The 57,671-nt window shown below is 61.4% G+C and carries 47 protein-coding genes and 1 tRNA gene (2 of these 48 only partly in view); 21 read left to right on the plus strand and 27 right to left on the minus strand.

Translation table 11 applies throughout. The features are described 5' to 3' along the window. The 6 genes from yidC to rpmH all read right to left on the minus strand — a co-directional run. A protein-coding gene (gene yidC / locus ACGYLX_RS00315; protein WP_394446673.1) for a membrane protein insertase YidC crosses the window boundary here: on the minus strand, window positions 1-209 show its 5' portion. It extends 1,663 nt beyond the left edge of the window; the window shows 209 of its 1,872 coding nt (coding positions 1-209); the start codon lies at window positions 207-209; its stop codon lies beyond the left edge, outside the window. Window positions 210-512: 303 nt separating this feature from the next. Further along, window positions 513-2,054: an EAL domain-containing protein gene (locus ACGYLX_RS00320; RefSeq protein WP_394446677.1), complete on the minus strand. Its 1,542-nt coding sequence runs from the start codon at window positions 2,052-2,054 to the stop codon at window positions 513-515. A gap of 107 nt (window positions 2,055-2,161) precedes the next feature. Next, a complete protein-coding gene (ttcA, locus tag ACGYLX_RS00325; RefSeq protein ID WP_394446678.1) occupies window positions 2,162-3,031 on the minus strand; it encodes a tRNA 2-thiocytidine(32) synthetase TtcA in 870 nt (289 codons plus the stop codon). A gap of 66 nt (window positions 3,032-3,097) precedes the next feature. After that, window positions 3,098-3,319 (minus strand): membrane protein insertion efficiency factor YidD, encoded by a 222-nt coding sequence (gene yidD, locus ACGYLX_RS00330; RefSeq protein ID WP_394446679.1) that lies wholly within the window; start codon window positions 3,317-3,319, stop codon window positions 3,098-3,100. After that, entirely contained in the window at window positions 3,316-3,738 is a 423-nt protein-coding gene (rnpA, locus tag ACGYLX_RS00335) for a ribonuclease P protein component (RefSeq protein WP_394446681.1), read from the minus strand. Before rnpA ends, yidD begins: the two co-directional genes overlap by 4 nt. A gap of 26 nt (window positions 3,739-3,764) precedes the next feature. Further along, entirely contained in the window at window positions 3,765-3,899 is a 135-nt protein-coding gene (gene rpmH / locus ACGYLX_RS00340; protein ID WP_007118882.1) for a 50S ribosomal protein L34, read from the minus strand. Between the two features lie 316 nt (window positions 3,900-4,215). On the opposite strand from rpmH, the gene ACGYLX_RS00345 reads away from it, so the two are divergent. From ACGYLX_RS00345 to ACGYLX_RS00360, 4 genes are all read left to right on the plus strand, one after another. Then, window positions 4,216-4,950, plus strand: coding sequence for a TVP38/TMEM64 family protein (locus ACGYLX_RS00345; RefSeq protein WP_394446682.1), 735 nt, complete (start codon window positions 4,216-4,218; stop codon window positions 4,948-4,950). Beyond that, a complete protein-coding gene (locus tag ACGYLX_RS00350) occupies window positions 4,947-6,368 on the plus strand; it encodes a dihydrolipoyl dehydrogenase family protein (protein WP_394446684.1) in 1,422 nt (473 codons plus the stop codon). Before ACGYLX_RS00345 ends, ACGYLX_RS00350 begins: the two co-directional genes overlap by 4 nt. Before the next feature lie 8 nt (window positions 6,369-6,376). Beyond that, window positions 6,377-7,762 carry a sensor histidine kinase gene (locus ACGYLX_RS00355; protein WP_394446686.1) on the plus strand — a complete coding sequence of 462 codons (1,386 nt, stop codon included), beginning with the start codon at window positions 6,377-6,379 and terminating at the stop codon, window positions 7,760-7,762. Between the two features lie 76 nt (window positions 7,763-7,838). Continuing rightward, window positions 7,839-7,915, plus strand: a tRNA-Arg gene (locus ACGYLX_RS00360). A gap of 39 nt (window positions 7,916-7,954) precedes the next feature. Here the strand turns inward: ACGYLX_RS00360 and ACGYLX_RS00365 are convergent. The 4 genes from ACGYLX_RS00365 to ACGYLX_RS00380 all read right to left on the minus strand — a co-directional run bounded on the left by ACGYLX_RS00365 (window position 7,955) and on the right by ACGYLX_RS00380 (window position 12,360). Continuing rightward, entirely contained in the window at window positions 7,955-9,043 is a 1,089-nt protein-coding gene (locus ACGYLX_RS00365) for a tyrosine-type recombinase/integrase (protein WP_394446688.1), read from the minus strand. Window positions 9,044-9,430: 387 nt separating this feature from the next. Then, complete coding sequence (locus ACGYLX_RS00370; RefSeq protein ID WP_394446690.1) at window positions 9,431-11,425, minus strand: head maturation protease, ClpP-related; 1,995 nt, start codon at window positions 11,423-11,425, stop codon at window positions 9,431-9,433. Next, entirely contained in the window at window positions 11,425-12,042 is a 618-nt protein-coding gene (locus ACGYLX_RS00375; RefSeq protein WP_394446691.1) for a hypothetical protein, read from the minus strand. The genes ACGYLX_RS00370 and ACGYLX_RS00375 overlap by 1 nt, the downstream gene beginning before the upstream one ends. Before the next feature lie 117 nt (window positions 12,043-12,159). Further along, window positions 12,160-12,360 carry a hypothetical protein gene (locus ACGYLX_RS00380; protein ID WP_394446693.1) on the minus strand — a complete coding sequence of 67 codons (201 nt, stop codon included), beginning with the start codon at window positions 12,358-12,360 and terminating at the stop codon, window positions 12,160-12,162. A 15-nt stretch (window positions 12,361-12,375) separates the two neighbouring features. Here ACGYLX_RS00380 and ACGYLX_RS00385 point away from each other — a divergent pair, with 15 nt between their 5' ends. The 3 genes from ACGYLX_RS00385 (at window position 12,376) to ACGYLX_RS00395 (ending at window position 15,787) form a co-directional block, all read left to right on the plus strand. After that, window positions 12,376-12,687 (plus strand): helix-turn-helix domain-containing protein, encoded by a 312-nt coding sequence (locus ACGYLX_RS00385; RefSeq protein ID WP_394446695.1) that lies wholly within the window; start codon window positions 12,376-12,378, stop codon window positions 12,685-12,687. 1,321 nt (window positions 12,688-14,008) lie between these two features. Further along, window positions 14,009-14,299, plus strand: a complete 291-nt coding sequence (locus ACGYLX_RS00390; RefSeq protein WP_394446697.1) for a hypothetical protein — start codon at window positions 14,009-14,011, stop codon at window positions 14,297-14,299. Window positions 14,300-14,413: 114 nt separating this feature from the next. After that, window positions 14,414-15,787 carry a P-loop NTPase fold protein gene (locus tag ACGYLX_RS00395; RefSeq protein ID WP_394446699.1) on the plus strand — a complete coding sequence of 458 codons (1,374 nt, stop codon included), beginning with the start codon at window positions 14,414-14,416 and terminating at the stop codon, window positions 15,785-15,787. A gap of 23 nt (window positions 15,788-15,810) precedes the next feature. On the opposite strand, the gene ACGYLX_RS00400 is transcribed toward ACGYLX_RS00395, so the two are convergent. The 8 genes from ACGYLX_RS00400 to ACGYLX_RS00435 all read right to left on the minus strand — a co-directional run bounded on the left by ACGYLX_RS00400 (window position 15,811) and on the right by ACGYLX_RS00435 (window position 22,571). Next, window positions 15,811-16,911 carry an AAA family ATPase gene (locus ACGYLX_RS00400; protein WP_394446701.1) on the minus strand — a complete coding sequence of 367 codons (1,101 nt, stop codon included), beginning with the start codon at window positions 16,909-16,911 and terminating at the stop codon, window positions 15,811-15,813. Continuing rightward, entirely contained in the window at window positions 16,908-17,528 is a 621-nt protein-coding gene (locus ACGYLX_RS00405) for a hypothetical protein (RefSeq protein WP_394446703.1), read from the minus strand. Before ACGYLX_RS00405 ends, ACGYLX_RS00400 begins: the two co-directional genes overlap by 4 nt. Continuing rightward, complete coding sequence (locus tag ACGYLX_RS00410) at window positions 17,476-18,117, minus strand: DsbA family protein (RefSeq protein WP_168613195.1); 642 nt, start codon at window positions 18,115-18,117, stop codon at window positions 17,476-17,478. The genes ACGYLX_RS00405 and ACGYLX_RS00410 overlap by 53 nt, the downstream gene beginning before the upstream one ends. A 428-nt stretch (window positions 18,118-18,545) precedes the next feature. Then, complete coding sequence (locus ACGYLX_RS00415) at window positions 18,546-19,043, minus strand: GAF domain-containing protein (protein WP_168613196.1); 498 nt, start codon at window positions 19,041-19,043, stop codon at window positions 18,546-18,548. Continuing rightward, on the minus strand, window positions 19,040-19,795 hold the full coding sequence (locus ACGYLX_RS00420) for an ABC transporter ATP-binding protein (protein WP_168613197.1): 756 nt from the start codon (window positions 19,793-19,795) through the stop codon (window positions 19,040-19,042). The genes ACGYLX_RS00415 and ACGYLX_RS00420 overlap by 4 nt, the downstream gene beginning before the upstream one ends. Further along, a complete protein-coding gene (locus ACGYLX_RS00425) occupies window positions 19,792-20,631 on the minus strand; it encodes an ABC transporter ATP-binding protein (RefSeq protein ID WP_394448059.1) in 840 nt (279 codons plus the stop codon). Before ACGYLX_RS00425 ends, ACGYLX_RS00420 begins: the two co-directional genes overlap by 4 nt. Beyond that, the gene (locus ACGYLX_RS00430; protein WP_168613199.1) at window positions 20,625-21,530 is read right to left on the minus strand and encodes an ABC transporter permease; all 906 of its coding nucleotides are present in this window, start codon (window positions 21,528-21,530) and stop codon (window positions 20,625-20,627) included. Before ACGYLX_RS00430 ends, ACGYLX_RS00425 begins: the two co-directional genes overlap by 7 nt. A gap of 9 nt (window positions 21,531-21,539) precedes the next feature. Beyond that, window positions 21,540-22,571: an ABC transporter permease gene (locus ACGYLX_RS00435; protein WP_168613200.1), complete on the minus strand. Its 1,032-nt coding sequence runs from the start codon at window positions 22,569-22,571 to the stop codon at window positions 21,540-21,542. Window positions 22,572-22,777: 206 nt separating this feature from the next. Between ACGYLX_RS00435 and ACGYLX_RS00440 the strand changes: the two genes are divergently transcribed. From ACGYLX_RS00440 to ACGYLX_RS00450, 3 genes are all read left to right on the plus strand, one after another. Continuing rightward, window positions 22,778-23,386, plus strand: a complete 609-nt coding sequence (locus ACGYLX_RS00440) for a helix-turn-helix domain-containing protein (protein ID WP_394448060.1) — start codon at window positions 22,778-22,780, stop codon at window positions 23,384-23,386. A 52-nt stretch (window positions 23,387-23,438) separates the two neighbouring features. Beyond that, complete coding sequence (locus ACGYLX_RS00445; protein ID WP_394446706.1) at window positions 23,439-25,028, plus strand: ABC transporter substrate-binding protein; 1,590 nt, start codon at window positions 23,439-23,441, stop codon at window positions 25,026-25,028. A gap of 89 nt (window positions 25,029-25,117) precedes the next feature. Next, complete coding sequence (locus tag ACGYLX_RS00450) at window positions 25,118-26,224, plus strand: M24 family metallopeptidase (protein ID WP_394446708.1); 1,107 nt, start codon at window positions 25,118-25,120, stop codon at window positions 26,222-26,224. An 84-nt stretch (window positions 26,225-26,308) separates the two neighbouring features. Here ACGYLX_RS00450 and ACGYLX_RS00455 read toward each other — a convergent pair whose 3' ends face one another. The 5 genes from ACGYLX_RS00455 to ACGYLX_RS00475 all read right to left on the minus strand — a co-directional run bounded on the left by ACGYLX_RS00455 (window position 26,309) and on the right by ACGYLX_RS00475 (window position 37,365). Continuing rightward, window positions 26,309-27,037, minus strand: coding sequence for a hypothetical protein (locus tag ACGYLX_RS00455; protein ID WP_394446710.1), 729 nt, complete (start codon window positions 27,035-27,037; stop codon window positions 26,309-26,311). A gap of 225 nt (window positions 27,038-27,262) precedes the next feature. After that, a complete protein-coding gene (locus ACGYLX_RS00460; RefSeq protein WP_394446712.1) occupies window positions 27,263-33,004 on the minus strand; it encodes a hypothetical protein in 5,742 nt (1,913 codons plus the stop codon). 118 nt (window positions 33,005-33,122) lie between these two features. Next, window positions 33,123-35,756 carry a beta strand repeat-containing protein gene (locus ACGYLX_RS00465; protein WP_394446714.1) on the minus strand — a complete coding sequence of 878 codons (2,634 nt, stop codon included), beginning with the start codon at window positions 35,754-35,756 and terminating at the stop codon, window positions 33,123-33,125. Window positions 35,757-35,814: 58 nt separating this feature from the next. Next, window positions 35,815-36,327, minus strand: coding sequence for a hypothetical protein (locus ACGYLX_RS00470; protein WP_394446716.1), 513 nt, complete (start codon window positions 36,325-36,327; stop codon window positions 35,815-35,817). A gap of 417 nt (window positions 36,328-36,744) precedes the next feature. Beyond that, window positions 36,745-37,365, minus strand: coding sequence for a response regulator transcription factor (locus ACGYLX_RS00475; protein ID WP_067267389.1), 621 nt, complete (start codon window positions 37,363-37,365; stop codon window positions 36,745-36,747). 251 nt (window positions 37,366-37,616) lie between these two features. Here ACGYLX_RS00475 and ACGYLX_RS00480 point away from each other — a divergent pair, with 251 nt between their 5' ends. The 9 genes from ACGYLX_RS00480 to ACGYLX_RS00520 all read left to right on the plus strand — a co-directional run bounded on the left by ACGYLX_RS00480 (window position 37,617) and on the right by ACGYLX_RS00520 (window position 53,633). Next, complete coding sequence (locus ACGYLX_RS00480; RefSeq protein WP_394446718.1) at window positions 37,617-38,099, plus strand: molybdopterin-dependent oxidoreductase; 483 nt, start codon at window positions 37,617-37,619, stop codon at window positions 38,097-38,099. A gap of 78 nt (window positions 38,100-38,177) precedes the next feature. Next, on the plus strand, window positions 38,178-40,712 hold the full coding sequence (locus ACGYLX_RS00485; protein WP_394446720.1) for an ATP-binding protein: 2,535 nt from the start codon (window positions 38,178-38,180) through the stop codon (window positions 40,710-40,712). Window positions 40,713-41,241: 529 nt separating this feature from the next. Further along, entirely contained in the window at window positions 41,242-46,353 is a 5,112-nt protein-coding gene (locus ACGYLX_RS00490; protein ID WP_394446722.1) for a GEVED domain-containing protein, read from the plus strand. A gap of 188 nt (window positions 46,354-46,541) precedes the next feature. After that, the gene (locus ACGYLX_RS00495; RefSeq protein WP_209218398.1) at window positions 46,542-47,459 is read left to right on the plus strand and encodes an iron-siderophore ABC transporter substrate-binding protein; all 918 of its coding nucleotides are present in this window, start codon (window positions 46,542-46,544) and stop codon (window positions 47,457-47,459) included. Beyond that, window positions 47,459-48,460 (plus strand): FecCD family ABC transporter permease, encoded by a 1,002-nt coding sequence (locus ACGYLX_RS00500; protein ID WP_394446724.1) that lies wholly within the window; start codon window positions 47,459-47,461, stop codon window positions 48,458-48,460. Before ACGYLX_RS00495 ends, ACGYLX_RS00500 begins: the two co-directional genes overlap by 1 nt. Beyond that, window positions 48,457-49,488 carry a FecCD family ABC transporter permease gene (locus ACGYLX_RS00505; RefSeq protein WP_394446726.1) on the plus strand — a complete coding sequence of 344 codons (1,032 nt, stop codon included), beginning with the start codon at window positions 48,457-48,459 and terminating at the stop codon, window positions 49,486-49,488. The genes ACGYLX_RS00500 and ACGYLX_RS00505 overlap by 4 nt, the downstream gene beginning before the upstream one ends. After that, window positions 49,485-50,309 carry an ABC transporter ATP-binding protein gene (locus tag ACGYLX_RS00510; RefSeq protein ID WP_394417036.1) on the plus strand — a complete coding sequence of 275 codons (825 nt, stop codon included), beginning with the start codon at window positions 49,485-49,487 and terminating at the stop codon, window positions 50,307-50,309. Before ACGYLX_RS00505 ends, ACGYLX_RS00510 begins: the two co-directional genes overlap by 4 nt. Window positions 50,310-50,407: 98 nt before the next feature. Then, on the plus strand, window positions 50,408-52,528 hold the full coding sequence (locus ACGYLX_RS00515; protein ID WP_394446727.1) for a TonB-dependent siderophore receptor: 2,121 nt from the start codon (window positions 50,408-50,410) through the stop codon (window positions 52,526-52,528). Window positions 52,529-52,589: 61 nt separating this feature from the next. Further along, entirely contained in the window at window positions 52,590-53,633 is a 1,044-nt protein-coding gene (locus tag ACGYLX_RS00520) for a siderophore-interacting protein (RefSeq protein WP_394446729.1), read from the plus strand. Between the two features lie 7 nt (window positions 53,634-53,640). Here ACGYLX_RS00520 and htpX read toward each other — a convergent pair whose 3' ends face one another. The 3 genes from htpX to ACGYLX_RS00535 all read right to left on the minus strand — a co-directional run bounded on the left by htpX (window position 53,641) and on the right by ACGYLX_RS00535 (window position 55,669). Further along, complete coding sequence (gene htpX, locus ACGYLX_RS00525; protein WP_394446731.1) at window positions 53,641-54,564, minus strand: zinc metalloprotease HtpX; 924 nt, start codon at window positions 54,562-54,564, stop codon at window positions 53,641-53,643. Window positions 54,565-54,726: 162 nt separating this feature from the next. After that, window positions 54,727-54,975 carry a DUF6552 family protein gene (locus tag ACGYLX_RS00530; protein WP_394446733.1) on the minus strand — a complete coding sequence of 83 codons (249 nt, stop codon included), beginning with the start codon at window positions 54,973-54,975 and terminating at the stop codon, window positions 54,727-54,729. Next, entirely contained in the window at window positions 54,965-55,669 is a 705-nt protein-coding gene (locus ACGYLX_RS00535; protein ID WP_394446735.1) for an SDR family oxidoreductase, read from the minus strand. Before ACGYLX_RS00535 ends, ACGYLX_RS00530 begins: the two co-directional genes overlap by 11 nt. Before the next feature lie 130 nt (window positions 55,670-55,799). On the opposite strand from ACGYLX_RS00535, the gene ACGYLX_RS00540 reads away from it, so the two are divergent. After that, window positions 55,800-56,675: a LysR substrate-binding domain-containing protein gene (locus tag ACGYLX_RS00540; protein WP_394448061.1), complete on the plus strand. Its 876-nt coding sequence runs from the start codon at window positions 55,800-55,802 to the stop codon at window positions 56,673-56,675. On the opposite strand, the gene ACGYLX_RS00545 is transcribed toward ACGYLX_RS00540, so the two are convergent. Continuing rightward, window positions 56,672-57,328, minus strand: coding sequence for a GntR family transcriptional regulator (locus ACGYLX_RS00545; protein ID WP_394446737.1), 657 nt, complete (start codon window positions 57,326-57,328; stop codon window positions 56,672-56,674). The two genes, ACGYLX_RS00540 and ACGYLX_RS00545, sit on opposite strands and share 4 nt — an antisense overlap. 173 nt (window positions 57,329-57,501) lie before the next feature. On the opposite strand from ACGYLX_RS00545, the gene ACGYLX_RS00550 reads away from it, so the two are divergent. Beyond that, on the plus strand, window positions 57,502-57,671 hold the beginning of the coding sequence (locus ACGYLX_RS00550) for an ABC transporter substrate-binding protein (RefSeq protein WP_394446739.1). The gene runs 640 nt beyond the window's last position; the window shows 170 of its 810 coding nt (coding positions 1-170); it begins with the start codon at window positions 57,502-57,504; its stop codon lies beyond the right edge, outside the window.

Consider the following 57,671-nt stretch of genomic DNA (forward strand, 5'->3'; position numbering starts at 1 on the left):
ACGGCGCCTTCGCCATCTTCCGTGCCGGGCGCGGCAGCGGTATCGGCGGTGGAGGCGGGAACCGAAGTGCCTTCGACAGTATCGCTGATCTCACTGCCGGGCTCTAATGTTGGGTCGGCTTCGGGGGGCGGGAACAGGAGGAACCACACGAGGATGACGGCAAAGCTGAGCGCCGTGGCAAGGATGAGATTCTTGTTCTGTTCGTCCATGGGGACCGCCACCTGATGTCTTTGAATATCACGGGGGTTCAACAGAGTGCGGGGCCAAAGGTCAAGTGGAATCGGGCGGGATGAAGGGGGATGCAGGGTGGTTTTGGTCCATCTGGCATGGGTTTTGCGGAGTTTCGCCGGGGGCGGTTGCGGGGGAGCGGTGACCCCGGCATTGACCGGGGCGAGGCGCGAAGGGTGTGACCGTACTCCGGGTCGCGGGGTGTTCTCCTCTGCCTCGGGCCTCTTCGGCAGTCGCGACCTCCGTCGCTTAATGCCCCGGGCCGGTGCTAAGCACAGAGCCCGCTAGGTGGCACGCCCATTCATGATGCGCGGCACGTCTTGCAGTTTCGCGTTGTGGCGGGCGATCCAATCGAGTGTTTGCTCAAACGGCATGGGGCGGGCGATGCCGAATCCCTGCACATGGTCGCAGCCGAGTTGGGCGAGCAAGACATGCTCCCCCACTGTTTCCACCCCTTCGGCGAGGGTCTCAATGCCCAGTCGTTCGGCCATGGTGAGAATGGCGCTGATCATGCGCTGCTGGTCGGGGTCGCGGTCTGCTTTCATGACGAAAGAGCGGTCGATCTTGATCCGGCTGACGGAAAAGCGGCGGATGGATGCGATGGAGGCATGACCCGTGCCGAAGTCGTCAAGATCGATGCGGCATCCGAGTTTGCGCAGGGCGTTGATATTGCGGGTGATCACATCATCGGCAGTTGAGGCGACGACGGTTTCCAGCACTTCGATCGCGAGCCGGTCGGGGGACAGGTCGAACCGGTCCAGCTCCCAAGTGATTTTGTCGATGAGCCGGGGGTTGGCAAGTTCACCCCCGGCGAAATTCACCCCGATCTGCGGCACCACGGTGCCGGACCCATCCCAGGCTTTGAGGGCCGCGAAAGAGTGGTACATCATGACTTCGGCCAAACGCTCCAACAGGCCGGCCTCTTCGACGGCGGGCAGGAAATCCGAAGGGGGGATCATGCCCTGTACCGGATGGTTCCAGCGCGCCAAGGCTTCAAAACCGGTGATCTGGCCCGTGTCGGTTGAGATTTGCGGCTGAAACCATGGTTGTATTTGGCCGCTGTCCAAGGCCTGCGCGACCTCTTCGCGCAGTTCGGCGCGGCTTTCGGTTTCCCGGCGCATCTGGTCGGAAAAGGCGCGAATGGAGGATGGGCCGCGCCGCTGCGCGCTGCGCAGGGCGGTGGCAGCGGCGGCAAGCCATGCGGCGGCATCCCCGCCCGGGGTGCGGGTGTTAAGGCAAAAGCCGACGGAGGCCGTGAGGTGGATCGTAACCCCATCGACGAAAAACGGTTCTTCCAAAGCGGATTGTAGCCGCCCGGCCAGTTGAATGCAGAGTTCAAGGTCAAGCTGCCGTACCGGGGCCGTGCAGACGGCGAACCGCGCCTCTCCCATCTTGCCGATCAGATCATCGTCGCGCAGGGTACCCTGCAATCGTTCGCCGCTTTGCCGCACGACCGTATCGGCGGCGGTCTGACCGTGGTTTTCGGCGATTTGGTCAAGCCCTTCGAGCGCAATGAAACATGTGGCCGACAAACGCCCCCGAGATTGGGCGGTTTGAAAAACTTGTTCGGCCAACTCCTCAAAAGCGCTGCGCTGTAGGATGCCGCCGCGCGCGTCTTGGGGGGGCTGAGAATTCCCGCCAAAGCGCTGTGCCGCAAGAAAAAGAAGGGGCAGCACGGCGGAGGCGGCGATCAGGGCCATTTCGCCGCCGATCCAAAAGGCCAGCAGCGTCATCGCGGGGAGGAAGGCCAAAGCGGCCTGACCGCTGAGCAAAGCGGCGAACGACTGCCGCAGCTGCGTGAGCCCGGAAAGCCGGTGAATTGCCATCGCGAGATCCCTTCCCAATACGCGCAATGCCTGCGCTGACGGGGGAGGGATATCGCCTTTAGGGTGTGCTGTGGGTTAACAGAACCCGCTTTTTTGCGGATTGTTATCTAAAATTGTTCTTGCTCCGTACCCTCAACGTTCCGCATGAGCCCGGCGAAGTCAAAAAGCTTGGGATCCAGCAGGTGCGAGGGGCGGGCGTTCATCAGTGCGCGGAACATGACTTGCCGACGACCGGGGCTATTGGCCTCCCACCCGTCGAGAATCGCCTTCACCTGCTGCCGCTGAAGCCCGTCCTGCGAGCCGCAGAGATCGCAGGGAATGATCGGGTAGTTCATCGCCGTGGCAAAACGCTCGCAATCGCTTTCCGCGACATGGGCGAGGGGGCGATAGAGGAACAGATCGCCTTCTTCGTTAACCAATTTGGGCGGCATAGCTGCCAGTCGCCCGCCATGGAAAAGGTTCATAAAAAAGGTTTCGAGGATGTCGTCGCGGTGATGCCCCAGCACCACGGCGGAGCAGCCTTCTTCGCGGGCGATCCGGTAGAGATTGCCCCGACGCAGGCGGGAGCAAAGCGCGCAGAAGGTGCGCCCGGCGGGGATCTTGTCCATCACGATCGAATAGGTGTCCTGATATTCGATGCGATGCGGGACGCCCATCTTTTCAAGAAATTCCGGCAGCACGGTCGCCGGGAAATTTGGCTGCCCCTGATCGAGGTTGCAGGCCAAAAGCTCCACCGGCAGCAGGCCGCGCCATTGCAGTTCATGCAAAACCGCCAGCAGGGTATAGCTGTCTTTGCCGCCTGACAGGCAGACCAGCCATTTCGGCTTGGGCGCACCTTGGGCGGTCGGCTCCACCATGCCGTATTGATCGATCGCCTCGCGGGTCATGCGGACGATGCGTTTGCGCAGTTTCTTGAACTCGGTGCTTTGCGGTGCACCGGCAAAGAGGGGGTGAATCTCGTCGGTTTCGTCCAGCATCGTCGGTCTCTCACTATCAGCTTGGCTTCACCTAGGGCATTTTGCCCCTTTGCCGCAAGCGCGGCGCTAATCGGGAACGTTGTCGATCCCGCTTTGCCCCCAAGGGTTGCAGCGCGCGATCCGGCGGGCGGCCAGCCATCCGCCCCGCAACCCGCCGTGTTTTTGCAAGGCTTCCAGCGCATAGGCGCTGCAGGTGGGCTGATAGCGGCAATTATGCCCGACCCATGGGCTGAAGATCAGCCGATAGCCGCGCACGGGCAGGGCAAGAAGCGCGGCCAAGGGAGTCATTTTCGGACCCCGTGCAGAATATCCAGCGCGCGGGCCAGATCGGCGAGCAATTGATCAAAGGGCAGGGTGGCTGTCGCCTCGCGCCGCCCGACAAAGACATAGTCCATGCCCGCGCGCCCTGCCTGCGGCAGGGTGAGCCGCGCGATCTCGCGCAGGCGGCGCTTGGCGCGGTTGCGGGCCACGGCATTGCCGACCTTCTTGGAACAGGTGAATCCCACGCGAATGGGCGTCGCGCTGGGCTCATCCTCCCGGCGGGGTCGCATTTGCAGAATGAAGCCGGGGGTGGCCACGCGTTTGGCGCGGCTGGCACGTTGGAAATCCGCCCGTTTGGTCAGGGTCTCCAGACGCAGAGAAACCGCCGGGGCAGGGTTCCCCTTCGTGGCGTAAGTGCCATTCAAGGGTGCCTCCGGCGGTGTCATATTCTGGTTCCGAAGATCGAGGGCGCTTATGCGCTCAGCGATTTCCGGCCCTGTGCGCGGCGTGCATTGATGATCTTACGGCCGGCTTTGGTGGCCATGCGCGCGCGGAAACCATGGCGCCGCTTGCGCACGAGGTTCGAGGGTTGAAAGGTGCGTTTCATCGCTCCGTCTCCATCTAAAGCTGGCTGGGCACGGAATCACTTGAAGGTTCCACCGCGGCCAGCGTCAATTCAAGCCCGTCCTCTAATGCGGCGGGACGCGCAAGTCAAACCCCCTGATAGGGAAAAACCGCGCTTTGCAACAAAATGCCGGTTTGCGGGGGCGGAATTGTTTCAGTTCACCCCGTAACTTTGCAAAATCGCCCTTTCCCGCACAAGTCCCATCAAGCGCGCGTGAGGAGCCTGTTCCCGCGCCCCGCTTCACGCCATCATTGAGGAAAGCGAAATTGGTCTGATGTAGGCCCAAGGAAGTGTGAAAATGAGCCGCAATGACCAAAGTAAACCCGCGCTGATGCGCTATCTGCCCCTTGCGCTGATCGCCGTCATCGCGGCCATCGGGGCCTTTACCCTGCGCGATTACCTGAGTTTTGACGCGCTGCGCGACAATCGCGAGGCGCTGATCGCCTTTCGCGACAGCAACTACCTGTTGACCGCGCTGGTCTTTGTCGCCGCCTATGTGGTGATCGTGGCTTTCTCCCTGCCGGGGGCCACGGTGGCCACTTTGACGGGCGGTTTCCTCTTCGGGCTGTTTCCGGGCGTGCTTTATAATGTCAGTGCTGCGACCTTGGGTGCGGTGGTGATCTTTCTGGCCGCGCAATGGGGCCTTGGCGCACGGTTGAAAGACCGGATGGACGCCTCTGAGGGCATGGTGCGCAAGATCAAGGCGGGGATCGACGACAACCAATGGTCGATGCTCTTCTTTATCCGGCTGGTGCCGGTGGTGCCTTTCTTTGTCGCGAATCTGCTGCCGGCCTTTCTCGGTGTGCCGCTGTTTCGCTTCGTGATCTCGACGTTTTTCGGAATCATGCCGGGGGCCTTGGTCTTTACCTCGGTTGGCGCAGGGCTAGGTGCGGTTTTCGCCCGGGGTGAGTCGCCCGACCTCGGGATTATTTTCGAGCCGCATATTTTATTGCCCATTCTGGGCCTTTGCGTGCTGTCGTTGCTGCCCGTGGCGATCAAGACATTTACCGGGAAGAAGGAACTGCTGAAATGACCAACCGTATCAAGACCGACGTTCTGATCATCGGCGCAGGCTCTGGCGGGTTGTCGGTGGCAGCGGGGGCCGTGCAGATGGGCGCGGATGTGACCCTGCTGGAAGGGCACAAGATGGGCGGCGATTGCCTGAACTATGGCTGCGTGCCCTCCAAGGCGCTGATCAAGACCGGCAAGACGGCCTATACCCAGCAACACAGCGCGCAATACGGGGTGGAGGCCGCCGCCGGGGTGGTCGACTACGCCGCTGCCAAGGATCACGTGGCCGATGTCATCTCGCAAATCGCGCCGGTCGATTCGGTTGAGCGGTTCGAGGGCTTGGGCGTGCGGGTGATCCGCGAATACGGGCGTTTCATTTCCGATAAAGAGGTGCAGGCGGGCGATACCATCATCACCGCGCGGCGCATCGTCGTGGCCACCGGCTCCTCTCCGCTGGTGCCGCCGATTCCGGGGCTGGAGGATGTGCCCTATGAGACGAACGAGACCCTCTTTGATCTGCGCGAGAAGCCCGAGCATCTGATCATCATCGGGGGCGGCCCCATCGGCATCGAGATGGCGCAGGCGCATGTGCGGATGGGCTGCAAGGTCACCGTGATCGAAGGCAGTCGCGCGCTTGGCAAGGATGACCCCGAGCTGTCCGAGGTGGTGTTGCAGACCATGCGGGACGAGGGGGTGGTTTTCGAGGAAGGCAGCGATGCGGCCAAGGTCAGCGGTGCGGCGGGGGCGATCACGGTCGAGACCAAGGATGGCCGCGTGATCAAGGGCTCGCATCTGTTGATGGCCGTGGGCCGCAAGAGCAACATCGACCGGCTCGATCTGGATAAGGCCGGGGTGGAGACCACCAAGGCAGGCATCAAGGTCGACGACAGCCTGCGCAGCAGCAACCGCCGGGTCTATGCCATCGGCGATGTGGCAGGCGGGCTGCAATTTACCCATGTGGCAGGCTATCATGCCGGGGTGGTGATCCGCTCGATCCTCTTTGGTCTGCCGAGCAAGACGAAGCTGCACCATATCCCATGGGTCACCTATGCCGCGCCGGAACTGGCGCAGGTGGGGCTGACCGAAGCGCAGGCGCGCGAAGAGCATGGCGACAAGCTGGAGGTCGTGCGGTTCCACTATAACCACAACGACCGCGCGATTGCCGAGCGTCAGACCAAAGGGTTCATCAAGGTGATGGTGGTCAAGGGCCGCCCGGTGGGCGCCAGCATCGTCGGCCATCAGGCGGGCGAATTGATCACCCTGTGGTCGCTTGCGCTGGTCAATAAGATGAAGATGAGCCAGATTGCCGCCATGGTTGCCCCTTACCCCACGATCTCGGAGATTAACAAACGCGCGGCGGGGGCCTATTTCAGCCCGCGCCTGTTCGAAAGCGCTCTGGTCAAAACGGTGGTGCGCGCCGTGCAGCGCTTTTTGCCCTGAGATCGCCCATGATCCACTCGCTTTCTGGCCGCCTGCTGATCCTCACCACCATCTTTGTGATGCTGGCCGAAGTGTTAATCTTTGTCCCCTCCATCGCGCGGTTCCGCGAGGAATATATGCTGACGCGGTTGGAGCGGGCGCAGATCGCCTCGCTGGCGCTTTTGGCCGACGACATGCTCGACCCGGAGTTGGAAGAGGAACTGCTGCGCAACGCCGAGGTGTTCAACGTGGTGCTGCGCCGGGACGAGGCGCGGCAATTGGTGCTGGCCTCCCCCATGCCGCGCATGGTGTCGCAGACCTATGATTTGCGCGATGCCTCGGCGACGGTCTTGATCCGCGATGCGATGCTGCGGCTGTTCCGCCCGGGGAATGAGGTGGTCCGCGTGATCGGCGCGCCGGTGCGCGAAGCGGGGCTGCTGATTGAGGTCACGATGGAGACAGCGCCCATGCGTGTCGCCATGCTCGACTACGGGATTCGCATCCTCATCCTTTCGGCGGTGATCTCGGTCATCACGGCGGTGCTTTTGTTCTTTGCCATGCGGGCCTTGCTGCTGAAACCGATCAAACGGGTGGCGGGGCATATGCAGCGCTATGCCGCCGCACCCGAGGATGCGCGGCGGATCATTGAGCCTTCCGCGAGCGTGACCGAATTGCGCGAGGCCGAAGAGGCGCTTCAGAAGTTGCAAACCGACCTCACGCAGGCACTTAAACAGAAAGAGCGTTTGGCCCAGTTGGGCAGCGCCGTTAGCAAGATCAGCCATGATCTGCGCAACATCCTCACCTCTGCCCAACTGTTCACCGACCGGATCGAAATGTCCGAAGACCCGACCGTGAAACGCATGGCGCCGAAGCTTGTGGGGTCGATCACCCGGGCGGTGCACCTATGCGAATCGACGCTGGCCTTCGGCAAGGCCGAAGAGCCGGGGCCGACGCTGACGCTCATGCCGCTCGAAGAGCTGGTGGAAGAGGTCATCGACGGCGAACGCTTTGCTGATCCCGAAAGCATCGTGCGCTTTGCCGCTGATATTCCCGCGAATCTCACCGTGCGTGCGGATCCTGAACAAATGTACCGCGTGCTGGCAAATCTCATGCGCAACGCCCGGCAGGCGATCACCGCCACCGGCAAACCGGGCGAGGTTTATCTGCGGGCCGAGGATATGGGCGAGGCATGGTGCATCACCGTTAGCGATACCGGCCCCGGCCTGCCGCCCAAAGCGCGGGAGCATCTCTTCACCGCCTTTCAGGGCGGGGCGCGCAAGGGTGGCTCAGGTTTGGGGCTGGTGATCGCCTCCGAACTGGTGCGCGGCCACGGCGGCAGCCTTGTGCTGCGCAACAGCGGGCCGGAAGGTACGGTTTTTGACATAACACTCCCCAAGGGGGACGGCGCCCTGTAGATTTTTGAAGAAAATTGCATTTCCTTGAAACGAGGGCTTGCAACTCACCGGGGCTAAGACTAAACCCCCGCTCAGTGGACCGATAGCTCAGCTGGATAGAGTACCTGACTACGAATCAGGGGGTCGGGGGTTCGAATCCTCCTCGGTCCGCCACTTCACAACTTTGAATGTTGAATTCATTATGAATTCTGCTCATTTTGTCGAACCTTTTGTATTGGGTTCGTCAATATCTGAACCCGTTTCGTTCTGAATTAGCTTCGCAAAGCCTTGGTCTGCCATTAGTCCGCGCCTTGCTTTGCCGGCATAAATTTGGACCATTTGCGGAGACGCATGACCCGTCCAAGCCATGATCTCGCGCTCTGATGCCCCCGCTTCGGCCAACCGAGTTGCACATGCTTTTCTCAGGCCGTGAGACGTGCAATCGGGGAGCTTCGCGGCATTGCACCAATTCCGCATTGCGTTACCCAAGCCGTTTGCAGATCGGGAGCGTCCGCCAGCTGTTTCGAGGAAAGTCATTTTTGACTTGGGCAATGCGTCCAGCACCTTCTGCAGCTCTGGGTGGATCGGGATGTCTACAACTACCTCGGAAAACCGCTCAGTCTTTTGTCGCCGGTATTGGACACGGGTATCTTTCACGTTCTGCCATCCAAGCCGGACTGCATCAGCGCGAGAACAACCTGTATAGAGCATTAGCGTAACAGCGGTATGCGCGGTCGAGCCAATTTTGTGGTGGGAAAAGAAAGTGGCCAACTCCTCCTCAGTCCACGTATGAAAACCTTGGGACCCAGTGCGCATTTTCTTGATCGCTGACGTTGGATTGTCCAAACGCCAACCGATTTCGATGGAGTGGTTGAGCAACATGCGCAACATTCGGAGGCGATTGTTCCGCGCTGAAGGGCGGTCACTCAGGGGTTCCAAGAGCTTCACGACATGAGGGCGCTTCATCTGTGCAACCAGCCGGTGCCCATGTTCGTTGCGCAGGCGCTCGATTTCACGCCGGTACGTTGCTTTAGTGCTGCTGGTTAGCGAGAGGAATTCTGGGCTCTTGTAGTATGACACAATGAGCGCGCTGACCGTTCCTTTCTTTGTAGCTCGCGCGCCAGCTTCCTGAGATTTGTAGCCGTTTATGGCTCGCTCATAATTTAGGCGAAACTCAGGAGAGCCATACTCACCGTGGATTTCAGTTGAAAAGCCTTTCTTGCGGAAGCGATATCGGCGCTTCTGGTGCCGATCGAAGTATGCAGTGACGCCCGCGAATTCACGCCTGATCTTGCGTGCCATTAAAGATCACCCCAAGTATCTTCTTCATCCTGCGAGGGGAGGGCCGCTGCGCAGGTAAAGAGCTCCGCCACGAGCCACAAACGGCGAGATCCCACGCATCGAGGCTTAGGCATAGCCCCTGCTTCTACCAATTCAGAGAATTTTCCGGGTGACAGGTTGAGCATCGCGGCAGCATTGGACTTGCTGACGCAAATCGCGGGAATATTAGATTGGATAGGGTTGTTTGACATCTTCATTTTCCAGTGAATGTGCCCCGATGAGGGAGAGGAAAAACCTCACCGGGGCCGTCAAGGATGCTGGTGCGTCAACAACCAGGCACCCATTCCATGTGGCGTCAGGCGAAACCAAGACCCCGCCACATGATTTACAAAGCTTCCAGCGCTCTGCTTAGGCAGATGGGCTCATGTACCAGTCGCGATGACCGGTGAAGCCTGCGCCGAAATCCATGCGGACCTTGTATTCGATGCCATCCACCTCGAAGCCTTCGCGCGTGAAAAGCTGAGGGCCTGCCACACCGTCAAGATAGGCGTGCTGCAAGCCATCAGAGGCACCCGGGGCGGTGCACACGTACCATGCACTTGCGCTGGCAAGGCGGGGCTCCACAAGCAGTTTCAGCTTGCCAGCAAACGGATTGGCGTTTGCTACCTCGCTTGCTGCGATTTCAGTCAGGACTTGCTCAGCGAGCGTTTCAAGCTCGGGCGGCACCACAAGGAAAGCAGGGACCACGTTGATTGCCTCGCCTGCAAGCCCGGTCTGGCGGCGCATTGCGACCCGAGCGGTGCCAAGGCTTGCGACCGACAGGGTTGCCGACGCCTGCGCGAGGTTGCCGTGATCGGCGTGGAAAAGCGTCTTGCCATCCGAGAGCTTGGGTCCGAGACCGGCGTTCTCTTCCAGAAGCCCGGCGAACAGTTTGGCCTCAGTGTTGGCGGCACCCTGACCCAACAGCGGGAACATATTAGAGAACACGTCCAGATCATCATTGACGATGGCCTGACGAGTGATCCCGAAGATTTTGCCGTAGGTTTTTACCGCAAAGGTTTCATCGCCTTCCTCAATTGTCCCGGCTTTGAATTCGCCTTGCTCATTTACCTCCTCGAGATCAGGACCGGCTGAAACCTTAACAGAATGCAGCGCCCGGAAGTTCGATGCGGCAATTTCCCGGCTAGTCTGCTTGATGGCCGATTGCGAAGCCGCATAGGCCGCCGACAGAGACATGTTGCCCACATCGCGCAGGATGTTCGGGAAATCGCTGGTACCGTGGAGCGCCATTTCCACTCTCGAGGCGACCGAGGCCATAGCAGTGCTTTTGCCGTTCTGCTGCAAGCAGATGTCTGCAATCTCCGGTAGCGACGCGCCCGCGAATTCGCGGCCCATAGTCGGCTGATGCGAGCGGTTCACGCGAGAATAGATGCCGTCAACAATCCTGCTGTTGAGCCCCTCGCCATTATCCCAAGACTGATTGACCGAGTTCCTGCCGTAGTATGCGTCGTCGGTCATTCGGCTGGTTTTGTAATTGGTTTGGGCGGCAACTTCGTTGGTGACAAAGATGCGTGCTGCATCAAGTGTCACGCCCTCATTGATCCAACCGTCGAGCCGCGCAAGGGAATCGACGCGCTGGGCAAAATCAGTTGTCGCGAAAGAGGTAAGGTCTTTCACCCGCTTCAACTCTTTGCGCGGGTCGCTGCGGTCCGCCGCACTCATGACCGGGGAAAGGCTGGGGGGCGTAGTTGTGGTTTCGGAGGCCTCGGTCTGAACTGTTGACTGGTTTGCCATTTTTTTTACCTTTGGAAAATCGTTGATCCAATCGTTTTGCAATGACATTTGGATCAGGTTTGAGGGGGAGTGGGCGTAGGCCCGGTAATCGAATTCAGCCGGGACCGATTGCTCGCTATCGAGCGGGGCTACATCGGCAAAACCCGCTGCGACCGCTTCATCAGGCGTGAACCAGCTTTCAGCGGCCATTATCTGCCGGATTTCGTTGATCGGCTTGCCAGAGCGCCGCGCATAGATTTGCGCCACCGCGTCGGAAATCTTGTCCAGACTATCCGCAACCCGCCGGTGTTCTCCGCTCGTTCCGCGATAGCTGGTGATGTCCTGAGATGGATCGTGGATCATCAGAACCGATCCGGTGGACATCTCGATCCGGTCGCCGGCCATCATTATTACGGATGCCGCGCTCGCCGCGATGCCTTGAACGATGATCGTTTTGTGCCCACGATAGTCGGACAAAACCGAATGGATTGCAGTTCCGTCGAATGCGATGCCGCCGCCAGAGTTCAGGCGGATGCGGACAGGGCCAGAAAGCGGGGCCAGAGCATCCGAGACGGTTTCAGCGTCAAAGTCGATGCCAACGACACCGTTGAAGGCCAATTCGTGAGCCATCACAGAAATCCCGCCGGTGCCTGATAGGGGCCCGTGTCTTTGGCTTCCACCATTCTCAGAACATCAGCTTTGCTCCGAACCTCACGAACAGTCTTCGAAAGGTTGTAAAGGTGCAGCGACATGGTCTGGCGCTCATCCCCAGCTTGGTTGGCGTTCTGAGCATTCACGAATTGATCAATGTCGCTTCGTGTGCCCGCCCAATGTTTGACTTCGAAGTATTGGCCCGGCTCGTAATCCAGCCTTGGGTCTGAGTAGTAGTTTGCGGTGAACACTTCGCGGGCAATCCACAAGTCATCGCCTTCATGATCCAAGAAGTTGGGGTTTTGATATTGGCCCCGCGAAATGCCGCGAGGTAGTCGCCCGAAGCTTCCGACCGCGCGAGCAAATGCCTGAGCATCTTTTCCGGCCAAGCCTGACCGCACCAAGTCCAGATACACTTTGAACAAAACAGCATCGGCAAGCGTGTATGGCCCATGCTGAACGTAATCGCTGACTTTGCCAGCTGCATCACCAGAATATCCGACTTTCGGCTTGAAAGGCAGCAACTCCCTGCGCTTGGCACCGTCGAAGTCGTTCTTGGTCCCTCCGGCTAGCTCAATGAGTTTCCCGAGTTTCATAATTTTATCCTTTTTGCGAACTATATTCGTTGAATAAGCGAATAATGTTCGTGCGTCAAGTGTTTTGCGAATTTTGTTCGCGAAAGAGGGTGCGGAGAGAAGAACTTAAAGCCTTGCTCAGCTGCGCGCCGAACTTGTGCCAGCACCGGTAATCTCATGAGACAGCACGACAATCTGCCTTGCGGCCTGTTGGAGCGCGGCATGACCGGCAAGCGTCATTTCTTCTGACGGAGCGTACAATGCGAGCTCAACTAGGTTCACAAGTACGTTGAGCTGTTCACTCGGAGAGGTGAATTCAGCTGCAGAGTAGCTTTTCATGATAGGTTCCTTAGTTTGTTGTTTTACACCTTTAAAGGTGATAGTGTCCAAATTATCATCACGTATTGGGGTGATGTCAACATAAATTTGGACAAATACACAATGAATGCTGATCAGCTTAGAATGGCACGGGCTGCGCTCAGGTGGTCAGTGCGTGACCTCGCAGAGAAATCCGGGATCACTGCCAACACGATTTCTCGAATCGAAAATGGCTCCGACACGCGCACTTCAACCATCGAGGCCCTCAAGCAAGCCCTGGAAGAGGGCGGCGTTGTTTTCATCCCAGCAAACGGTGGCGGCGCAGGAGTCCGGCTTGCGCACCATTAGTTCGGATCAGTCGCCGCCTCGCTTCGGCGGTATCATGCGGGGTGAAACAAAAAGTAGGGAATGAGCGTGCCCGGATGCCGGATTAGATCGCGGGTTATAATGGTCGCTGTTCCCAAGGTTGGGACTAACAGGACCGATTTGGGACTTGCTTGGGACTAGCAGAAGCCGTGGTCCGGGTGGATTTTAAAATAAAAACAGTATCTTGCTAGCTTTATTGGGATTTAGGGGCCAGTAGGATTGGTTTTTCGGGCCTCTGTATAGGTGCAATCAGAATACACGTATTTCGTTTTTCCCATACGTTATATCGGAAAGTTAATCCCTTAGTCCCAAATGGGGCTGGTGTGGGGAAATATGAATAAAAGACAATTAGTTAAGTTTGGGACTAGTGAAAATCCTTGGTCCCAAGTTAATCCCTTAGTCCCAATCTCATCCGAAATCTGCGCTAGCCTCTGAGTTGAGGCTTGCCGGTTTCCCGACAGAGATGGCTACGCGAGCCGAGTGCTCAAGACACTGATAAACAACAACAACCCAAATATGAAGGTGTTATTTTACCCCACGCGCAGAGGGTGCATGGGGTGCGAATTACCCGCATGAGCTCGGAGCACCAGAAGGACCCGAAGAGAAGGGGGTCTTCCTCAATGCGACATGCTTTCATCGTGTCGGAGGTATCCCTAGCGGCTAAGTACCTCGCTTGGCCTACCTTGCACTATGCGAATGTGGCGGGCATGGGGCGGGACGCTAGCAAAGGTCCCCTAGCAAGAGATAGAGATACGCATGGGCAGCGAGCCGTTCGCGATGCAACACTCAACCTCATCAATGCTGTATATGGGACAAACCTTAACTGTCCCGCCCTGTCCGAACCTGTCCCGGTGATAGTGGGTTGGGACACCGGGAGGGACACCCCCCGTAGGGGGGTGCCCCCCTGTCCCGTTCTACACCCTAAGACTTCTCTCTTGTCCCGAGCAAACGGGAGGCGAAATCTGCAAGTCGAGGCTACCCTCGGAAAGGATCAGCTATCTCAAAACGCCGTGTCGAGGTCGTGCTCGCCAAGTAGATTTGCAGGTGTCAAACGACTAGGCCGATTGCCATGCGGCTAGTCCTTAGCTCAGCATGGCTCGCAGAGCGCGCTAGGGGGCTGCTGAGGGGTTGTAACTCATTTCCGCACCCCCAGCCGCCGGATGGCCGCTTCCCGCCTTCTAAGCGCTCGCTTCAAAAGCATTGAGAGCTGTCTCCGTTTGGCGTTGGCGACATACAACTTCCAGTTCACTGCTTTCCCGGTTTACAACAAAGCTGTTCATGCAATTGGTTGAAGGTGCGGACGATGGTCAAAATGATTTCCGTTGTGGTGGGTGGGCTTCGCCTCGAGCCGCACTGGTACGAAGAAAATGCAAGGGGGCTAAAGCCAGATTGCTTCGGAAAACGTGGTGGCTACCGCCTGCACCCCTCTGGGGATGGACACAACAAATCTGTGAATTCAATTTTCTACAAATCCCTCGATGATGTAGCACAGCATTTAAGATCAAACCCAGATTGGGGTCTGCGGTTCAAAACGTCGGCCGGAAAGTCTAACATTTTCTACGACGGCATTCTTGTCGACGGGCTGCCAAGGTAGCTTCGCCGCAAAGGGTTTTTCATGCCCGCAAGTGCCGCAAAAGGGGCGCAATTCCTTAGGTGCTTGCGCTTAAATATAATACAATTGCACAAGCACTAGGAGTTACAAATTTACATGACTGCGACCGAAGCTTGGGAGGGCGACCTTCTTGAATACGAACGCGTTGGACACGCGTTCACTAACCTAATCAAGTCCATTGATACCGCAAAAGTCATTTCTATCGAGGCTGGGTTTGGTAGGGGCAAAACATTCTTTCGCAAATCTTGGTCCGAACAACTGCGGCAAGCTGGCGAAACCGTAGTGGAAATCGATGTGCAACAATCGGACCATTCCGGTGATCCTGTGGTTACTTTGTTGGGTGCGCTTGTTGAAGCTGTGCCAAAAACTGACGTTAGAAAAGCAGAAAAGGCGCTGGAATCTGCAAAAAAGATTGGGGCAATCGGGGCACGTGCAGCGGCAAAAGTGATCCTACGATCTGGCGCAGACGAAATCATTGATGCGCTATCCGATGGTACTATTGATGCGCTCGGTGATTTCGACGCGCTAGATGATATTGTTAATGAACTTGGTGACGGCATGTCGAAGGCCGCAGGCCAGCTTATAGCAGCACAAATGGCTACCGAAAAGGTGCGAAAGATAGAACTGCCCCAGCAGTTAAACGCCCTTCACACCGCGTTGGTTCAAGGCGCCCCGGGGGGGCGAGTTGTTGTGGTTATCGATGAGCTTGACCGGTGTCATCCAGATTATGCGTTGGCATTTCTAGAAGCCATGAAACTCATCTTTTCACAGTCTGGCTTCGTCTTTTGTTTGATGGTCAACGCTGAATATTTGGAACGCCTAGCAAAACATCGGTTTGGTGCTTCAACGAAAGAAGAACGCTACCTAGACAAGTTCGTCGACATCCGGCTCTCGTTATCGCCACAGGGCGACACATTCAAGCAGGCCATCTTTGCTCTAGCACAAGACCTTCCCAACACGTTTCCTTACGGCGAAGGGCAGGCATTTTCGATAGAACATGCCGCGAAGCTGGCCAGTAACCTCGCAGTGCAAACCGAGTTTTCAATGCGGAAGGTCAAGAGGTTGCTCTTAAAAGTCGAAGTTGCGTTGCGGTGTTATGCGGATCGTCCGCTAGACGTTTCACTCTTGATATATTTGGCTTTCAAGCAAGAAGCCGAGGAATTAGTCACCGTTGATGCACTGCCAAGAGCATTCCTAACACCACAAGAGGGTGAGGAGCGCCTGTACGTGCCAGAAGGCCGCACTTTTGATTCCTATAGAAACGAAGGCAGTCGAGATTACGCGTTGAATAAAGTAATACAGGAGAATGCACCTGAGCTTCTAAAGCTTCCAGTCGACCGATATCAATTGCCGGACGACCAAAATTATAAAGATTGGGCTTTAGTTTTCAAATTCCTCGCGCCACATTATATCCCTAGCCATCAAGCAGTATTAAATGCTGTTGCCTCTGTGTTAATTACTGACGAATAGGTGATGTTTCGCATGATCATTTTTTAACGGGTTCGATGCAATCGCCAGACAAGGTTGTCGCGAACTGAGATCAAAGAACCGTTCTTCAAAGTGTCGACTTCACGATTGAAAATCCGTCGATGCGATTCTCGCTTGTCCGAACTAGAAAGCCGCCCGCCCGCAATGCACGCTTCCATCCACTCTTTGTGAGGCACGCATGGAGTGCCGGGGTAGCGGGGATCGCGCAAAACTTCGCCGCTTTTTGCAATCAGTTCATCCAAAGTGTTGAGTGCAGCAAGAGCGGGTCCGCTGACCTGCGGCCTTTCAGCCTCAGCTGCGATGATCGGCTCGACAAGGCAGGTTGTGACGGGATCGCCGTCTTGATCGCGCCCCAGTTCGATTTGTCGCAACGAATAGGCAAACTTGTACCCAGTCGGCCCATCCCGTTGCTTTGTAACCTCAGCGGTGATCACCCCGATCTCATCGCGGGTCAGTTCGATCTCAGTATCAACCGCTGCCCTCAGTGAAGAATGCCCCCGCGCGCCCCGCGCGATGTCTTTGCCGGAGTGGTGAATCAGCATGATATTCGATCCGGTGCCACGCCGCAGTACATCGAGGTTCTTGATGAGATCGGCAATATCCGGCGCGGTGTTTTCGTCACCACTCCCCATCACACGCGACAAAGTATCTACCACAATAAGATCAAACCTGCCGTTCTGTGAGGCCAAGTGCTGTACCATTTCTACCATTGAGGCCGCATCGGGTGCGTTGCCCGCAAAGGTCACCGGCGCAGCGATGACCCAGAACTCCGGGTCATCCAAAGCCGAAACGCGGTTCGGGAAAGATGAGCCACCCTCTGCCGCGATATAGAGAACGTTGCCTTTATTTACGCGTTGTTTGCCCCATGTCTCTCCCTTGGAAATGTGGTGAGCTAGGTCTAGAGCAAAGAAGGATTTTCCCACGTTGGACTGACCAAAAACGACCGTGAGAGTGCCCTTATCTAGCCAGCCTTTAACGAGGTAGTCGCGATCCAAAGATGGCTCAAAATGACCAGCCCATGTTGCCGCTGCCAACAGTTCCTTAGCCTTCGGTTTCAATAGGGCCGGATCGCTTCGCATGGGCGTAACATTGTCAAAATCGCTCATGCCGCCACCTGTTGAAATACGCCATTGGGGTCTACTCGCGATAGGAAGGCTCGCTTGTCTTCAAGATCGAAGCCATTCCACAAACGAACAAACAAGCGCTTCCTGTCTGGCAGGGGTGCGCTATCAGTGTGCAATTTGGTCAGGAAATCGGGATCATCAAAATGAGGAAGATCGCACTCGATTTCAGGATGCGGATCAGCCGGGCGATTTCGACGGTACTCCTCCGCCACTTCGGCAAAGAGCGTGCTGCCACCGTACACTTCGCGAGTGATGCAACTTTCCTCACGCAATTTATAAGCAAGCTCATCGTCAGTTCCATTTGAGATTTCATAGGCCAGTTCCTCAATGTCATAATCATCAAGAGCCGCGATGCACTTCAAAATGAATTTGACGGCCTGTGATGTACCGGAAACCGGGTTCGACAGGGCCGTGCTTTTTGTTGGAGTTACAAAGGGGGGCTCGGGGATAGTTCGACACGTCAAGTTATTGGAATTGGACGAAACACCGCTTCCTCCTCGGTCCGCCACTACCCAAAATTGAAGAACACGGCGCTTTTGGGGCGTCTTATCCGTCTCGCGGCGGGTTGTAGAAGCCCGTGTCGCGGTAGGGCTGGTCAAAGGCGTGGTCCATCAGTTCCAGATGGTCTTGGCCGTAATACATGTCACCATTCAGAAAATAGCTGGGCGAGCCAAAGATGCCGCGGGCGATGGCCTCTTCGGTGTTCTGCGCGTGGATCGCCTGCGCATCCTCTTCCATCGCCCGTGCGATCAGCCCGTCGCAATCGGGATCGACCGTTTCAGTCGCGCGGCGCAGATGCTCGGGATTCGCGAGATCGATATCATCGCGCCAATGGGCCTGAAGAATCGCGAAAGAAAGCGCATCGACATCCCGCCCTGCCTGAGCGGCGGCGATCAGGTAGCCGTTTGCAAGGTTCAGCGGGTTGTCGTGATGGGTCGGGCGGTGGTTGAGAACCTCCAGCCCGCGATACTGCGCCCAACGCTCGATCTCTCGGCCAAAGAAATAGTCGATGTAATGGGGCGTGAAGCCGCGGAAGTGGTCCACACGGCTTGAGGCGATCACGGGGTTGAGGTCAAAGGGGCGATGCACCAGCCGCGCACCGCGGGCCGCGCAAATCTCCAAGAGCTTGCGATGCCCCAGATAGGCATAGGCGGAATGGGCGGAATAGAAATATTCAATGATGTCCAAGGTCGGCTCCCTCCGGTTTTGCCAGCATCATGGCGGAAACCGACGGGGAGACAAGGACGGGGGCCGAAAGCGGAGTGCGGAATCGCGGGGGGCCGTAACGGGGCACTTCTAGCCGCGATGAGGCCTCAATACCGGCGGTTATGCAATTTGTTCGCCCGGGGCCGGGGCGCTATTGCGCGGACCTTCCGAGGCTGGGGGCGTTGCTTGGCCATGAATGCCAGTGCCGCCACCGCGGCCATGATCAGGATCAAGAGTTCGTAAGTCCACATGAGCCATTCCTCCTAGGGCATGTTCATAAGGTTAACCTTATCTCTGCCCGATGGGTTCCGTCTTGGCGGGGATGGTGGCGGCCTTTGGCCGGGGCCGCAAGTCAAAAAGGCCGCCGCATTTCTGCGACGGCCTTCTTTCGGCAGTGTCCGCTCCGGGCGTCAGCCCATTTGCCGCACCACGGCCATGGTGGCGATGGCAGGCAGGGTCAGCAGTGCTTTGACCTGTTCCACGCGGGTGGGGGTGTAGTAGCCCTCTTCGTGCAGGATGTTGACCGTGGCAACCATCTTGCCACCGATGATGATCGGCAGGTTCACGACCGAGGCGCAGCCCAAACGGCCAATCAGTTCCGCATCGGGAAAGACCGCGTCGATATCGGCCAAGGTGTTGGCGACAAAGCACTCCTGCCGCCCGTGGACCTGTTCGAACCAAGTGTCGATGGTGATCTCTTTGGTGCCGGAGGTGGGATAATTCTCGGCGTCGTCGGTATAGACCCGCCGCGCCAGCATCGCGTCCATATCCGCTGTCATCACGGTAAAGAGTTTGGCCCCCGCGGTGGCCTTGGTCAGCGCGCGGAGCGCGTCGAAGGCCTGTGTTTCGGTGGTGGCTTGCTCAAGCGCTGTCTGAAAGCGTTGCATTGCGTCGGTGGTATCGGTCATGGGGCTTCCTTGCGGTCTGGATTGCCGCCCGAGGCGGCGTAGAGGGCTTGGGTATAGGGATCGGTAAAGCTGCCGTCATGCAGCGCACTGGACGGGGCGATCTCGACCACCCGGCCTTTGTTCATCACCGCCATGCGGTCGCACATGAAACTGACGACGGGCAGATTGTGGGTGACCATGAGATAGGTCAGCCCTTGTTCGCGGCGCAGCCGTTTCAGCAGGTTGAGGATCTCCGCCTGAACCGAGACATCCAGCGCCGAGGTCGGCTCATCCAGCAGCATCACCTTGGGCTCAAGCATCAGCGCGCGCGCGATGGCCACCCGTTGCCGCTGCCCGCCGGAGAGCTGATGCGGAAAGCGGAAGCGAAAACGTTTGTCGAGGCCGACGGCCTGCAACATCTCCACCACGCGGGCGCTGCGGTTGTCAAGCCCGTGGATCATCAGCGGCTCGGACAGCACGCCGTCCACCGTCTTGCGCGGATGGAGAGAGGCATAGGGGTCTTGGAACACCATCTGGCATTGCCCGGCAAAGGCGCGGTCCACCTTGTGCCCGCGCGGCTGGCCGAACACGGAAATCTCACCGGTCCAATTGGGGGCCAGCCCCGCGATGGCCTTGAGCACCGTGGATTTGCCCGAACCGCTTTCGCCCACCAGCGCAAAGCTTTCGCCCTCGGCCACGTCGATGTTCACCCCGGTGACCACCTTGGTTTGCCCATAGGAGATGTCGAGGTTCTTGAGGCTAATCGCGTTCATGTGCCGCTCCATGCGCTGCGGTCGAGGACGGGCAGTTCATCGCGCGTCTCTTCCATTTTCGGAACCGCCGCCAAAAGGCCCTTGGTATAGGGATGGCTGGCCTTGTGCAGGTCGGCGGCGGCGCAGCTTTCCACCACCTGACCTGCGTGCATCACAAGGATCCGGTCGCAATAGCGCGCCACGAGGTTGAGGTCATGGGAGATCAGGATCAGCCCCATGCCGTGGTCGCGCACCAGCTCGTCGATGAGGTCGAGCACCTGCGCCTGCACGCTCACATCCAGCGCCGAGGTCGGCTCGTCCGCGATCAGCAGATCGGGGCGCGGGATCAGCATCATGGCGATCATGATGCGCTGGCCCATGCCGCCTGAGACTTCGTGCGGGTAAAGGTCCATCACCCGCTCAGGCTCGTTGATCCGCACCGATTCCAGCATCTCCAGCACCCGCGCTTTCACGTCGCGCCGGGCGAGGCGCTCGTGGGTCAGCAGGGCTTCGGCGATCTGCGCGCCCACGGTCATCACCGGGTTCAGCGAGAACTTTGGGTCCTGCATGATCATCGAAATCCGCGCCCCGCGCAGGTGGCGCATCTGTCTCTCCGACTGGCTTTGCAGATCGATCCCGTCAAAGCGCATGACATCGGCCTGCTGCCGCCCCGGGTGACGGACGAGCCGCAGGATCGCCCGCCCGGTCATGGATTTGCCTGAGCCGCTTTCGCCCACGATGCCAAGCCGTTCACGGCCGAGGGTGAAAGACAGCCCCTTGACCACCTCGACCCGGCCCTTTGGGGTGGGAAAGCTGACGGAGAGGTTTTTAAGTTCCAGCAGGGGCGCGGTCATGATTTGCCTCCTTGTTTGGGGTCGAGCACATCGCGCAGCCCGTCGCCCAGAAAGCAAAAGCCGAGCGAGACAAGGATGATCGCAAAGCCGGGCATCGTCGCGACCCACCATTGATCCAAGATAAAGGCCCGCCCGCGCGAGATCATCGCGCCCCATTCCGGTAGCGGCGGCTGCGCGCCAAGGCCGAGGAAGCCAAGGCCCGCGGCGGTCAGGATGATCCCCGCCATATCCAGCGTCACCCGCACGATCATCGACGAGGTGCACAGCGGCAGCACGTGCCGCGTGATAATCCGCCCGTGCGACGCGCCGAGCAGGCGCATGGCGGAGATGAACTCGGAATTGCGGAAGGTCAGCGTCTCGGCCCGTGCGATACGCGCATAGGCGGGCCAGGAGGTGATGGCGATGGCGATGATGGCATTCTCGATCCCCGGCCCGAGGGCGGCGACGAAGGCCAGCGCGAGGATCAGCTTGGGCATGGACAGAAACACATCCGTCACCCCCATCAAGACCCTGTCGGTCCAGCCGCCGAAATAGCCCGAAATCGCGCCGATCAGCAGCCCCAGCGGGGCGGCGATGACAGCGACCAAGGCCACGATCATCAGGGTGATCCGCGCGCCATAGATCACGCGGCTGAAAATGTCGCGGCCCAACTCATCCGTGCCCATCCAATGCGCCGCCGAAGGGGGCAACAGGCGGGCGTCGAGGTTCTGCCCCAGCGGATTCTGCGGCGCGATCCAAGGCGCAAACAGCGCGGCGAGGATCAGCATCAGCAGGATCACCGCCCCCACCACCGCTAGCGGATTGCGCAGCAATTGCAGCAGCATGCGATAGGCGTTGCCCATATTCGCCTGCAATTTGGAGGCGGGGGAGTCGTCCAAAAGCCAGTTTCTTGCAGTGGTCATGACGGCCTCCTAGCGGCTGCGCGGGTCAAGGATGCGGTAGAGCACATCCGAGAGTTTGTTGATCAGGATGAAGACCGCGCCGATCACCAGCGTCGCCCCCAACACGGCGTTCATATCGGCGTTGAGCAGCGCCACGGTCAGGTAATTGCCGATGCCCGGCCAGCTAAAGACCGTCTCGATCATCACCGACCCTTCGAGCAGGGCGGCATAGGACAGGCCGATCACGGTAATCAACGGCACGCGGATCGGGCGGAATCCATGCACCCAAAGCACCCGCCATTCCGCCACGCCCTTGACCCGCGCGGTGGTGATGAACTCTTGGCCTAGTTGGTCCAACATGAAGCTGCGCGTCATCCGCGCGATATAGGCGAGCGAGAAAAACCCGAGGATCGCCGCAGGCAGGATCAGGTGATCCAGCGCATTCCAAAAGATGTCCCATTCACCAGCAAGGGCCGAATCCACCAGCATCAGCCCGCTGCGCGGCGCTACCATGCCTTCGTAAAAGATATCGACACGGCCCGGCCCCGCGACCCAACCCAGATTGGCGTAGAAGATGACAAGTCCGACAAGCCCCAGCCAGAAGGCGGGCACCGAGTAGCCCAGCAGCGCGAAGACGCGGATGATCTGATCCACCCAAGTGCCCTGCCGCGCGGCGGCCCAGACACCGCAGGGCACGCCAAGGCCGATGCCAATCAGAATGCCCAGCGTTGCCATCTCAAGCGTGGCGGGAAAGACCTGGGCAAGGTCCTGCGCCACGGGCCGGTTGGTCGAGACGGAATGCCCGAGGTCGCCTTGGAACACATCGCCGACATAGGAGAAGAATTGCATGATCAGGGGTCGGTCTAGCCCCATCGCCACGCGGGCGGCGTCATATTGTTCTTGGGTCGCACGGTCGCCGACCACGGCCAGCACCGGATCAATCGGAATGACCCGCCCGATGAAAAATGTGATCGCCATCAGCCCGATGAAGGTGAGCAGGGTCACCACCGCAAAACCGCCGAGAGAGGAGACCCCCTGCGCCAACCTGCGGGCTTTTGTCATATTCGTATTCACGGGCCACGCCCTCCCTTCCTTCGCCGATGCCATTGATAAGCAAGCCATTTCCTGCGCCGACATGCGGCCTCAGGGTGCGGTGGCACCGTTCTGGATGCTTTGTGCATAAAACAAATTTGGCCATTTGCAAAAATTTTTTTGCCAGACAAAATAATTTTTTGTAACGTCGGCATAGAACAGGGGAGATGACCAAGATGCTGCGCGACAAAGCCAAGCCCGAGCCGAACCTCGGTGCCGCGATCCGCAAAAGGCGCAAGCAAATGCAGATGACGCTGCAAATGCTCTGCGACAAATCCGGTGTGTCGATGGGCTATCTCAGCCAGGTGGAGCGGGGCAATGCCACGCCGTCGCTCGGCACGTTGGCGCAGATCGCCGATGGGTTGGATGTGGCTTTGGAGTATTTCATCGCCGCGCCCAAACCCTCGGACGGGCTGACCCGTGGCAATGAGCGCACGCAATTCGCACTGGCCAATTCATCACTGACCTATGAAAGCCTTGCCGCCACTTTCCCCGGCGCAGAACTGTCGAGCTATCTGCTTCACGTCCCGCCCGGCTACGAATCCGAGACGGTGAGCCATGAGGGCGAAGAGATGGTCTTTGTCCTTGAGGGGGAGATCGAGCAGACCCTCGACGGGCAGAAATTCCGCATGAGCGCGGGCGACTGTCTGCATTACAGCGGCCAGCTTCCCCATGCTTGGGCAAACCGAACCGACACGACTGCGCGCATCCTCTGGACCGGCACCTTGACGGTGCTGAACCGGGCAGGGGCCATCGAGCTGCCTGAACTGATCAAGAAAGCCTAGGCGCGCTGGGCAAATGACATTCCAACTTCAACGATCCAACAAGGAGACAACCATGAAAACACTTAGATCAACCCTATTGGCGAGCGCGCTGGCGCTGCCCTTGGCCGCGCCGCTGGCCTTGGCCGATACGCCCGAAGGCGTGCTTGTCGTGGCGCAGAATATCGACGACATCGTGGCGCTCGACCCCGCGCAGGCTTATGAGTTCACCTCCGGCGAGCTGGTCACCAACCTTTACGACCGTCTGGTGCAATATGACGCCGAAGACACCACGGTGCTCGCACCCGGTCTGGCCTCTGACTGGGAAGCCGATGCCGAGGCCAAGACGATCACCTTCACCCTGCGCGACGGCGCGACATTCGCCTCCGGCAACCCGGTGACTGTGGATGACGTGCTGTTCTCTTTCGCACGCGTGATCAAGCTGAACCTCACCCCGGCCTTCATCCTGACGCAACTGGGCTGGACGGCTGAAAACATTGACCAGATGGTCACCGCCGAGGGCAATACCGTCACCGTGAAATACGACGGCGACTTCTCCCCGGCCTTTGTGCTGAACGTGCTCGCCGCGCGCCCTGCCTCCATCGTCGACAGCGTGCTGGTGAAAGAGCATGAAGTCGACGGCGACATGGGCAATGCTTGGCTGAACGAAAACTCCGCCGGTTCCGGCCCCTTCAAGCTCGACCGCTATGCGCCCGCGCAGATGGTTCGGATGAGCGCGAATGAGGGCTATTTCAACGGCGCCCCCGAGATCGACAGCGTGATCATCCGCCATGTGGCCGAATCCGCCACCCAGCAGTTGCTGCTTGAGAAGGGCGATATCGACCTTGCGCGCAACCTGACGCCGGACCAGATTGCCTCGATCGACAACGCGGAGATCAAGGTCGAAACTTACCCGCAGGCGGCGGTGCATTTCCTGTCGTTCAACCAGAAGACGGAAAGCCTGACCCCGCCCGCCGTTTGGGAAGCCGCGCGCTATCTGGTCGACTACGAAGGGATGACAAATTCGATCATCAAAGGTCAGATGGACGTGCATCAGGCCTTCTGGCCCAAGGGCTTCCCCGGCTCGTTCGACGAGACGCCTTTCGCCTACGATCCTGAAAAGGCGGAGCAAATCCTCGCCGATGCCGGGATCGAGACGCCGATCACCGTCTCGCTCGACGTGATCAACGCGGCGCCGTTCACCGATATGGCGCAGTCGCTTCAGGCGAGCTTTGCCGACGCGGGGATTAACTTCGAAATCCTGCCGGGCACCGGCAGTCAGGTCATCACCAAGTACCGTGAGCGCAGCCACGAGGCGATGTTGCTGTACTGGGGCCCCGACTTCATGGACCCGCATTCCAACGCCAAGGCCTTTGCCTATAACTCGGACAACTCCGACGACTCCTATGCCGCGACCACCACATGGCGCAACGCATGGGCCGTGCCGGAAGAGCTGAACAAGCAGACCATGGCGGCGCTGTCAGAGGCCGACCCGGAAAAGCGGCTCGAGATGTACCGCGACCTTCAGCAGAAGGTGCAAAAGGACTCGCCCATCGTGATCATGTTCCAAGCGGCCTATCAGGTCGCGATGGACGATGACGTGACCGGCTATGTGAACGGCGCGACATCGGATTTCGTCTTCTACCGCTTGGTGGAAAAGGACTGATCCCCCTTTCTTGATCTCTGCGCGGGCCGGTGGCCCGTCTTTCGGCCCGCGCATCCCAATACCCCTTTTGAATACCAAGGTCTTTGCCCATGTCCGCTTCCTCCCCCTTCGATACCCGCCTTGCCAATCTGCGCGCGCGCATGGCCGAGACGGGCACCGATCTTGTCGCCCTCGGCCCGTCGAGCCATATGGCGTGGCTATCTGGTGTGCATCCCCATGGCGACGAACGCCCGGTGATGCTCTTGGTCAGCGCCGATTACGCAGGGTTTCTGATGCCCGCCCTGAACGCCGCCGCCGCGCGCAAAGACACCGATCTGCCATTCCACGCATGGAGCGACGATCAGGGGCCGGAGGCCGCCTTGACCGAACTGCTTGACGCCTGCGGCGCTACGGCCCCCGGGCTCTCGGTGGTGCTGGATGAGACCATGCGCACCGATTTCGCCCTGCGGCTACTGGATGCGCTCGATCATCCGCGACGCCGCTTTACCGATGACACCGTCGGTCTGCTGCGCGCCAGCAAGGACAGCGAAGAATATGCCGCGATCAAAGCCGCGCATCTGTTGAACGACAGCGCCGTTCGGGCCGCTTTCGCCGCGCTGAAAGAAGGCATTACCGAGCGTGAGGTCGTGGCGCTGATTCAGGACCACTACAAAGCCAATGGCGCGCACCTTGAATTCTGCTCGGTCTGTTTCGGCGAATCCGGCGCTTTCCCGCATCACTACCCCGGCGATACGGCATTGGCCCAAGGCATGGCCGTGCTGATCGACACCGGCTGCCGGTTGAACGGCTACCCCTCCGACATGACCCGCAGCGGCTTTTTCGGCACGCCGGATGCCGAGTACGAAGCGGTTTTCGCCACGGTCGAACGCGCAGTACAGGCCGCGCTTGATGCTGCCCGCCCCGGCGTCGCGGCACGCGAGATTGACCGTGCCGCACGCGATGTGATCACGCAGGCGGGCTATGGCGCACACTTCCTGCACCGCACCGGCCATGGCCTTGGCATCGACATCCACGAGCCGCCCTATATCGCCGCGAACTCCGATGCGGTTCTGGCCGAAGGCAATGTCTTCTCAATCGAGCCGGGCATCTATTTGGAAGGCAAATTCGGCGTGCGTCTGGAAGAGATCGTGATCCTACGCGCCGATGGGCCTGAGATTTTCTCGGAAATGCCGCGCGAGATGCAGCGCCGCGGATAAAAAGGGTGGCCAAAGCGGCGAAAATACGCGCGCTTTGGCCTGGAGGGAGACGGAGAGAGAGAGAGAAGAGAGTGAGGCGCGCGGTCAGGAGGTGCCGCGTGCCGTGTTTTCAAAGATGCTTTTCATATGGCTGTCGAACTCGTTCCAAGTGATGACAGCCCGGTTGCCCGCATGGCCGTGATAATAGGACCGGCCCGTCGAAGTGGGCAGCCCGGCCCAGATGCGGGCGAGGTTTTCCATGAAACGATGGCGGCTGATCTTGCCTTTCATAAAGGGGGTGAATCCCGCATCTTCGAGCAATAGATCGGCCAGCAGGTCTTGAACCTGTGGGGTAAACCGGTCGCTTTGGCTTAGCCCCGCTTCGGCGACGAGCGTTTTCAAGGTGTTGGGGATGAACTGGTAGCGCCCGATGGCATGGGGCTGGCCGGGGGTGGCCTTGATCCAGCGATAGATTTCGCCGATGGTCATGCTTGTGGGGCGCTTGGGCGGCTTGACCCGTGCCCCATGTTGCACCGCGTCATAGCCTTTCGCGCCCGCCTCTGCCGAGGCGATGACATGACGCACCGCCGCCGATGGGCCGCCGCGCGGGGGCAGGGTCAGTTTGCGGGGGGCCTGAGCATGTTTGACAGGCGTCTGGATCATGGCCCGGTTGAGGTGGATCCGCGCATCCGAGGCGGAGGGCGACAGGGCGAAGTTCAGGCCGGTGACGGCGATCTTGCGGCTGTCGAAACGGGCGAAATCATTTGCATTTGCCGCGCCGGAGAGGGTGGCGGCGATCAGGCAAAAGGCGGTGCTGGCAGCGAGCTTTTTCATCGGAGTTTCCCATCGGGCTGGAGGTTTGCGTTGTCCCTGATCATGCGCCTCTAAAATCGATATTTCATTAATGCGGACAGCTAGTTAGCGTCTCGAAAGGATAGTCGGCCCGGCACTTGGAATAGGCCGGGTCGACTTTGGAGCGACGCCGCGCTCTGAAAGAAAAATGAGCCACGTTCCAGATGCGCTTGGAACGTGGCTCTCCCTCGGGGCTGAGTCTCCCGGTCAGCTTCCGAGGAACTGGTCGAACTGGGTCCAGAGTGAGTTGTCCAACAGCAGGTTGAACCGGAAATAGAACCCTTCGTCATAGAGGCTGCTTTGCCCTGCCACCCGGCCACGGGCCTTGTTGTAGCCGAGCGCCAGCAGGACCCCTTCGCGCGGGGTGAAGCCAAACTCGGCGCCGATCCCGTTGGAAGAATTGCCCTCGCTGTCCCACAGATGCGTGGCGTTGAGGCCGAGTTGGAAACGGTCGTCGCCAAATTCGTAGTTCAGACCGCCTTGGATCAACTGCGTGGTGGTGTTGGCCCGCGCGCCGGCATTGGTGCCGATCTTCTGGTACTGGCCGGCATATTTGCCGTTGATCCGCAGGTCGGCGTCGATCTCGTAATTCGCGTCAACCGACCACAGATGCGTTTCCGTGCTGGTGTGTTTTTCTTCCAGCCGGTGCTCGTACCAAGCCAGCACATCGAGGCGCGCGTTATCCTTGGGGCGATAGGCCGCGCCGATGCGGGTGCGCATGCGGCGGGAGTCTTCGCCCTCGCGGCGGTCGAGCGCGGCACGGCTGCGGGCCAGAACGGTCAGGTCAGGGGTGACATTGCCCGCGATGCCGAAGCTGGCGTAGTGGGTTTGGCCGCTTTCTTCCCAAGTGGTTTCCAGCTCGGCATCACCGACCCAGTCACCATCCGCCGATTCCCAGCTTGTGCCGATGGCGAAGGAGGTGAGCTCCCCGTCATTGGTCTCAAGGTTGCGCGAATGCTCAAGATCGGCGCGCAGATTGGTGCTTTCGTTGATGTCCCAATCGACCGACAGGCCCTGAACCATGGTGGTGTCGCTGGTGCCGCTGGCCTTGGTCATCTCGGTCCGGCCGGTGACCCATTCGTTCATTGTATAGGTGAAGCCATAGGCCGCGCGGGTGACCAGTGCGTCGCTGCCGAACTGAAGCTCGATCTCGTTATAGACGCGCCAGCCGTTCTTGGGCTCGTCGTAAAGGCCGAGGGTCAGTTCGGTGGGGGCGTCACCGCTGAGCGGGGCGCGCAGCTTGGCCTCGATCACGGTGCCGGGGCGGGCCGCTGGGGTCCAGTGTGCGCCGAGGATCAGGGCGGTGTCGGTCTCGCTGCCGCTGGCGGTGCGGTCCCGGCTGTACTCAAGGCCGATCTCGCCGCGCAGGGTCTTGCTCAGATGCCGGGAATAGATCGCGTCCACGGTCAGCCGCGTGCTGTCGTTGATCCGGTCGCGGGTGTATTCCGCGCCGAAGGCGATGTCGCTGCGCCGGTCGATCTCTTCGCCATAGCTCAGGCGGACCTGCGTGGTGCCGGGGCGGGCCAACCCGCCTTGAGCGTAGAAGTCGCGGCCCGTGTGGATCGCCTCGAAAGCGAAGTGGCGGGTTTCGGTCTTCAGCTCATAGGACAGGCGTGCAGCGTTGTCCTTGTCGCCCATGGCGTTCTCCGACCGGGCCACCTCGGCCTCCCACAGCCCGCCTTGGCGGTCTTCGTGCTGGAGGTAGGCAGAGTGCATCCGCTGGCGGGCCGCGTTGCCCAGGGGGGCGTCGGCATGGACCGCGCGGGCGCCGATCGAGGTCCGCTCGGACAGGGCATAGTTCACTTCACCACCGTAGAGCCAGTAGGCCTCGGCACCTTCGGCTTCGACCTCATAGGTCACGCGGATCGACACGGGGTTGCCGTCAAGGTCGAACTGGCGCACGGGGCTGTCGAAGGTGATGGTGTTGCGGAAGAAGTCGAGCAGGTAGTCGGTGCCGCGCAGCATGGGCGTGGCCGACAGGATATCGCCGCCGTCCTCGTCCCGCACGAGGATTTCCACCCGCTCGGACCCTTGGACATAGCCACTGAGATCAAGGTCATAGGGGCCCGAGACACCGCGCCCGCGGATTTCCTGAATCTGCTGCTCTTGCGCGGTCCGGGCTGCGAAGACGGTGACCGACACGCGGTCGTTCTCCCAGTGGCCCTTGGCGCCGGTGGCGACCCGTTGCAGGCCGCCCAGTTTCAGCGCGCTGGTCTCAGGCGCGATGGCGATATCGCCGTAGAGCACATAGGAGCGGCCTTTCTCTACCTTCACGAAGAGGTTGGACGAAGATTGCGCATCGGCCCCGCGTTCGGAATTGTCGCCGTAGACGGGGTAGTATTCCTCTCCCCGGATGTCGCGGAACAGGCTGTCTTCGGTGTCCCGGTCCGAGCTGTAGCGCAGGGTCAGCAGGGCGTCGCCACGGATCACCCCTTTGAGGTAAAGCTCACCCCGGATCCCGGTGGTGGTGTCCTCGAAGGCGCTGACGCGGTCTTCTTCGATAACATTGCCCGCATCGCCGCTCAGCGAAACCGCGCCTTCGATCACACCGACCAGCACACGTTCGTTCAGGTCGGGGGTGAAGGTCACCCGCGCCTCGGCCTCGCCAAAGGAGGAGCGCACGGTGATCAAGTCGGGGCCGGAGGCCTGCGGTGGGATCAGGTTGAAGGTCGCCTCGCCATTGTCGAGATAGGCCTGCACGCCGGGCGCGCTGCTGCGGATGTCGGTCACATCCCAAAGCGACCGGCGAGCGGCGAGGGTCACGGTGCCCGATGCGGGCACCGGGCGGCCCCCGGCGTCAAGTACGCGCACCACGACCGGCACCACTGAGGCGGGATTGGCCGAAGCGGTTTCCGGCATCAGGATCTCGATCCGGGCGGGTTTGCCGGGGGCGGTCAGGCGCAGCTCTTTGCGGACGCGTTCGATGCCGAAACCATCACGGCCCACCAGTGTCAGGACGTTCTCGCCCGAGGCCAGTTTCACGGCCACATATTCCAGCGCCTGCACATTGTTTTTCGCCAGATTGGTGCGTTCGCCCACCCGGTCGCCGCCCAGCTCGCGCCCGTTCACCAGAAGCGACAGCGTCAGATCGGCCTTGCCCTTGATCCGGATGTTCTGTGTGGCGCGGGTGACGGACGTGTCTTCGGCAAAGTCGACAAAGCCCGGCGCGCTATCGAGGTTCTGGATCATGCTGTCGAGCGATTGACGCTGGGCCGAGGCACGCGCCGCTTGCGCGACAGAGGAGGGTTCACGCCCGGCCTCTTCGCTTTGTGCCGCGATCATGCCGGGGGTCAGCTGAGTGGTGGTGGCGATGCCCGCCTCACCGCGCACGGAGCGGGTGCTGCTGCGCTGGCCGTCGATCGGCAGATCGGCTGAATTCATGCCGGGGGTCTGACGTTTGCCGGCGAAATGGTCGCGGCGTTTGCCGACTTCCTCAAGCGCTTCGGGGGTGCATTGGGCCACGGCGAAGTTCTCGGTCCGCAACTCGCCCTTCTTCAGCGGCACGATGCGCGAGCCACCCCGGCGCAGATCGTTGGTGCGGGTCACCTGCACCGCGGTTCCGGCGGGAAGGGTTTCGGGCTGCACGAGGAAGGCATGGGTCACCGGACGCATGCCGTTGAGCGAATAGGCGCCATTGATATCGGTCACCACGAAGAGCCCTTCCTGGGTCACGATGCGCACGCCGGGAATGCCGGGTTCATCCTCAACGCGGTCGCGCAGACCGTTGCCATTGCAATCCATGAAGACGGCGCCCAGCACGGTGCCCTGGCGGGCAAAGACACCGCCCGAATTGTCGAGCCGTACCATGGCGCGGGCGGTCTGCGACTGTTGCAGTACCCCGGTACCTGCTTGGCGGCCCGACAGGATTGCGGTGTTCTCGTTGCGGCCTTCGCGGGCGGCAGCAGAGAATTGCATCACATAGGACAGCTCATGGCTGGAAAGCGGCTCCAACATGCCCACGTCAAAGCGCAGGTCGCCGTTGCCGATCTCCTGCGGATCGCCCAGCAGCTCACCATTCAGGGTTACCGTGCCGGGCACGAGGTTCACGCCATAGGCAGGCCGGTCAAGGATTTCGCCACCGATCAGCGCTTGGTGCATGTTGTTGGTGAAGCTGAGCGTATAGGTGACGAATTCACCATGGCCCACGCGGTCAAGGTCGGCGGCTTTGTCCAGCGCCAGAGGCGTACCGTAATTCGGATCCACCGGAATGTCGGAGACGAACAATGCGCCGCCCGCGTGTCTGAACGCGCGGCCCCAACCGGCATCCATCACATTGCGGCCCATACCGGCATAGTCCAGACGCGCGGAGGGGAAGATCCATGCGGGCGCGTCCATCACCGCATAGCGGTAGTCGCCTTCGGGCATTTCGGTGAAGGTGAAAAAGCCGCGCTGGTCGGTCTGGGTGCGGGCCATTTCGTTGCCCGAACGGGCATCGACAAGCGCCACGGCGACGCCGTCAATCGGGGCGTTGGTGACGGAGTTGAACAGGAAGTTGCCGGGGTTGATCATCAGATCGTCCTCAAGCACCGCACTGTCGCAAGAGGCCGTCGCGATGAAGCTATCGCCAAAGTCAGTGGCCATGACCTGATCCCCGGCAACGGCGGGTGACATCTGCGCCATCGGCAGTGCGGGGGTGAGGAAGACACCGGTGTTGGCCCCGGTCTCGGTCGCGATGATGGTTTCCACATCGCCGGTCAGCATGCTGCGGATGGTCACCGCCGTGCTGTCGACTTCGGTGCTGATGTTGCAGGCGCCCGAGGTGAGGCGCAGGCGGGTGTCGCTGCCCGGCGTGCCATAGGGCTGGTCCGCGCCGGTCTCGGGGTGTTCAAAGACCAAGGTGCCGACCGTCTCTGTATCGCGGTCATAGACCACGGTGTTGGAGGCCAAGAGCAGGGTGCTTTCTTGGTTGTTGTAAAAGGCCGAGGCGGTATTCTGCACCTCTACCTTGCCCAGGTCGGCAGGCACCCGCACCGAAAAGCTGGGATCGGTCGCATGGCCGACGGCGTAGTCGCCCTCATGAAAGAAGGCCACCGCATCCACGTCATGGGAAAGCCCGGCGGGGGCGACGCTGACGTAGTGGTGGTCAGGCGCGCCGCGCATGTGAACCAGTGCGGTCATGGTGCCCGAATCCTGCACCGCGTGGAACACGGTGTTCAGCGGGATCGCATCGCGCAGCAAGACGCCGGTCCGGGGCGTGCCGTCGATCACGATCGGCTGGCCCTCAATCTCAGGGTAGCCAAAGGCGTCCCGCTCGGAGTCGTTCCGCAGCCGCAGGGTGTAGGTGATGAGCGCGCCCGCGTCACTCTCGGCGACGACCTGCTCTTTCGAGACTTCGAGCCCGCCTTCCTCGACCCGCGAGACGCCCATGGCGTCTTCGGTCAGGCTTTGGCCATCCTCGGTCACGGCAGATGCGGTCAGCATGCTGGCGAATTGGGTGCTGACGGGGGTCTCGGCTGAGATGCGGAATTCATAGATCAGCTGCATCCGCTCGCCCGCGGCGAGCATGAAGGGCGCGGACATGTCGAAGGCGCGGTCTTCGGTATCGATCAGGCCGTTGCCGTTCAGGTCAGGGAAAAGCGATTGGCGCGACATCATTCTGGCGCTGCCTTGCTCGCTGATGCTGACCGATGTGGAAAGCGACACGTTGCCGCTGTTGATGACGTCGAAATGGTAGCGGCCAAAGGCACCACGGGTCAGCAGAAGGTCGGAGTAGCCGGTCACTTCGAGCCCGGGAACCGCGGCGACTTCCGCCCGTACTGGGTTTGAGAAGACGCGTTCCATGATGCCAAGGGAGGTGTTGAAATAGCTGACTTCTGCCACGTTGCGGATGAAAGACCCACCGGGGGCCGGGGCGGCGGTGGCGGTCTGGGGCAGAAGGCTCAGGCCCAGTGCGGAGGCGCTGATCAGGGCCAGAGCCGGGCGGGCTTTAGACATAAGGAAACTGCGCATCAGCTTGCTCCTGTTGCGATCCCTGGGAAGGGCGTGAAAAATGGGGGAGACGGAAACGGGGAGAGGGGGGGCGCCCCCGGGAGAGCATCGCTCAGCCCGGGGGCGCCCGAGAGGTCGCTTAGTCGTCGACCCGCACGGTGAACTCTACCCGGGCGAAGCCGCCGGGAAGGATGCTGCCATGCGTGCTCGATACGTTGGTCGAGGTGACGGTGGCCGTGCTGGTGCCTGGGAACAGGCTTTCAGGGCAGGCGCCGCCACAGTCCGTGATCGCGGTATAGGCCGGGGCCGCGTCCGTGATGATCACGTTGTCCGCCGCAGAGGCACCTGTGTTCTCGGCTTCGACCATGTAGCGGATGCACTGGCCGGGCTCGACATCAAGACGTGTCTTGGTGAAGGTGCCCACGGTGCCATCGCAGCTCGCGTCGATGTACTGATACTTGCTCAGTGTGACATCGCCCGAGATGATGACCACGCGGTCTTCGACGGCGTTGTTGGTCTGGTCGATATCGGTCCCGACACCGTTCAACGTGTTGTCGATGGTGATGGTGCCGACTTCGGACACACCTTGGGTGGCTGTCGAAGGCGTCTGCACACGGTAGATCAGCGAGATGCTGTCGCCCGGGGCAAGTCCGTTCACACCCGGCGAGACACCGTCGGTCAGGTCATTGAAGTTGTCGATCACCGGTTCGGACGGATCGATCACACCGTCGCCGTTCTGATCCCAGAAGATCGCGCCGGAGAAGTTGGTCAGACCCGATTGCGTGATCGACGCTTCGGTGATGGCCACGTTCCCTTCGTTCGAGATGGTGTGGAGGATGTCCACGATACCACCCGGCGAAGCCTGCGCGCTTTGGTCTTCGATGATCTTCACGTCATAGATTTCGTTGACCGTAACTTGGTTGACGATCCGGTCACCTTGACCCGAGACGGAAGAGACGACCGCGACGTCGACCAGCGTGTCACCCGGCAGAGCGCCATCGGCTGGCGTGATCACGGCGCGGATGGCCTGCGATGCGCCTGCGGGGATGGTGCCGGTGTTCGACACGATCGAGCCGTCGGGCAGTTGGAACTCAACCGTCCAGCCTGCGGGCAGGGCTTGATCCAGCGACAGGTTGAAGCTGTCCGAGGTGGGGCCGTTGTTTTCGACCAGCATCTCGAAGACAACCGGTGCGCCCGGGTCTGTCGACTGGGTGACCCATGGGTTGCCACCATTCGTCGGTGCCGCGCCATCGCCTTCGGAGCCGACCACGGCGTTCTCAAGATCGACCGAAGCCGCAAGAACCGCGCCGGTGAATTCGGCAGTCGACACATCGCTGACGCCGGAGTTGTCCGAGGTCGTTGTGATGACGGCGGTGTAGTTGGTGGTGGCGGTCGGTGCGACATCGGTTGGCAATGTGGCGATCAAGGTCACCTTGGCGCTGTCACCGATACCCAAGGGTCCGACAGAGCCGACCACCGGTGTGATACCGTCGGCGCCGACAAAGCGGAAGGTGGTGCCAGCCGGGAAGTCGCCATTGGTCACGTCGAGGGTCAGGCTGTCCGGGCTGTTGGAGAGGTTGGTCAGCACGAATTCCTGACGGATTGTGCCGCCCTGATAGACATCGCCGGATTCCGTGACGACATCGTTGTTGGCCGCGTCATCGTCGGTGGCCGAGGCAATCGCCGGGTTGGCCGTGCCGTTGGAGTTGATCGCCGTATCAGCAACCGCAACCGCATATTGGTTGTCCACGGTGACAGAGGCGGTGTTCGATGGCGGGAAGGCCACGCCGTCAACGTCCTGGGTCGCCACGTTGGTAATGATGCCCGCGTTGGCGGTATCCGCGATCACGGCACGGAAGGTCACCTCACCCGAGCGGCCAGAACCGACAGAGGAAATCAGGAAGTTGACGTTCTGCGCGTCGTCATAGTCCCAAGCGATGGTCTCGCCAGAGCCGTTTGTCGTGTCGACCACGGTGGAGCCGTTGTTATCGTCCAGCGGTGTGGCGGAGTCAGACCAACGGGCCGAGCCGGGCACATAGGTCAGGCGGCCATCAAGCACGTCCTGCACAGAGTAGTTGTTGGCCGCGGCCAGACCGGTGCTGGAGTAGGTCAGCGTGATCGTTACCGTATCGCCTGCGTCGATGATATTGGGGTTGCCCCCCGAAGCCGGGTCCGCGGTCATCGATTTGACCAACTCGACAATCGCGTCGTTGGAGATTGTCAGCGTGTCTGTGTTGGTGCTCAGTACCGTGCCGTCGAGCGTGGAGGCTGCCGTGATGGTGATCGTGTCGGAACCGGTCGCGGTGGAGGCGACAGAGGCTTCGATCACGATGCCGAACTGTTCACCAGGGGCGAGGGTAGGGGTCTCGGTCAGCGGTGTGGCGCTGTCGGCCACGCCGTCCATGTTGGCGTCGGGGTAGAAGACCAACTGCGAAGTATCGAGCGTGCCGCTGTCGGTTTCCACTGCGGTCAGCGCAAAGGCGTCCGGGCCGTTACCATCGTTGGTGATGATGTGCGGGAGGAAGGCTTTACCGCCGGGGGCGATGGTTTCGGTGTTGTCGGATGTCAGGGTGACGCCAGCGACCTGCTGAACGACTGTCTCAACGGTGTTGGAAGTCACAGTGACCGTGTCGCCCGCAGCGTTGGTATAGGTTGCTACGGCTTGGTTGCCGATGACAGAGCCCGCTTCGGGTGCCGCAAAAGCGACGGTGCCGATCACGGCGGTCAGAGCAACGGCGCTTACGGAGCGCAGGAAGGTTGTTTGGTGTTTCACGTTAATATTCCCTAGTTCTATAGTAGTTGGAGAGAGTGTGGAGAGAGAGGCGCCGGGATTAGTTCAGGCGCACGCGGTAGCTGTTGAAGGCGGAATCGCCTGCTTCGAGCGGTTCGGAGAGGGTCCCGCGCACGGCGGCGACGGCCTCTTCAGGGAGCGGCTCTTCGGTCATGTTGCCATCGGCATCGACGACCTTGCGGATGGCGGGAACAGTGGACCATTCCAGCCCTTCCTGTTCGGGGTCCATCTCGGCCTGGACTTCAAAGACCGCGGCGACAGAGGTCACTTCGGCACCCAATGTGATAGAGACGCCCTCGGGGACCGGCGCGGCGATGACGAGACCTTCCATGGCGCCGTCGGTCATGTTCTGGTGACGCAGCTCATAAGAGATGACCTCGCCCGGGCGGACCGTCTGACGCTCAACGAGGACTTCTTCGCCCTCGGCATTGGTTTCCACCACGCGGAAGGAGAATTCGCTCGTGAGCGCGTCGGCGGCAGCCGCGAAACCCGCGAGCGACAAAGCCGTGCTCGCGATGAGTGTCTTGGACAATTGGGAGATATGGATACGCATCTAGTAGTTCCCTTGTTGGCCGGTGAAGAGCCGGCGATTGCAATGAACGGACACGCTCATTGCGTTGTCCTGTTCTCATCTTCGGGGAACCGGATACCGATATCATCTGAGCGAACGGTTAACTCGCTGAGCCTGTGGTCAGGCGCTTAGCCGAAAGGATAGGTGACCCTATCAGGTCGCGCCGCGGCCTATCATTTGGCGCGGAAATCGGGCCGGGCGCGGGCTCCGCAGATGGTTAATTTTGCTGGGAAAAATGGGGCTTCCGAATCTTTGATTCGTCGCGGGCCGCTATAGGCCGAACGCAAAAACGCCCGCACGAGGCGGGCGATTATGGTTTACGCTCAGGGGGAAATCGGGGGCGCTACAGCGCACGCGCTGGGCCGATGCCGGGGATGGTTCAGGGGTGTGAAACGGGCCTCAAACGAAGCCCGCGTCGCGCGCAATGATCGCCGCATCGGTACGATTCTTTGCGTCCAGTTTTCGGCAAAGTGTTTTGACATGCAGTTTGATCGTCACTTCCTGCAGATCGAGGTCGCGGGCGATCTCTTTGTTGGACTGCGCGTTCATCAATCCGCGCAGCACCTGGCGCTCCCGCTCGGACAGGGATTTCTCGAAATCCGTCTCTTCGGGATTGTCCTTGCCCGACATGAAGGTGACCGGGGCATAGGTCTCTCCCGCCGCCATGAAACGCACCGCGTTGACCAGTGACTTGGCGGGCAGCGTCTTGGGCAGAAAGCCGATCGCCCCCATTTCGAGCGCCTGTTCGGCAATGAGCCGAGTGGCGGTGCCGGAGATCAGCCCGACCGGGCGACCCTCATTGATATCAAGAACGGTTTGCAGACCCTGCAAGCCCTTCATGCCGGGCATTGTATAATCCAGCAGCACCAGATCGTAGGGCGGCTCTGATTTGATCTTGTCCAGCGCTCCGGCCAGATCGCTCGCCGCTTCGGTGACGGTGGCCCCATCCGCATCAAGAAACATGGCGATGGTCTCTCGGACCATGTCGTGATCATCGGCAATTAAAATACGCAAAGACATAATAGATCTCCTGAAGCCAAAATGGCCGGCGTTCTCTAATTGGTAGAGTGTGCCCGTTTCAAAAGAAAGATGAAAGCCCAAGGGGAAAGGGGGGCAAAGGCATGCGCCGCTATCCTTTGGTATGGCAATGCGGGCCGCGCGGGGACAGGCGCACCTATCCTTTGGTATAGGGGGGATGCGCTTCTGCGCCTTCGCGCCTGTCATTCGGGCAGGGTATGGTCAGGTCACAACGCCAGATAAGGAAATTTGACATGACCTTTCAGTACCTCAGCATGACCATCACCGCGGCCGCCCTTTCTCTGGGCCTTGCGTCGGCGGTTGCCGCCCAAGACGAAGAGGCCGTGCTCGAAGTGACGCTGGCCGAGGAAACCCATAGCTTCACCCTCTCAGATCTCAAATCAATGCCTGTCTCTAGCTTTGAGACAACGACGATCTGGACCGATGGCACGCAGGCATTCGAAGGTGTGTCGTTGAAAGACCTCTTTGAGACGCTGAACGTCGAAGAAGGCACCATCACCGCGACGGCGATCAATGACTATGCGGTGGAAATCCCCATGTCTGACGCCGTCGAAGACGGGCCGATCATCGCCTACCATACCAATGGCGAGGAGATGTCGCGCCGGGACAAGGGGCCGCTTTGGGTGGTCTACCCCTATGACAGCGACATCGCCTATCAGACGGAACTGGTCTACAGCCGGTCGATCTGGCAGCTTGACCGAATTAGTGTCGAGTAACTGACAATGGCGCAGAGGGCTTGGATGAACGACGCAGGAAAATTCGGGCCCGCGCGCGCAAGAAGCCGACAGGTCCTGATGCTTATCCTCGTGCTGGGGATGAGCATCGCCGCCTATCTGGCCTATAACGTCTGGGACCGGATTCAGGCGCTCGACAGTGCGCAGCAAGACCACGCTGAATGGGTCTTTACGCAGATCGAGATCGAATTCCTCAAGACCGACCGCGCCTTGGCGCAGGCGAAATCCGCCACGCCCGAAGCGTTGGACGAGTTCCGCAAAAGGTTCGACATCTTCTATAGCCGCGTTCTGTTGGCCGAACGGGTGCGCAACAACGCAAAGGCCAAACCGAAGATTCGTGAGTTACGGGCCCTGCTGGACGGGTTCCTGCCTGCGATTGATGGGTCCGACGCCGAACTGATCGCGGCATTGGACGATATCGACGCCATGTTGCGCAGCATCGAAGACGTGCCCCGCGAGATTGCCCTCGCCTCCATCGCCATTGCCAGCGAGCTGTCCCAAAACGAACGCCATGAGATCGTGCGGCTGATCGAGGTGATGGCGGCGATCGTCTTGATCGTCACCCTTGCCTTGGTCGGGGCGGTCTACCGCCTCTCGCGGCAGGCCAGCCGGTTGAACCGCACATCGCAACTGGTCGAAGAAAACCACCTGCGCCTTGCGACCACCCTTCAGGCATCGCTCGACGCGATCGTCGTCATCAATGAGCGGGGGGAGATCGAAGATTTCAACGGTTCCGCCGAAGAGATCTTTGGCATCACCCATGAGGCGGCGAAGGGCAGGGACTATATCAGCCTGTTGATCCCCCCGGCTGACCGTACGATGCACCGCGAGCGGCTTGAAAGGTTCCGCATCACTGGCAAGACCGAAGTCGCCGACAAGGGCCGCCGCGAGTTTGAGATGATCGACCACGCCGGGCGCATTTTCCCGGTTGAGATGTCCGTGTCGCAATCGCCCATGGGGCAGGGGTCGCTCTTTATCGCCTATATTCGGGACATCACCGAAAAGCGCCTCCGCGAGGCCGAGATCATCGCCGCGCGGGATGAAGCGCTTGATGCCTATCAGGAAAAGTCGCGTTTCTTCGCCATGATGAGCCACGAAATGCGCACGCCGCTCAATGGTGTGATCTCGGCCCTGCAACTACTGCAAGATGACCGGCTTGATGATGAGCAAAAGCGCTATCTCGATGCGGCGATGACCTCGGGCGAGATTTTGTTGGGCCATATCAATGACGTGCTGGCCATTGAACGCAGTGAGGCGGGAACCTATGAACAGGTGCGTCAGACCTGTGACATGACCGTGCTGATGGCGGGAATCATCAACACGATGGACCCTCTGGCCGAGGCCGGGGGCACCCGGCTGCATCTTGATCTGACACAGCTAGACGACAAGGCCATCGTCACGGACCCGCGGGCGATCCAGCAAATTTTGGTCAACCTTTTAAGCAACGCGATCAAGTTCAGCCCCGGCGGCGATGTGACCCTGCGCGGTTGGTTCGCCAAACCCGCGGGCGAGGGGGAAGCGTTCCACCTGCAGGTCGAAGATGACGGCTCCGGCATTCCGGCGGGGGATATCGACCGTATTTTCGAAGATTTCGTCTCGCTCGACAGCCGCTATGAGCGCCGCACTGGGGGCACCGGTCTGGGGCTCGGGATCGTGCGCCGGCTGGTCAAACGTCTGGGGGGTGAGATCACCTGCGAGTCGACCGTAGGCGAGGGGACATGTTTCACCCTGCGCCTGCCGGTAGAGCTTGCCGATTTGGCCGAGATCGACAGCGATGCGGCCCCCAACCCGCAAAAGCGCGCCGAACCCGCGGCGGCCCAGCGGCTCAACCTTCTGCTGGTGGACGACAATGAGATCAACCGCGAGCTGATCAAGGCGATGCTTGAGAAGATTGGCCATGACGTCACCCTCGCCACCGGCGGGCGCGAGGCGATCGAACTGGCCGAAGACGCGCCTTTCGATGCGATCCTGATGGATATCTCCATGCCCGAGGTGAACGGCATTCAGGCGACCAAGGCGATTCTTTCCGGCGAGGGCCCCAACCGCGAAACGCCGATCATCGCCGTGACCGCCCATGCGATGCCGAAAGAACGGGCGGAGTTCAGCGCCGTCGGGATGTCGGGGTTCATGCAAAAGCCGTTGGATATGAAGGTACTGCGCGCCAAGCTGCGCGAACTTTCGGGGCGCGCGGTAATGCCCGAACAGGCTCTGCCCGAGCGTTTGGCCAGCGCCCAGTCATCGGTACAGGCGAAATCCGCGAAACGGCCCCTGTTGAAGGAACAACAAATCGCAGATCTGCTTGACCTGCTGGGCGCGGAGAAACTGCGCGAGCGGGTGGAAAAGCTCGACCAACAAGTCGCGACCGATCTGCCCGACCTGATGGCAGCCGATGCTCTGCCTGACCTACAGGCCCGCGCCCATGCCATGGCCGGGATGTGCGGCATGCTCGGCGCCGACCGGCTGCACGGGCTGCTCAAAGAGATCGAGACCGCCTGCAAGACCGACAAGGACGAAGAGGCCCGCGCGCTGGCTGAGGCTTTGCCCGCCACCTGCGACGCGACGCTGGCGGCGATGAAGGCGCAGCTTGACCTCTGACAAATCTGCTTGGGCGGGGCGGCGGAAACCTATCCTTAAGACTAGTCCGATTATACCCCCGCCCAGATGCAACGATGCGAGGCGCGACCTATAGTTAGTTATGCCCGCCGATAGACGGGTCTGCACGAAGGCGTCATTGACCAGACCAATGACCGCGTCCCAAGCTGGCAACCGGTTCATTTCGACCGTTTCGCCTGAAAATATGCTTCACAACGCGGGCCTTCTCGGGAGCTGCTGCCCGTTCCCCTACCCCAGGGAGCGGCTCCCTGATAGCTTTGCAGCGATGCGCCCCACCGGTTTTCCCCGTCCTCCCCTCGGGGGGAAGACCGGGGGCGCATTTGGCGATCTGGCCAGAGCTGTTTCACCTATCCGTAAGTATATCGCGCTATCCGCAGCGGCATCTGCTTTGACCGGACGCACCTTCGCATTGGCAACGACAATTCGCGATAAATGTCCGGTAGATATTTGTTCGTATTCTCGCTGGGGGCCTCGTTGCGCGGGTTCTCCGGTTCGGACCGAAAGGTGAATTGTGAAACGTCTCTCAAACCGAATAGCGCTGCGCGGTGTCTCCTTCGCCGTTTGCGCCGCCCTTGCCGTCTCCTCCTCTCCCGCGGATGCCGGGGATTTCTCGATCGATTGGTCCACTTTCGATTGGCCCGCAGGTTTTGCCGGGCCTTTGTTGCGGACTCTGTCGGACCAATATGGTTTCGAGATCGACACGACGGTCGAGATCACCGGCAATCTGCGCCCCTATAGCACTGATGCGCAGGGCAATCCGATCTTCACGCCCGACGATGTGAATGTTCTGGGCGGCGGTGTCGATTCGCTTGTCATCGTGGGCGATGCCGCGCCGAATGCGGGGCGGCGCGGCGATGACCGGATCACCGCCAGCGTCTCGGCCAGTTCCGGCGGCGTCGCGTTTCAGGTCGACAACCTTACCGTCGACATCCTCGACATCGACCCCACCGACAACCACAGCACCGGGGACCGCTGCGATTTCGTGACCGCCTTTGGTGATAACGGCAACCCAAGTATCACCACACTGGGGCCGGCACCCACCGTCGTGGTCGGCCCCGGGCCGGGGTCCGGCGACACCGGCCTGCTGAACGGGAACGAGGCGCAATGTCTTTTCATCGACGGCAGCGCCTTCCTCTCCCCTGGCTCGGGCGATGATACCAATGGGTCGATCCGGCTGAGCTACCCCAATGCGACCTCACGGATTGAGCTTTGGTACGACGAAAGTATTGGCGAGGTCCGCAGCTACTACAATCCAGTGACCCTGCCCTATGATGCGGGGGCGCGGGGGATCGGCATCTTCGCCGATGTGAACTTTACCACCGAACAGACAATCAGCCTTGCACGGTTTACCAGCCCGCTCTCCGCGCTTCAGGGCACGACGGTCACCTTTATCTATGAGGTGACCAACACAGGGGAGCTGCCCTTCAACCCGAACCAAGACGTGGTGATCGAAGACAGTCTTGTCGGCACGGTCACTTGCCCTGCCATCACCGCACCTGTGGCCCCGGGCGGCAAGGTGACCTGTACGGCGGAATATACCGTGACGGCGGCGGATGCCTTGTCCGGCGCGGTCGACAGTACGGCCACGGCGGGGATCGGCGCGATCGGCACGCCTTTCGTGTCGCGCCTGCAGTCCAACCCGCAAAACGCCAGCATCGTCGCCAATGTCCTGTCCACCGACACCGGCCCGCAAACCTGTACCCCGCGGTCGGTTTTCGCGCAGCCGCGCACGCAGCTGGCAGGGGCGGGCAGCGCGGCGGGGCTGACGACCTCGGACATCTTCGTCTTTGATAATGTCACCACCGACATCAATGGCAACGATCTGGATGTCGTGTTCCAAGCGACCCAGATCAGCAACGCCACTGCGGTCAATATCGACGGCTCGCTCGAAGCGCGGATGACGCCCGCTAACAACGGCTTCGTCACCTACCGTCTGCGCCTTGTCGAAGACGGCAGCGCCACCCCTTCCAACCCCCAAGGGCGGGCGGTCGAGCAAAGCCGTATCAACGGGGTGATCGTTCAGCAGACGGATGTGGACAGCCGTGGGACATCGGATGACAGTTCGGATGTGGTCGGCCCGCTGCTCGCGCCCGATGGCATTTCCTATTTCCACACCGCCCCGCTCGCCGGTTTTCCCGCCGGGGGGCAGGCGATCACGATGGACCCCGCCAAGGTGGGTGACCCAACCAATTGGACGGAAGAGCCGAACGAGACCGGTTTCGACAACTATGCCACCTATGAATACGGCAGCTTCACCGAGGGGGAGTTCATCCACGGCTATACCGGCAGTTCGCTGAACAACGCGCGGCGCGGCTCGTCGATCCGGCTTTGCGCGGTGGCGAATACCTCGGCCAGCGTGGTGGCGGGCGACGATGACTATACCGCGACGCCGCTCAACAGCCTGCTTGGCGGCACGGCGGGAGAGGTCATGTCCAACGACACGATCAACGGGCTGCCTGCCGCGTTCCCCACCGCGACGCTTGCAGTGCTGACCGAAGCCGTACCCCAGAACAGCGGTGATCTGGTCCCCGTGCTGGAAACCCAAGGCGTCGATGCGGGCCGGGTGATCGTCCCGCCGGGGGTGCCCTCGGGCACCTACCTGATCGACTATGAGCTTTGTGACAGCATTGACCCCACGCAATGCGACCGGGCGCAGGTCACGGTCGCGGTCTTTGATGGGCTCGGGGTCGACTTTGGCGATGCGCCGATCTCTTACCTGACCGCCTCGCATGGGGTCAGCGATACGCCGCAGGTCTATCTTGGCGATGTGCCGCCCGATATCGAATTGGTGGCGCAGTCCGATGCCTCGGCCACGGCGGACGACCTGTTGGACAGCGATGACGAAGACGCGGTGATCTTTCCGGTGATGACCCAAGGGATGATCAGCACGCTCAACATTCCGGTCAAAGGGGCGGGCTACCTTCAGGCGTGGATCGACTTTAATGGCGACGGGGTCTTCGAAGGGTCTTTTGGTGAGAACATCGCCCGCGACCTGCGTGACGATGGCACAGGCTTTGACGATGTGGCAGGCGACGGCGTGATCCAGATCGACGTGACCGTGCCCAGCGATGCCACCACCTCCACCACCTTCGCGCGGTTCCGCTATTCCTCTGAGGCCGGGCTGCCGGTGGCGAGCTTTGCCGTCGATGGCGAAATTGAAGACTACTCCCTCATCATCGCGGCTGCCGATCTGGTGGACCGGGGCGACGCGCCTGCCAGCTATGGTGAGCCGCGCCATATCATCGTGCCGGACATCTATCTTGGCGGTGGCCTCCCCGATTCCGAGACCGAGAGCATGTTCAGCGCCAATGCCGATGGTGACGACCTCGACGGGATCGACGACGAGGATTCCATTGCCGAGTTCCCGGTGCTTGAGGCGGGCACCATCGTGCCGCTGACCATTCAGACCCATGAGACCCTCAGCGTGCAACTGGCCCTTGGCCTGCCGGTGACCGAAGGCATCACCAATCTTCAGCTCTGGATCGACTTCAACCAGAACAATGTCTTCGACCCGACCGAACAGGTGGCCATCAACTTTCGCGACGGCGGCTTGGGCGATACCGATGGCGCGTTCAACAACCAGATCAGCCTGAACATTCCCGTGCCGGTCGATGTGGGCAATGGCACCACCTATGCCCGCATCCGCTGGTCGACCTCTAGCGCGCTGACCCAAGACCCCTTCAGCGGTCTGAACTTCGATGGGGAGGTTGAGGATTACCTCGTGACCCTCGTCAATCTGTTGCCGCAGGGCCGGATCGGCGGAACGCTTTATGAGGACGCCGACAGTTCCGGCAGCCGCGACGGGGCCGAAGCCACGCTGCCCGCGGGCATCACCGTGACGCTTTTCGACGATGCAGGCACGCCCGGCGACCGGGCCGATGATACGCAGGTGGCGGTGACCGAAACCGATGCGGCGGGGGCCTATTCCTTCAGCAACCTCGACCCGGCACGTGCCTATCTGGTCGAAGTGGATGAGGCCGACCCTGAGATACCGGCGGGCCTCACCCTGACCACGGGAAACCCGATCGCGAGCCTTGCTGTTGATGCGGGCAGCGGCAGCCCGGTAAGTTCTGATTTCGGTTTTGAAACCCTGCCGACTGAGGCCGATTTGGCCCTGACCCAAACCATCCTACGCGCGGCGGACGCCAGCCCCGCGACAGAGGCCACGGTGGGGGAGGCGCTTGACCTCGTGCTGACCGTGACCAACACCGGGCCCGGCAGCCCCTCGGATGTGCGGGTGCTCGATCTCATCCCCGATGGCTTCGCCTATGTCTCGGACGATGCGGCGGCGCAGGGCGATAGCTATGATGCTTCGACCGGTCTGTGGCTGCTTGGCGACGTGCCCTCGGGCAGCAGCCACAGCCTGACCATCCGCGTCACGATGCAGAGCGAAGGCGCCACGGAAAATCAGGCAGAGATCATCGGCGCGTCGCTTTCTGACCCCGACAGCGACCCCGGCACCGGCGCGCTGGTGGATGACCTCGGCGATGGGCTGGCCGATGATGACGAGGCGTCAGCCCGCGTGGCCCGACGCTCCAACGGTCCGGTGCTTTCGGGCGTGGTGTTCTTTGACATCGGCGCGGGGGCCGACGCCTATGACGGGGCCCAGCAGACTGGCGAGGCGGGCACAGACCGCGCCTTGGTCGAGATCTTGGATGCGGGCGGCGCTTTGTTGGTCACGCCCGATCTGGCGGCGGACGGCACATGGCGCGCGGCCTTGCCCGAGGGGTATAGCGGCGCTGTCACCGTGGTGGCCGAGCCCGGTGCGGGTCTGCTCAATGTATCCGAGGGCGGCGCGGCCTTGCCCGGCGTGGTCAACGGCGATCCCCATGACGGGCGCTTCACCTTCACCCCCGCGGCGGGCACCGCCTACGCCGGGCTCGACTTCGGCCTCATCGAAGCGGCGCGGCTGAACCAATCGCAGGACAAGACGATCCGGGCAGGACAGGTCTTGGCGCTGCGGCATGAGTATATCGCCTCGGCCCCCGGAAGCGTGACCTTCAGCGTCACCGCCGAAGCCTCGGCCCCCGAAGGGGCCTTCTCGACCGCGCTTTACGAGGATACGGATTGCGACGGCACGCCAGACCAAGCGATCACCGGAACGCTGCCCACCGAGGCGGGCGGGCTGATCTGTGTCCTTGCACGGGTCACCGCCTCGGGCGCGGCAACGCAGGGATCGACCTATCCCTTCGATCTGGTCGCCGACACCAGCTATGGCTCCAGCGGCCTCGCCCAGCGAAACGTCAACACCGACCGGTTGGTGGTTGAGGCGGCGCAGGGCACGTTGAAACTGTCCAAAACCGTCCGCAACGTGACGCGCGGCACGCCCGAAGGGGTCAGCAACGGCGCCGCTGCCGGGGATGTGTTGGAATACCGCATCTATGTCGAAACCGTGGGCACCGTGCCCGCGCGCGACATCGTCGTCTACGACAAGACGCCGCCCTACACGGCTCTGGCCGCGGCGGTGCCCAGCCCGGTCACCCTGGCCGATGGGGTGACCTGCACTTTGGACGCGCCATTGGCGAATGCACCGGGCTATGACGGGGCGCTGCGCTGGTCCTGTACGGGGGCGCTGCAACCCGGCGCGCAGGGCTTCGTCTCCTTCGAGGTCAGCATCCAATAGCCACAGGCCGGGGCCGTTTTGCAGGTGGCCCCGGCACCGCCCGACCCCGTGATTCGATGAACTGCCCTGTTGCATCCCCGCCCGCTGGGGCATAACAGGCAATAGTTTACTAAAAGAATCGGATTAAGGGGGCCGCGGTGCTCAGAACGTTGTCATTCATTTGCTTGGCCTTCGGCGCGACCGCCGCCATGGCGCAGGACTTTCCCGTCACCGTTGAACACGCCTTCGGCGAGACAACCATCGAAGAGCGTCCCGAGCGGGTCGCCTCGGTCGGTTGGGCCAATCACGAAGTGCCCTTGGCGCTTGGTATCGTGCCGGTCGGCTTCGCCCGTGCCTCTTGGGGGGACGACGATGGCGATGGGCTGCTGCCTTGGGTGATCGAACGGCTGGACGAGCTCGACGCCGAAGTGCCCACGCTCTTTGATGAGGGCGACGGTATCGATTTCGAGGCCGTGGCCAGCACCCAGCCCGATGTGATCCTCGCCGCCTATTCCGGCCTGTCGCAGTCGGACTATGAAACGCTCAGCCGCATCGCCCCGGTCGTCGCCTATCCCGAAGCGGCATGGACAACGACATGGCGCGAGATGATCCGCCAGAATGCGGCGGGCCTCGGCATGGCCGAAGAGGGCGAGGCGATGGTCGCCGAGATCGAAGAGCGGATCGCGACCGCCCGCGCGGCGCATCCCGAACTGGCGGGCAAGACCGGTATGTTCGTGACCCACCTTGACCCGCGTGACCTTAGCACCATCGGTTTCTACGCCGCCGCTGACCAGCGGGTGCAATTCCTGACCGACCTCGGCATGGCGACGCCGCAGGCGGTGCGCGAGGCCAGCGAGGCCGGGAAATACTCGGGCCGTGTCAGTGCAGAACGGATCGACCTGTTCGAAGACGTGGATGTTGTGGTGACCTATGGCGATCAGGCGCGCTTGGATGAACTGGCCAAAAACCCGCTGATCGCGCGCTTTCCGGCTGTCGCCCGCGGCTCGGTCGTGCTTTTGGCGAATGACCCGATGGGCACCGCCGCGAACCCGACACCGCTGTCGATCGACTATGTGCTCGATGATTACCTCGCGCGGCTGAGCGCCGCCGCCACGCGCGGCGAATAATGCAGGTGCAGCGCCCCCAACGGCTGGCAGGCCTCGCGCTTTTGCTTGGCCTGCTTCTGCTGATGACCGGCCTGTCGCTGACCGTGGGCGCGCGCGTCGTGCCGTGGGGCGAGATCTGGGCGGGCATGACCGGCCGGATCGAGACCATCGGCGCCGCCGCAGTCGCGGTGCGGATGCCGCGCACGGCGCTGGCGATCTTGGCGGGCGCGGCGCTTGGTCTTGCAGGCGCGGTGATGCAGGGCATCAGCCGCAACCCTTTGGCTGATCCGGGCATTCTGGGCGTTAACGCGGGGGCGGCGCTTTTTGTCGTGGTGGGCATCGCTTGGTTCGACATCAACGGCGCGCAGAGCTTTCTGTGGCTCGGCATCGCTGGGGCCGGGGTGACGGCGGTTTTCGTCTATCTGATTGGCTCCGCCGGGCAGGGCGGCGCGACACCGCTCAAGCTGACACTTGCGGGCACCGCGACCTCCGTCGCGGTTTCGGCCTTCATCATCGCGGTGGTGCTGCCGCGCAATGACATCGCGGGTTCCGTGCAATCTTGGCAGGTGGGCGGCATCGGCGGCGCGAGTTTCGAGACCCTCTTGCCCGCCTTGCCCTTCGCGCTGGTGGGGCTGGCGCTGAGCCTCGCCTCGGCCCGGGTTCTTAACGCATTGGCCTTGGGCGAAGAACTGGCCACCGGCCTTGGCCAGAGCGTCGCCTTGGGCCGGGTTATGGCGGCGGCGGGGGCGGTGATCCTCTGCGGCACGGCGACCGCGCTTTGCGGGCCGATCGGCTTTGTCGGGCTGGTGGTGCCGCATCTGTGTCGGATGATCGCGGGTGTCGATTACCGGCTGGTGCTGCCGCTCTCGGCCTTGGCGGGGGCCTCCATGCTGGGGCTGTCGGACGTGCTGGGCCGAGTCATCGCCCGCCCGAATGAGTTGGACGTGGGCATCGTCACGGCCTTTGTCGGCGCGCCCTTCTTTATCTGGACGGTGCGCAATCACAGGATGCGCGGGCTATGAGCGATGTGACCATTACCGCACCCCGCCGTTTCCGCCCTGCCGCGACGCGGCGTGTTCAGGTGCTGGTCGCGCTGGCCGCGCTCGTTTCCGCGCTTATGCTCCTGACGCTCAGCTGTGGGCGCGGTTGCCTACCGCCGGGCGATGTCTGGGCCGCGCTGACGGGGGCGCCGGGGGCCAATGCCTCATTTGTGGTGACCGATTTGCGCCTGCCGCGCGCGTTCATGGGGTTGCTGGCCGGGGCCAGCTTTGGCTTGGGCGGGGTGGCGTTTCAGATCATGCTGCGCAACCCGCTGGCCAGCCCCGATATCATCGGCATCAGCGCCAGCGCAGGTGCGGCGGCGGTCTTTGCCATCGTCATCCTGGCCCTCGACGGTTGGCTGGTGTCGCTCGTCGCGGTGGCGGCGGGGCTTGGGGTCGCGGCGATGATCTGGGCGCTGTCCTCGCGCCGCGGTGCCGCCGGGGCGCGGCTGATCCTGATCGGCATCGGCGTCTCTGCCATGCTCGACAGTGTGACGGCCTATGTCTTGCTTGAAGCGCCCGCATGGGACCGGGCCGAGGCGATGCGCTGGCTGACCGGCAGCCTCAACGGCATGCAACTGGTCCAAGCGCTGCCCGTGGCGGGGGCGCTGTTGGTCTTCGGCGGGCTCTTGGCCGTTACCGCCCGCGACTTGGAGGTGCTGCGCCTTGGTGATGACACCGCCGAAGCCTTGGGCGTGCGTGCTGACGCCACGCGGCTGCGGGTGACACTGGCCGCCGTCGGCCTTGTGGCCATCGCCACGGCAGCGACCGGGCCGATTGCCTTTGTCGCCTTCCTCTCAGGCCCCATCGCGGCGCGGCTTTTGCCGGGCACGACCGGTTTGTTGCTGGGGGCCGGGCTGGTCGGCGCCGTGTTGGTCATCGCGGGCGATTTCGTTGGGCAGTTCCTGCTGCCCGCCCGCTTGCCCGTGGGGGTCGTCACCGGCGCGGTCGGCGCGCCCTTCCTTTTGTATCTCATCGTTCGCGCCAATAGAAATGGGGGCACGCTATGACCCACGACCACCGTCTTGAAACGCGCGATCTGGGCGCGGGCTATGAAAAGCGTGTGATTTTGGAGGGGGTAACGCTCACCGTCCCGGCGGGGAAGATCACGGCCATCGTGGGTGGGAACGCCTCGGGCAAGTCGACGCTTTTGCGGACGCTGGCGCGGATTTTGCAGCCCAAGTCCGGCGCGGTTCTGCTGGATGGCGAAGCGGTGCACCAAATGAAATCGCGCAAGCTGGCGCAGGTCATGGGGCTGCTGCCGCAATCGCCCATCGCGCCTGAGGGGATCGCCGTGGCCGATCTTGTGGGGCGTGGGCGGCATCCGCATCAGGGGCTGTTCTCGCGCTGGTCGGCAGAGGATGACCGCGCCGTGGCCCGCGCGCTGGCCGCGACGGGGACCGAGGAGCTGGCCGAGCGCGATCTCGACACCCTGTCGGGCGGTCAACGCCAGCGGGTATGGATCGCCATGGCCTTGGCGCAGGAGACCGATCTGCTGCTGCTGGACGAGCCAACGACCTTTCTGGACGTGGCGCATCAGGTCGAGGTGCTGGACCTGCTGGTCGATCTCAACATGGCGCAAGGCACGACGATCGTCATGGTGCTGCATGATCTGAACCTCGCCGCGCGCTATGCCGATCACCTGATCGCCGTGGGCGATGGGGGCATCCGCGCCGAGGGGCCGCCCGCCGAGGTCCTGACCGAGGAATTGGTGAAAACCGTCTTTGGCCTGTCGTGCCGTATCGTCAACGATCCGGTCTCGCAGACCCCCTGCATGGTGCCGATTGGGCGTCACAAGATCGGGCCGCCACGCAAAGATGCCGCGGCCTGAAAATAACTGACTAATTTGGTCAGATTGACTCTGGTCTCCTCCGTATCATAGGGGTAAGGGAATCCCGACAGATTCACTAGGTTATTACGGAGACCGCCATGTCCTCTTCCAAACTCATCCCCCTGCAACTGGGGCGCGGCTCTCTCAAGACGGCGCTTTTGTGCTGTACGGCGCTGGTGCCGGGCACGCTTTACGCGCAAGAAGCTTACCAGTTGGATGACGTGATCCTCGAAGCCGAAGCGCAGACTTCGGGCGCGGCGGATGCCGAAACGGTTGTCGCCAGCGAGATCAGCAGCGGCGGCAAACTGTCGGGTGAGATCATCGACATCCCGGCCAGCGTCTCGGTCATCACCAGCCGTGAGATCGAAGCCCGCGGCGCGGATAGCGTGGAGCAGGTGTTGAACTACACCGCCGGTGCCAGCACCGACAGCTATGGCGCGGATGACCGGTTCGACTATTTCATCCTGCGCGGGTTCGAAGCCTATACCTACCGCGACGGGCTGACGCTGGGCGCGAACTTCGGATCGGTCCGCGAAGAGCCTTTCGCCTATGAGCGCGTCGAGGTGATCCGCGGCGCGTCGTCGTCGACCTTCGGCCTCTCCGATCCCGGCGGCTCGGTCAACTATGTCAGCAAACGCCCCCGCGACGAACGTTTTGGCAGTGTCTACACCTCGGTCGACTCCTATGGCAGCTTGGAAACCGGTGTGGATTTCGGCGACAATCTGGATGAGGAAGGCACGCTCAGCTACCGTTTCACCGGTCTGCTGCGCAATGGCGAGCTTGAGTATCCCTATTCCGAGAACGATGAGATCTTCGCGATGGGCGGCCTGACATGGCGCCCCTCCGATGCGTCTGAGCTGACCGTGATCGTCGACCACCTTGACCGCGACTCCGTGCCCGGCAGCGGCGGTTTCCCGGCGGGCGGCGATTTTGACCGCAGCGATGTGTTCTATGGCGAGCCTGACTACAACTACCGCGGCACCGAGCGGACGACCGTCTCTGTTCTGGGCGCGCATGATTTTGGCAACGGGCTGAGCTTTGGCGGCACCCTGCGCTACAGCGACAGCGCCGATGACTTCGGCTATGCCTATGTCAGCGATGGAACCCCGAATGACAGCACGGTGGACCGCGCCTTTTTTGCCAGCGATGGCACGAGCGAGAGCATGATCTCCGATCTGCATCTGACCTATGAGGGGTTCCTCGGCGGGGCGGCCAGCACCACCACGGCGGGCGTCGAATTCTCCTGGTCCGATAGCACCGATCTGCGCTTGTATGGCGGGGCCCCTTCGGTTGACCTCGACAACCCGACGCCTACAGGCCGCCCCGACAGTGTCCCATTCTATCAGGAAGTGATTGAAGATACTCAAGGTAAAGCCATCTACTTGCAGCAAGAATTCAATTGGCAGGACCGTTTTCTTGCCTCCTTTGGATTGCGTCACGACTGGATCGACATCCACCAAACGCGGACAGATGTTGACTATGTGAACGGCGGAACCATCACAACTCAAGCTGACGGTGAAATTAGCGAGACGACAGGCCGCGTGGGTTTGACCTACAAGATCAAACCAAACCTTTCGGTTTTCGGTAACTACGCGCAATCAGTCGTGCCTGCGGGCATCGGCATTGAGCCAGAAGAGGGCGAGCAGTTCGAACTGGGCACCAAATGGCAGCCCATGGGGACCAACGCGCTGTTGACGGCCTCGGTCTATGACCTGTCGAAAAGCAACATCACCCGCACCAACCCTGCGACCAACCTGCCGGAAACCATTGGTGAGATCGGCGTGCGCGGCATCGATCTGGAAGCCAAGGCCGAGATGGGTGCCTATACCTTCACCGCCGCCTACAGCTATCTAGATGCCGAGATCAAAGAGAACGGCACCTCTGGCAACGTTGGCAACCGCCCCGGTCTGGTGCCTGAAAACGTCGCTTCGATCTGGGCCAGCCGGACTTGGGAAAACCTTGGCCGCGGTGATCTGACCGTCGGTTTGGGCGCACGGTTCAACAGCGGCTACTACTACAGCGACAGCAACGCCACAGGCGAGACGGGCAGCTTTGTCGTGGTGGATGCCGCGGTAAGCTATGACCTGTCCGAGCAGACTACCCTGTCGGCCAATGTCACCAACCTGTTCGACGAAAAGCACACCTCCTTCGGCGGCTCTTACGCTGACTTCTACAGCCCCGGCCGTGAAGTCACCGTGAAGCTGGCCCATAGCTGGTGAGCCTAGAGCGCGGCACTCCCCTCGTGTGCCGCGCTTTTCTTTGCCTCGGGAGGAGCCACGGATGACCATCGCCAAAGCCAAGACCACCATCCCCATGGATGCCCCGCAGGAGATGCTCTCGCAAATCCTGTCGCATCTTGTCGATGATCACGGCATGGCGTTTCGCGCCAAGGGGCCGACGGGTCATGTGTTTGAGCAAGACGGCTACCGGGTAGAGTTCGATCTTTGCCCGCGTGGGCTGGAGGTCAGCCTGCAAGCCCCCGGCGAGAATGCCATGCAATTCTCGAAAGAGGGCATGGTCCATCATGTGGCGGAGTTTGACCCCGCGCTGGCCGATCGCATCCGCTGGCAGGGTGTGGCGCAAGAGGCCGGAGAGACGCCGCAGAACTTCCGTTTGTTGGAGGTGCTGAACAGCGAAATCCTCTTCGAAGGGATGCAGCGCGTCACCCTGCATTACCCGGATATTGCCGAACTTGCCCCGCAGGGCATCCATCTGCGCCTGATCCTGCCGCGCGATGCCAGCCGCACGCCGGTCTGGCCGGTGATGGGCGCCAATGGGGCGCCGGTTTGGCCCAAGGGTGCGGATGAGTTGCACGCGCGCTATGTCACACTCAAGAACATCCGCCCCGAGCGCGAAGAGGTCGATATCGACGTGGTCCGCCACGGCTCTGGCCTGATCTCGCAATGGGCGCAGAACGCCCATGCCGGGCAGCGGATCGGTGCAATGGGGCCGGTGGGCATCAGCGCTTTGCCGAAAGCCTCTTCCTATTTCCTCGCCGCCGATGGCACGGGGCTGCCCGCCGTGGCGCAGCTTTTGGCGCGGCTGCCGGAGGATGCGGTGGGCGATGTGGTGGCGGCCCTGCCGCAAGGCGTGTCGTATCGCGACTACCTGCCCAAGACCAAGCTGCGCGTCCATGCCCTGCCGCCCGCCACCTTCGAAGCCGAAGTGCTTGGCCATGCGCAGGCGCTGACGGATGACGGTTTGGGCTATGCATTTTTCGCCGGAGAGTTCCAGAACGCGCAGCAATTGCGCGGGCATTTCAAAACCCAGCTCGGCATGGATAAAACCCGCCAGATTTGCACCGCCTACTGGCGGCGGGGCTAAGCGCGGCCTAGCGCCACGGCCCCGCGTCGCGGCGTCTGCCGGTTTTCGGGATGCGGCTGCTGCTGGTTGGGCGGGCGCTCTGTGTTCGCACTGGCGCGGCGTCAGGTGTCATCGCACGCAGGGCCGCGATGCGGTTCTCCGTCGCCGGGTGCGTGGCGAAAAGATTGTCGTGTTTATGCGCGTGTAGCGGGTTGATGATGAACATATGCGCCGTGGCCGGATTGCGCTCTGCCGCGTGATTGTCGATCCGCGCAGCCCCCATGGCGATCTTCTCAAGCGCGGAGGCGAGCCAGAGCGGATGGCCGCAGATCTCGGCCCCGGCCTTATCGGCGGCATATTCCCGTGTCCGGCTGATCGCCATCTGCACCAGCGCTGCGGCCATGGGGGCGAGGAACATCATCATCAACGTCCCGATCATCCCCATCCGCTCTCGCGCGCCGCCGAAGAACAGCGCAAAATTCGCCAGCATCGAAATCGCACCGGCGAAAGTGGCCGTCACGGTCATGATCGCCGTGTCATGGTTGCGGATATGGGCCAGCTCATGCGCGATGACGCCCGCCAGTTCCTCGCGGCTGAGGCTTTGCATCAGCCCCTTGGTCACCGCCACGGCAGCATTGGCCGGGTTGCGCCCGGTTGCGAAGGCGTTGGGCTGGGGCGTGTCGATCAGATAGACCTTGGGCTCGGGGAGGCCCGCATTCCGCGCAAGCTCTGCCGTCATGGCGTAGAGCCCCGCGCGGTCCCCCGGCGAGACGGGCTGCGCATTGTGCATCTTGAGCACCAAGCGGTCGGAGTTCCACCAAGTGAAGGCGTTCATCCCCGCCGCCACCACCAGCGCGATCAGCGCACCGCCCGATCCGCCGATCAGATAGCCGACCCCCATGAAAAGCGCGGTCATCGCCGCCATCAGCATCGCTGTCTTCACATAGCCCATCTTGGTCTCTCGCGGTTGTCCTTTGCAAAGAGATATGGGGCAGCTTCCGCGTCGTGCAAGGTAGGCGGGGGAGGGGGGCACGGTTCTCCCCCGCCGGATGATATACTCGGATACGGGGGCCGAGAGGGCGTCACGCAGGCGACACCCCTCGACACACCGCCATTACTGGCTGGCCATCCCCGCCAGCATCGCCCCCATGGCAACGTGGTGAACCAGCGTGATCGCCCGGTCATTCCAAAGCAGCCCGACGATCAGCCAGCCCAGAACCCCCACCACGAAGAGGTAGAGGTTCCACGGCGTCCAGCCGAAACCTGTGGCGGCATAGCCGAGGATCTGGATCACCGAGGCGATCCATTTGACCCAAAAGGCCAGCCGCTGCGGCGTGCCGGGCGCAAGCACTTCAGACGCCACGGGTCAGCCCGCCGTCGATGCGCCAGTTCTGCCCGGTGACATAGGCCCCGCCCTCGGAGGCGAGCCAGCCGATCAGCGATGACACCTCGGCCTCGGTGCCGTAGCGCCCCATCGGAATGCGCGCGCGCCGGTCCTCAGTCTCGGGCAGGCTGTCGATAAAGCCGGGCAAGACGTTGTTCATGCGGATGTTCTGGCCCGCATATTGGTCGGCATAGAGTTTGGCGAAACCCGCCAGCCCGGCGCGGAAGACGCCCGAGGTCGGAAAGAGCGGGTCCGGCTCGAAGGTGGCGAAGGTCGAGATATTGATGATCGCGCCGCCGCCCTGCGCCGCCATGATCGGCGTTACCAAACGGGTGGGGCGGATCACGTTCATCAGATAGACATCCATCCCATCGTGCCAATCTGCGTCGCTCATTTCCAGAATGTCGCCCTTCGGCCCATGCCCGGCGGAGTTCACCAGCACATCGACGCGGTCCCAACGGTCCATCGCGCCATCCACCAGCTGCGCCAGCGCGTCTGGCGATTGGTTCGAGCCGGTGATGCCAAAGCCGCCCAGTTCGGTGCCGAGCGCCTCCCCCTTGCCGGAGGAAGACAGGACACCGACCTTAAAGCCGTCTGCCGCCAGTTTGCGGGCCGCGCCCGCGCCCATGCCGCTGCCGCCTGCGGTGATAAGGGCTACTTTTTCTGCTGTCATCAGGTATGCTCCATATACAAGGCAGCGATTGCGCTGCGGGGATATGCTGCGTCATTTAGGTGCTGTGATCCCGTGCAGCCAGCCAGATGCTTTGTTGTGTGACTGTAGGAAAACTATCGTGTCGAATGAGATGCCTCTGCCGCCCTTGAACGGGCTTCGTGCCTTTGCCGCCGCGGGGCGTCACCTGAATTTCCGGGCCGCGGCGGATGAGTTGGGCGTGACCCAAGGCGCGGTCGCCCAGCAGGTGCGCGGGCTGGAGGGTCATCTGGGGCTGCGTCTGTTCCTGCGCGAGCCGCGGGGGCTGGCCTTTACCGACGAGGGGCGCGCCTATCATCTGTCGGTATCGCGTGCTTTCGAACAATTGGCGGAGGCGACGGATGCCCTGCGCCACGCGCCCGCGCGGGTGACGATCAGCGTGACACCGACCTTCGCATCCAAATGGCTGATCCCCCGGCTTTCGGATTTTACCCAGGCCCATCCCGGCATCGATCTGCGCATCACGGCGACAGAGCGGGTAGCGAGTTTTCATGCCGATGGGATCGACCTTGCCGTGCGGCAGGCGCGTCCGCCCTTTGGGGCGAGCCTGAGGGCGAACTTGCTTTTCACGCAGGAGGTGGTGGCGGTGTGCTCTCCGGCGCTGCTTGCGGGGGAGGGGGCGGTCGATGCCGCCACACTGGCGCGCATGACCCTGCTTCACGATACCCATGACCTCTGGCCGCGCTTTGCTGAAGAGGCTTTTGGCGGCAGCGTCAAACCGGCCCGCGCGCTGCGGTTCAATCAAACGACGCTGAGCCTCGATGCTGCTTTGGCGGGGCAGGGGGTGGCGCTGGCAAGCCGCTTTCTGGTGCAGCGCGATCTTGAGGCGGGGCGGCTGCTGCGCCCGGTGCTGCATGTGATGGAAGGCGGGCTGGATTTCTACCTGCTTTCGCCCCGGCAGGGGGTGTCGAGCGCGGCGATCATCGTGCGCGATTGGCTCTGTGCGGTGGCCAAGGGCGAGGCGGGTTAATCCTGCGCGCGGGCTTTCAGCCGCAGGAAACTGTCCTCTCCGGCCAGAACGTAGCGCAGCAGCAAAAGCTCCACCTTGGCCGCATCGCGGGCGGTAAAGGCGCGCAGCATGTCGCGGTGCAAATCGACGAGGGTTTCATGCGCGATGGCGTCGCGCAGCGTGGCCATGCGAACGGCCTGAATTTGGGCCATGTAGCGCAGGATCGTGTCGCGCAACTCGATGTTAGGCACGGCCATGATCCAAGTGCGGCGGATGTCTTCGGAGGCGGCATAGAGGCTTTCGATATCGCCGGTTTCCAACGTGCGCTCGGATTGTTCCACCGCGCGGGTCAGGGTGGCGATGTCCTCATCGGTCAGCTGGTTGGTGGCCAGCGCTGCGGCGCGCGGCTCCAGCAGGCGGCGCAACTCGAAAATCTCGCAAATCTGGCGCATCGACAGGTTGGGCAGGGTGAAGCCCCGCGTCGTGCTGTCGAGGTAGCCTTCATGCGACAGGCGCATCAGCGCATCGCGCACCGGCATTCGCGAGACGTTGAACTCTTCGGCGACGGCGGTGTCGACAAAGCGGTCGCCATGGCTGATCTCGCCCCGCTGAATGCGCCCGAGGAAGATGTCGTAAATCTGATCTTTCATGTGGCGCTTGGCTGAGCGGGGCATTCCGACCTCTCTGAAAAGTATGCGATTGCAGGCCGAGCATGCGCAAGAAATACGCTTATGGCTAGGTATAAGTTTGCATACTTGTAAAATTTTATTGAATTCGTATACGAAAACTGGCAGCCAATAGGGGGAAGCTTGCCGCGCTGCGCGGGGGTGTTCACAGGGAGCAAAACATGAATCTGAAAAATAATCTGATCGTTGGCCTCACCGTCGCGGCGCTGACGACACTGTCGGGCGTCTCTGCCATGGCGCAGGGCGTACTGAAAATCGGCTCTTACCCGGCGAACCCGCCATGGGAGTTCAAGAACGAAGCGGGCGTCTTCGAGGGGTTCGAGGTCGACAT

The sequence above is a fragment of the Sulfitobacter sp. 1A13496 genome (genome assembly GCF_043557225.1).
Lineage (GTDB): Bacteria > Pseudomonadota > Alphaproteobacteria > Rhodobacterales > Rhodobacteraceae > Sulfitobacter > Sulfitobacter faviae.

Excerpts from the sequence above, each read along its gene's own strand:
- ACGYLX_RS00430 (WP_168613199.1), bottom strand. The coding sequence starts at position 21,530 with ATGACCACTGCAAGAAACTGGCTTTTGGACGACTCCCCCGCCTCCAAA.
- ACGYLX_RS00485 (WP_394446720.1), top strand. The coding sequence starts at position 38,178 with ATGCTTATCCTCGTGCTGGGGATGAGCATCGCCGCCTATCTGGCCTAT.
- ACGYLX_RS00460 (WP_394446712.1), bottom strand. The coding sequence starts at position 33,004 with ATGCGCAGTTTCCTTATGTCTAAAGCCCGCCCGGCTCTGGCCCTGATC.
- ttcA (WP_394446678.1), bottom strand. The coding sequence starts at position 3,031 with ATGCTGGACGAAACCGACGAGATTCACCCCCTCTTTGCCGGTGCACCG.
- ACGYLX_RS00355 (WP_394446686.1), top strand. The coding sequence starts at position 6,377 with ATGATCCACTCGCTTTCTGGCCGCCTGCTGATCCTCACCACCATCTTT.
- ACGYLX_RS00440 (WP_394448060.1), top strand. The coding sequence starts at position 22,778 with ATGCTGCGCGACAAAGCCAAGCCCGAGCCGAACCTCGGTGCCGCGATC.
- ACGYLX_RS00480 (WP_394446718.1), top strand. The coding sequence starts at position 37,617 with ATGACCTTTCAGTACCTCAGCATGACCATCACCGCGGCCGCCCTTTCT.
- ACGYLX_RS00475 (WP_067267389.1), bottom strand. The coding sequence starts at position 37,365 with ATGTCTTTGCGTATTTTAATTGCCGATGATCACGACATGGTCCGAGAG.
- ACGYLX_RS00345 (WP_394446682.1), top strand. The coding sequence starts at position 4,216 with ATGAGCCGCAATGACCAAAGTAAACCCGCGCTGATGCGCTATCTGCCC.
- ACGYLX_RS00420 (WP_168613197.1), bottom strand. The coding sequence starts at position 19,795 with ATGAACGCGATTAGCCTCAAGAACCTCGACATCTCCTATGGGCAAACC.
- ACGYLX_RS00515 (WP_394446727.1), top strand. The coding sequence starts at position 50,408 with ATGTCCTCTTCCAAACTCATCCCCCTGCAACTGGGGCGCGGCTCTCTC.
- ACGYLX_RS00320 (WP_394446677.1), bottom strand. The coding sequence starts at position 2,054 with ATGGCAATTCACCGGCTTTCCGGGCTCACGCAGCTGCGGCAGTCGTTC.
- ACGYLX_RS00520 (WP_394446729.1), top strand. The coding sequence starts at position 52,590 with ATGACCATCGCCAAAGCCAAGACCACCATCCCCATGGATGCCCCGCAG.
- ACGYLX_RS00495 (WP_209218398.1), top strand. The coding sequence starts at position 46,542 with ATGGCGCAGGACTTTCCCGTCACCGTTGAACACGCCTTCGGCGAGACA.
- ACGYLX_RS00415 (WP_168613196.1), bottom strand. The coding sequence starts at position 19,043 with ATGACCGATACCACCGACGCAATGCAACGCTTTCAGACAGCGCTTGAG.
- ACGYLX_RS00400 (WP_394446701.1), bottom strand. The coding sequence starts at position 16,911 with ATGAGCGATTTTGACAATGTTACGCCCATGCGAAGCGATCCGGCCCTA.
- ACGYLX_RS00380 (WP_394446693.1), bottom strand. The coding sequence starts at position 12,360 with ATGAAAAGCTACTCTGCAGCTGAATTCACCTCTCCGAGTGAACAGCTC.
- ACGYLX_RS00455 (WP_394446710.1), bottom strand. The coding sequence starts at position 27,037 with ATGAAAAAGCTCGCTGCCAGCACCGCCTTTTGCCTGATCGCCGCCACC.
- ACGYLX_RS00350 (WP_394446684.1), top strand. The coding sequence starts at position 4,947 with ATGACCAACCGTATCAAGACCGACGTTCTGATCATCGGCGCAGGCTCT.
- ACGYLX_RS00370 (WP_394446690.1), bottom strand. The coding sequence starts at position 11,425 with ATGGCTCACGAATTGGCCTTCAACGGTGTCGTTGGCATCGACTTTGAC.
- ACGYLX_RS00445 (WP_394446706.1), top strand. The coding sequence starts at position 23,439 with ATGAAAACACTTAGATCAACCCTATTGGCGAGCGCGCTGGCGCTGCCC.
- ACGYLX_RS00505 (WP_394446726.1), top strand. The coding sequence starts at position 48,457 with ATGAGCGATGTGACCATTACCGCACCCCGCCGTTTCCGCCCTGCCGCG.
- ACGYLX_RS00500 (WP_394446724.1), top strand. The coding sequence starts at position 47,459 with ATGCAGGTGCAGCGCCCCCAACGGCTGGCAGGCCTCGCGCTTTTGCTT.
- yidD (WP_394446679.1), bottom strand. The coding sequence starts at position 3,319 with ATGACTCCCTTGGCCGCGCTTCTTGCCCTGCCCGTGCGCGGCTATCGG.
- ACGYLX_RS00375 (WP_394446691.1), bottom strand. The coding sequence starts at position 12,042 with ATGAAACTCGGGAAACTCATTGAGCTAGCCGGAGGGACCAAGAACGAC.
- rpmH (WP_007118882.1), bottom strand. The coding sequence starts at position 3,899 with ATGAAACGCACCTTTCAACCCTCGAACCTCGTGCGCAAGCGGCGCCAT.
- ACGYLX_RS00470 (WP_394446716.1), bottom strand. The coding sequence starts at position 36,327 with ATGCGTATCCATATCTCCCAATTGTCCAAGACACTCATCGCGAGCACG.
- htpX (WP_394446731.1), bottom strand. The coding sequence starts at position 54,564 with ATGGGCTATGTGAAGACAGCGATGCTGATGGCGGCGATGACCGCGCTT.
- rnpA (WP_394446681.1), bottom strand. The coding sequence starts at position 3,738 with ATGACACCGCCGGAGGCACCCTTGAATGGCACTTACGCCACGAAGGGG.
- ACGYLX_RS00545 (WP_394446737.1), bottom strand. The coding sequence starts at position 57,328 with ATGCCCCGCTCAGCCAAGCGCCACATGAAAGATCAGATTTACGACATC.
- ACGYLX_RS00390 (WP_394446697.1), top strand. The coding sequence starts at position 14,009 with ATGGTCAAAATGATTTCCGTTGTGGTGGGTGGGCTTCGCCTCGAGCCG.
- ACGYLX_RS00365 (WP_394446688.1), bottom strand. The coding sequence starts at position 9,043 with ATGGCACGCAAGATCAGGCGTGAATTCGCGGGCGTCACTGCATACTTC.
- ACGYLX_RS00450 (WP_394446708.1), top strand. The coding sequence starts at position 25,118 with ATGTCCGCTTCCTCCCCCTTCGATACCCGCCTTGCCAATCTGCGCGCG.
- ACGYLX_RS00535 (WP_394446735.1), bottom strand. The coding sequence starts at position 55,669 with ATGACAGCAGAAAAAGTAGCCCTTATCACCGCAGGCGGCAGCGGCATG.
- ACGYLX_RS00435 (WP_168613200.1), bottom strand. The coding sequence starts at position 22,571 with ATGACAAAAGCCCGCAGGTTGGCGCAGGGGGTCTCCTCTCTCGGCGGT.
- ACGYLX_RS00510 (WP_394417036.1), top strand. The coding sequence starts at position 49,485 with ATGACCCACGACCACCGTCTTGAAACGCGCGATCTGGGCGCGGGCTAT.
- ACGYLX_RS00395 (WP_394446699.1), top strand. The coding sequence starts at position 14,414 with ATGACTGCGACCGAAGCTTGGGAGGGCGACCTTCTTGAATACGAACGC.
- ACGYLX_RS00540 (WP_394448061.1), top strand. The coding sequence starts at position 55,800 with ATGCCTCTGCCGCCCTTGAACGGGCTTCGTGCCTTTGCCGCCGCGGGG.